At 68.4% G+C, this 54,187-nt stretch carries 57 protein-coding genes and 2 tRNA genes (2 of these 59 only partly in view); 25 read left to right on the top strand and 34 right to left on the bottom strand.

All coding sequences use genetic code 11. The features are described 5' to 3' along the window. The 3 genes from U5918_RS15145 to U5918_RS15135 form a co-directional block, all read right to left on the bottom strand. Positions 1 to 305 carry the beginning of a methyl-accepting chemotaxis protein gene (locus tag U5918_RS15145; RefSeq protein WP_336002363.1) on the bottom strand. The gene continues 664 nt to the left of window position 1, outside the view, so 305 of the gene's 969 nt are visible here — the first part of the coding sequence; its start codon is at positions 303 to 305; the stop codon falls past the left edge of the window. A gap of 94 nt (positions 306 to 399) precedes the next feature. Next, positions 400 to 2,016, bottom strand: coding sequence for a bacterio-opsin activator domain-containing protein (locus U5918_RS15140; RefSeq protein ID WP_336002362.1), 1,617 nt, complete (start codon positions 2,014 to 2,016; stop codon positions 400 to 402). An 89-nt stretch (positions 2,017 to 2,105) separates the two neighbouring features. Further along, positions 2,106 to 2,810 (bottom strand): 5-formyltetrahydrofolate cyclo-ligase, encoded by a 705-nt coding sequence (locus tag U5918_RS15135; protein ID WP_336002361.1) that lies wholly within the window; start codon positions 2,808 to 2,810, stop codon positions 2,106 to 2,108. Positions 2,811 to 2,930: 120 nt separating this feature from the next. On the opposite strand from U5918_RS15135, the gene U5918_RS15130 reads away from it, so the two are divergent. Beyond that, positions 2,931 to 3,110: a hypothetical protein gene (locus U5918_RS15130; RefSeq protein WP_336002359.1), complete on the top strand. Its 180-nt coding sequence runs from the start codon at positions 2,931 to 2,933 to the stop codon at positions 3,108 to 3,110. Between the two features lie 254 nt (positions 3,111 to 3,364). Here U5918_RS15130 and U5918_RS15125 read toward each other — a convergent pair. Together U5918_RS15125 and U5918_RS15120 are read right to left on the bottom strand one after the other, a co-directional pair. Further along, positions 3,365 to 3,503: transfer RNA gene (locus tag U5918_RS15125), tRNA-Met, on the bottom strand. A gap of 66 nt (positions 3,504 to 3,569) precedes the next feature. Continuing rightward, the gene (locus U5918_RS15120; RefSeq protein ID WP_336002357.1) at positions 3,570 to 5,135 is read right to left on the bottom strand and encodes a PGF-CTERM sorting domain-containing protein; all 1,566 of its coding nucleotides are present in this window, start codon (positions 5,133 to 5,135) and stop codon (positions 3,570 to 3,572) included. 162 nt (positions 5,136 to 5,297) lie between these two features. On the opposite strand from U5918_RS15120, the gene U5918_RS15115 reads away from it, so the two are divergent. After that, complete coding sequence (locus tag U5918_RS15115; RefSeq protein ID WP_336002355.1) at positions 5,298 to 6,389, top strand: DUF7115 domain-containing protein; 1,092 nt, start codon at positions 5,298 to 5,300, stop codon at positions 6,387 to 6,389. Here the strand turns inward: U5918_RS15115 and U5918_RS15110 are convergent. Continuing rightward, complete coding sequence (locus U5918_RS15110) at positions 6,386 to 6,748, bottom strand: DUF5830 family protein (protein ID WP_336002354.1); 363 nt, start codon at positions 6,746 to 6,748, stop codon at positions 6,386 to 6,388. The genes U5918_RS15115 and U5918_RS15110 overlap by 4 nt on opposite strands. A gap of 83 nt (positions 6,749 to 6,831) precedes the next feature. Here U5918_RS15110 and U5918_RS15105 point away from each other — a divergent pair, with 83 nt between their 5' ends. Then, positions 6,832 to 7,488 carry a TVP38/TMEM64 family protein gene (locus tag U5918_RS15105; protein WP_336002353.1) on the top strand — a complete coding sequence of 219 codons (657 nt, stop codon included), beginning with the start codon at positions 6,832 to 6,834 and terminating at the stop codon, positions 7,486 to 7,488. A gap of 3 nt (positions 7,489 to 7,491) precedes the next feature. Here U5918_RS15105 and U5918_RS18590 read toward each other — a convergent pair whose 3' ends face one another. Beyond that, positions 7,492 to 7,671: an HVO_2523 family zinc finger protein gene (locus tag U5918_RS18590; RefSeq protein WP_418771294.1), complete on the bottom strand. Its 180-nt coding sequence runs from the start codon at positions 7,669 to 7,671 to the stop codon at positions 7,492 to 7,494. A 128-nt stretch (positions 7,672 to 7,799) separates the two neighbouring features. Between U5918_RS18590 and U5918_RS15095 the strand changes: the two genes are divergently transcribed. From U5918_RS15095 to U5918_RS15085, 3 genes are read left to right on the top strand one after another with little or no spacing between them, the layout of a single operon-like run. Beyond that, positions 7,800 to 9,281, top strand: a complete 1,482-nt coding sequence (locus tag U5918_RS15095; RefSeq protein WP_336002351.1) for a molybdopterin-dependent oxidoreductase — start codon at positions 7,800 to 7,802, stop codon at positions 9,279 to 9,281. A 49-nt stretch (positions 9,282 to 9,330) separates the two neighbouring features. Next, complete coding sequence (locus U5918_RS15090; protein ID WP_336002350.1) at positions 9,331 to 9,606, top strand: winged helix-turn-helix domain-containing protein; 276 nt, start codon at positions 9,331 to 9,333, stop codon at positions 9,604 to 9,606. Between the two features lie 12 nt (positions 9,607 to 9,618). Beyond that, positions 9,619 to 9,909, top strand: a complete 291-nt coding sequence (locus U5918_RS15085; RefSeq protein WP_418771293.1) for a DUF8036 family membrane protein — start codon at positions 9,619 to 9,621, stop codon at positions 9,907 to 9,909. Positions 9,910 to 9,924: 15 nt separating this feature from the next. Here U5918_RS15085 and U5918_RS15080 read toward each other — a convergent pair whose 3' ends face one another. From U5918_RS15080 to U5918_RS15070, 3 genes are all read right to left on the bottom strand, one after another. After that, positions 9,925 to 10,494, bottom strand: a complete 570-nt coding sequence (locus tag U5918_RS15080; protein ID WP_336002348.1) for a phage tail protein — start codon at positions 10,492 to 10,494, stop codon at positions 9,925 to 9,927. Positions 10,495 to 10,533: 39 nt separating this feature from the next. Next, entirely contained in the window at positions 10,534 to 10,974 is a 441-nt protein-coding gene (locus U5918_RS15075; protein ID WP_336002346.1) for a phage tail protein, read from the bottom strand. Between the two features lie 208 nt (positions 10,975 to 11,182). Then, positions 11,183 to 14,332 carry an adenosylcobalamin-dependent ribonucleoside-diphosphate reductase gene (locus tag U5918_RS15070; RefSeq protein WP_336002345.1) on the bottom strand — a complete coding sequence of 1,050 codons (3,150 nt, stop codon included), beginning with the start codon at positions 14,330 to 14,332 and terminating at the stop codon, positions 11,183 to 11,185. Positions 14,333 to 14,849: 517 nt separating this feature from the next. Between U5918_RS15070 and U5918_RS15065 the strand changes: the two genes are divergently transcribed. Then, on the top strand, positions 14,850 to 15,053 hold the full coding sequence (locus tag U5918_RS15065) for a DUF8029 family protein (protein ID WP_336002344.1): 204 nt from the start codon (positions 14,850 to 14,852) through the stop codon (positions 15,051 to 15,053). Here U5918_RS15065 and trpG read toward each other — a convergent pair. From trpG to trpD, 4 genes are read right to left on the bottom strand one after another with little or no spacing between them, the layout of a single operon-like run. Next, entirely contained in the window at positions 15,050 to 15,688 is a 639-nt protein-coding gene (gene trpG, locus U5918_RS15060; RefSeq protein WP_336002343.1) for an anthranilate synthase component II, read from the bottom strand. The two genes, U5918_RS15065 and trpG, sit on opposite strands and share 4 nt — an antisense overlap. Next, positions 15,685 to 17,358 carry an anthranilate synthase component I gene (gene trpE, locus U5918_RS15055; protein ID WP_336002342.1) on the bottom strand — a complete coding sequence of 558 codons (1,674 nt, stop codon included), beginning with the start codon at positions 17,356 to 17,358 and terminating at the stop codon, positions 15,685 to 15,687. Before trpE ends, trpG begins: the two co-directional genes overlap by 4 nt. Then, entirely contained in the window at positions 17,355 to 17,996 is a 642-nt protein-coding gene (locus tag U5918_RS15050; protein WP_336002341.1) for a phosphoribosylanthranilate isomerase, read from the bottom strand. Before U5918_RS15050 ends, trpE begins: the two co-directional genes overlap by 4 nt. Then, entirely contained in the window at positions 17,993 to 18,994 is a 1,002-nt protein-coding gene (gene trpD, locus U5918_RS15045) for an anthranilate phosphoribosyltransferase (protein ID WP_336002340.1), read from the bottom strand. Before trpD ends, U5918_RS15050 begins: the two co-directional genes overlap by 4 nt. Positions 18,995 to 19,187: 193 nt before the next feature. Between trpD and U5918_RS15040 the strand changes: the two genes are divergently transcribed. Then, positions 19,188 to 19,262 (top strand) — tRNA-Val (locus U5918_RS15040). A gap of 165 nt (positions 19,263 to 19,427) precedes the next feature. Next, positions 19,428 to 20,942 (top strand): ATP-binding protein, encoded by a 1,515-nt coding sequence (locus U5918_RS15035; protein ID WP_336002338.1) that lies wholly within the window; start codon positions 19,428 to 19,430, stop codon positions 20,940 to 20,942. Positions 20,943 to 20,947: 5 nt separating this feature from the next. Here the strand turns inward: U5918_RS15035 and U5918_RS15030 are convergent, their stop codons facing one another. Further along, positions 20,948 to 21,445 carry an HTH domain-containing protein gene (locus tag U5918_RS15030; protein WP_336002336.1) on the bottom strand — a complete coding sequence of 166 codons (498 nt, stop codon included), beginning with the start codon at positions 21,443 to 21,445 and terminating at the stop codon, positions 20,948 to 20,950. Positions 21,446 to 21,675: 230 nt separating this feature from the next. Here U5918_RS15030 and U5918_RS15025 point away from each other — a divergent pair, with 230 nt between their 5' ends. Then, positions 21,676 to 22,818, top strand: coding sequence for a CBS domain-containing protein (locus tag U5918_RS15025; RefSeq protein ID WP_336002334.1), 1,143 nt, complete (start codon positions 21,676 to 21,678; stop codon positions 22,816 to 22,818). 66 nt (positions 22,819 to 22,884) lie between these two features. Here U5918_RS15025 and U5918_RS15020 read toward each other — a convergent pair whose 3' ends face one another. Next, on the bottom strand, positions 22,885 to 23,286 hold the full coding sequence (locus U5918_RS15020) for a hypothetical protein (RefSeq protein WP_336002332.1): 402 nt from the start codon (positions 23,284 to 23,286) through the stop codon (positions 22,885 to 22,887). Between the two features lie 118 nt (positions 23,287 to 23,404). After that, entirely contained in the window at positions 23,405 to 25,633 is a 2,229-nt protein-coding gene (locus tag U5918_RS15015; protein WP_336002330.1) for a CDC48 family AAA ATPase, read from the bottom strand. A gap of 194 nt (positions 25,634 to 25,827) precedes the next feature. On the opposite strand from U5918_RS15015, the gene U5918_RS15010 reads away from it, so the two are divergent. Further along, positions 25,828 to 28,020 (top strand): hybrid sensor histidine kinase/response regulator, encoded by a 2,193-nt coding sequence (locus U5918_RS15010; protein ID WP_336002328.1) that lies wholly within the window; start codon positions 25,828 to 25,830, stop codon positions 28,018 to 28,020. A 55-nt stretch (positions 28,021 to 28,075) separates the two neighbouring features. Here U5918_RS15010 and U5918_RS15005 read toward each other — a convergent pair whose 3' ends face one another. Next, positions 28,076 to 28,309 (bottom strand): hypothetical protein, encoded by a 234-nt coding sequence (locus U5918_RS15005; protein ID WP_336002326.1) that lies wholly within the window; start codon positions 28,307 to 28,309, stop codon positions 28,076 to 28,078. A 139-nt stretch (positions 28,310 to 28,448) separates the two neighbouring features. Between U5918_RS15005 and larC the strand changes: the two genes are divergently transcribed. After that, entirely contained in the window at positions 28,449 to 29,810 is a 1,362-nt protein-coding gene (larC, locus tag U5918_RS15000; RefSeq protein ID WP_336002324.1) for a nickel pincer cofactor biosynthesis protein LarC, read from the top strand. 7 nt (positions 29,811 to 29,817) lie between these two features. Here larC and U5918_RS14995 read toward each other — a convergent pair whose 3' ends face one another. Then, positions 29,818 to 31,821 carry a thiol-activated cytolysin family protein gene (locus U5918_RS14995; RefSeq protein WP_336002322.1) on the bottom strand — a complete coding sequence of 668 codons (2,004 nt, stop codon included), beginning with the start codon at positions 31,819 to 31,821 and terminating at the stop codon, positions 29,818 to 29,820. Between the two features lie 194 nt (positions 31,822 to 32,015). After that, a complete protein-coding gene (locus U5918_RS14990; RefSeq protein ID WP_336002320.1) occupies positions 32,016 to 32,744 on the bottom strand; it encodes a RuvC family protein in 729 nt (242 codons plus the stop codon). A 79-nt stretch (positions 32,745 to 32,823) separates the two neighbouring features. Here U5918_RS14990 and U5918_RS14985 point away from each other — a divergent pair, with 79 nt between their 5' ends. The 4 genes from U5918_RS14985 (at position 32,824) to U5918_RS14970 (ending at position 35,459) form a co-directional block, all read left to right on the top strand. Then, positions 32,824 to 33,231, top strand: a complete 408-nt coding sequence (locus tag U5918_RS14985; protein ID WP_336002319.1) for a hypothetical protein — start codon at positions 32,824 to 32,826, stop codon at positions 33,229 to 33,231. A gap of 61 nt (positions 33,232 to 33,292) precedes the next feature. After that, positions 33,293 to 34,135 carry a hypothetical protein gene (locus U5918_RS14980; RefSeq protein ID WP_336002318.1) on the top strand — a complete coding sequence of 281 codons (843 nt, stop codon included), beginning with the start codon at positions 33,293 to 33,295 and terminating at the stop codon, positions 34,133 to 34,135. Positions 34,136 to 34,183: 48 nt separating this feature from the next. Further along, a complete protein-coding gene (radB, locus tag U5918_RS14975; protein ID WP_336003341.1) occupies positions 34,184 to 34,903 on the top strand; it encodes a DNA repair and recombination protein RadB in 720 nt (239 codons plus the stop codon). A 94-nt stretch (positions 34,904 to 34,997) separates the two neighbouring features. Next, positions 34,998 to 35,459 (top strand): hypothetical protein, encoded by a 462-nt coding sequence (locus U5918_RS14970; RefSeq protein WP_336002317.1) that lies wholly within the window; start codon positions 34,998 to 35,000, stop codon positions 35,457 to 35,459. A 170-nt stretch (positions 35,460 to 35,629) separates the two neighbouring features. Here the strand turns inward: U5918_RS14970 and phoU are convergent, their stop codons facing one another. The 5 genes from phoU to U5918_RS14945 are packed head-to-tail and all read right to left on the bottom strand — an operon-like array spanning position 35,630 to position 40,895. After that, positions 35,630 to 36,316, bottom strand: coding sequence for a phosphate signaling complex protein PhoU (phoU, locus tag U5918_RS14965; RefSeq protein WP_336002316.1), 687 nt, complete (start codon positions 36,314 to 36,316; stop codon positions 35,630 to 35,632). 49 nt (positions 36,317 to 36,365) lie between these two features. After that, positions 36,366 to 37,259: a phosphate ABC transporter ATP-binding protein PstB gene (gene pstB, locus U5918_RS14960; protein WP_336002315.1), complete on the bottom strand. Its 894-nt coding sequence runs from the start codon at positions 37,257 to 37,259 to the stop codon at positions 36,366 to 36,368. Between the two features lie 3 nt (positions 37,260 to 37,262). Beyond that, positions 37,263 to 38,918, bottom strand: coding sequence for a phosphate ABC transporter permease PstA (gene pstA / locus U5918_RS14955; protein ID WP_336002313.1), 1,656 nt, complete (start codon positions 38,916 to 38,918; stop codon positions 37,263 to 37,265). 31 nt (positions 38,919 to 38,949) lie between these two features. After that, positions 38,950 to 39,882: a phosphate ABC transporter permease subunit PstC gene (gene pstC / locus U5918_RS14950; protein WP_336002312.1), complete on the bottom strand. Its 933-nt coding sequence runs from the start codon at positions 39,880 to 39,882 to the stop codon at positions 38,950 to 38,952. A 53-nt stretch (positions 39,883 to 39,935) separates the two neighbouring features. Beyond that, a complete protein-coding gene (locus tag U5918_RS14945) occupies positions 39,936 to 40,895 on the bottom strand; it encodes a PstS family phosphate ABC transporter substrate-binding protein (RefSeq protein WP_336002310.1) in 960 nt (319 codons plus the stop codon). A gap of 317 nt (positions 40,896 to 41,212) precedes the next feature. Here U5918_RS14945 and U5918_RS14940 point away from each other — a divergent pair, with 317 nt between their 5' ends. Continuing rightward, positions 41,213 to 42,208, top strand: a complete 996-nt coding sequence (locus U5918_RS14940) for a PhoU domain-containing protein (protein WP_336002308.1) — start codon at positions 41,213 to 41,215, stop codon at positions 42,206 to 42,208. On the opposite strand, the gene U5918_RS14935 is transcribed toward U5918_RS14940, so the two are convergent. Further along, positions 42,209 to 42,853, bottom strand: a complete 645-nt coding sequence (locus U5918_RS14935) for a DUF4382 domain-containing protein (protein WP_336002307.1) — start codon at positions 42,851 to 42,853, stop codon at positions 42,209 to 42,211. 107 nt (positions 42,854 to 42,960) lie between these two features. Further along, positions 42,961 to 43,335, bottom strand: coding sequence for a 30S ribosomal protein S8e (locus U5918_RS14930; RefSeq protein ID WP_336002305.1), 375 nt, complete (start codon positions 43,333 to 43,335; stop codon positions 42,961 to 42,963). 95 nt (positions 43,336 to 43,430) lie between these two features. Here U5918_RS14930 and U5918_RS14925 point away from each other — a divergent pair, with 95 nt between their 5' ends. Both U5918_RS14925 and U5918_RS14920 read left to right on the top strand, forming a co-directional pair. Beyond that, positions 43,431 to 43,871, top strand: a complete 441-nt coding sequence (locus U5918_RS14925; protein WP_336002303.1) for a DUF2240 family protein — start codon at positions 43,431 to 43,433, stop codon at positions 43,869 to 43,871. Beyond that, positions 43,871 to 44,272 carry a DUF7993 family protein gene (locus U5918_RS14920; protein ID WP_336002301.1) on the top strand — a complete coding sequence of 134 codons (402 nt, stop codon included), beginning with the start codon at positions 43,871 to 43,873 and terminating at the stop codon, positions 44,270 to 44,272. Before U5918_RS14925 ends, U5918_RS14920 begins: the two co-directional genes overlap by 1 nt. Here U5918_RS14920 and U5918_RS14915 read toward each other — a convergent pair whose 3' ends face one another. Beyond that, positions 44,273 to 44,926, bottom strand: a complete 654-nt coding sequence (locus tag U5918_RS14915) for an HAD family hydrolase (RefSeq protein WP_336002299.1) — start codon at positions 44,924 to 44,926, stop codon at positions 44,273 to 44,275. 113 nt (positions 44,927 to 45,039) lie between these two features. On the opposite strand from U5918_RS14915, the gene U5918_RS14910 reads away from it, so the two are divergent. Beyond that, positions 45,040 to 45,792 carry an SIMPL domain-containing protein gene (locus tag U5918_RS14910; protein ID WP_336002298.1) on the top strand — a complete coding sequence of 251 codons (753 nt, stop codon included), beginning with the start codon at positions 45,040 to 45,042 and terminating at the stop codon, positions 45,790 to 45,792. 37 nt (positions 45,793 to 45,829) lie between these two features. Beyond that, complete coding sequence (gene pyrF / locus U5918_RS14905; protein ID WP_336002297.1) at positions 45,830 to 46,627, top strand: orotidine-5'-phosphate decarboxylase; 798 nt, start codon at positions 45,830 to 45,832, stop codon at positions 46,625 to 46,627. Here pyrF and U5918_RS14900 read toward each other — a convergent pair. Continuing rightward, entirely contained in the window at positions 46,611 to 47,453 is an 843-nt protein-coding gene (locus tag U5918_RS14900) for a hypothetical protein (RefSeq protein WP_336002295.1), read from the bottom strand. The genes pyrF and U5918_RS14900 overlap by 17 nt on opposite strands. Positions 47,454 to 47,538: 85 nt before the next feature. Continuing rightward, positions 47,539 to 47,742, bottom strand: coding sequence for a hypothetical protein (locus U5918_RS14895; protein WP_336002294.1), 204 nt, complete (start codon positions 47,740 to 47,742; stop codon positions 47,539 to 47,541). 119 nt (positions 47,743 to 47,861) lie between these two features. On the opposite strand from U5918_RS14895, the gene U5918_RS14890 reads away from it, so the two are divergent. Continuing rightward, positions 47,862 to 48,413: a J domain-containing protein gene (locus U5918_RS14890; RefSeq protein ID WP_336002292.1), complete on the top strand. Its 552-nt coding sequence runs from the start codon at positions 47,862 to 47,864 to the stop codon at positions 48,411 to 48,413. On the opposite strand, the gene U5918_RS14885 is transcribed toward U5918_RS14890, so the two are convergent. Then, entirely contained in the window at positions 48,395 to 49,291 is an 897-nt protein-coding gene (locus tag U5918_RS14885) for an MBL fold metallo-hydrolase (protein ID WP_336002291.1), read from the bottom strand. The genes U5918_RS14890 and U5918_RS14885 overlap by 19 nt on opposite strands. A gap of 94 nt (positions 49,292 to 49,385) precedes the next feature. On the opposite strand from U5918_RS14885, the gene U5918_RS14880 reads away from it, so the two are divergent. Together U5918_RS14880 and U5918_RS14875 are read left to right on the top strand one after the other, a co-directional pair. Next, positions 49,386 to 50,069, top strand: a complete 684-nt coding sequence (locus U5918_RS14880) for a phosphoglycolate phosphatase (RefSeq protein WP_336002289.1) — start codon at positions 49,386 to 49,388, stop codon at positions 50,067 to 50,069. Between the two features lie 129 nt (positions 50,070 to 50,198). Next, the gene (locus U5918_RS14875) at positions 50,199 to 51,845 is read left to right on the top strand and encodes a GTPBP1 family GTP-binding protein (protein WP_336002287.1); all 1,647 of its coding nucleotides are present in this window, start codon (positions 50,199 to 50,201) and stop codon (positions 51,843 to 51,845) included. Between the two features lies 1 nt (position 51,846). On the opposite strand, the gene U5918_RS14870 is transcribed toward U5918_RS14875, so the two are convergent. Next, positions 51,847 to 52,506 (bottom strand): helix-turn-helix domain-containing protein, encoded by a 660-nt coding sequence (locus tag U5918_RS14870; RefSeq protein WP_336002286.1) that lies wholly within the window; start codon positions 52,504 to 52,506, stop codon positions 51,847 to 51,849. A gap of 84 nt (positions 52,507 to 52,590) precedes the next feature. Here U5918_RS14870 and U5918_RS14865 point away from each other — a divergent pair, with 84 nt between their 5' ends. Continuing rightward, positions 52,591 to 53,403 carry an SDR family oxidoreductase gene (locus U5918_RS14865; RefSeq protein ID WP_336002285.1) on the top strand — a complete coding sequence of 271 codons (813 nt, stop codon included), beginning with the start codon at positions 52,591 to 52,593 and terminating at the stop codon, positions 53,401 to 53,403. A 4-nt stretch (positions 53,404 to 53,407) separates the two neighbouring features. Here the strand turns inward: U5918_RS14865 and U5918_RS14860 are convergent, their stop codons facing one another. Both U5918_RS14860 and U5918_RS14855 read right to left on the bottom strand, forming a co-directional pair. Then, positions 53,408 to 54,088: an HAD family hydrolase gene (locus tag U5918_RS14860; protein ID WP_336002283.1), complete on the bottom strand. Its 681-nt coding sequence runs from the start codon at positions 54,086 to 54,088 to the stop codon at positions 53,408 to 53,410. An 82-nt stretch (positions 54,089 to 54,170) separates the two neighbouring features. Beyond that, on the bottom strand, positions 54,171 to 54,187 hold the 3' end of the coding sequence (locus tag U5918_RS14855) for a double winged helix-containing putative transcriptional regulator (protein ID WP_336002282.1). It continues 466 nt past the right edge of the window; the window shows 17 of its 483 coding nt (coding positions 467-483); its start codon lies off the right edge, out of view — the gene reads right to left on this strand; the stop codon is at positions 54,171 to 54,173.

Genomic DNA, 54,187 nt, shown 5'->3' with positions numbered 1-54,187 from the left:
TCCCGCGCCTGTTTGCTGGCCGCGGCGACTTCCTCCGCCGAGGAGGCGATCTCTTCGACCGAGGCCGACAGCGTCGACACCTCGTTGGCGACCTCGGACATGCCCTCGTGCTGTTCGCGAGCCAGTTCCGAGATCTCGCGCGTCCGGTCGGCGACCTCGACCGACGAGTCCTCCAGTTCGGCGATCGAGGTCTGAATCTCGCTCGCCGCCTCGTGACCGTAGCCAGCGTCTCGGTCGATGTCTTCCGAGACGTCTTCTTTGACGTCCTGTTCCACAGCGGCGTCAATACCACCGTCGCGAGACATCGTGTGGATTATAAGACGACGATCGAATTAAACCGTAATACCTGACTAGTTGGGTACCAACTGAGGGGTTCCCGCAGACCGCTCATTTGCGGCGTCACTGCCGGTCGTGTTCGAAAAACGAGTCCAGCAGTTTCCGCTCGGCGACCCGGAGGTGCTGGTGGAAGGTAGAGCGGGAGATGTCCATCATCGCGGCGAGTTCGTCGCCGTCGACGGCCCGGGGCCAGTCGAAGAAGCCGCTGTAGTAGGCCGTCCGGAGCGCGGTCAGCTGCCGGTCGGTGAGCCGCTCTTCGAGGCCGGCCCGGAACTCCTTGCGCGTCCGCACGGGGCGTTCGTGTTCGTGGTAGCCGACGAGTTCGGTGCCGTCGAAGCGATCGGCGACCGACTCGAACAGCGACCTAGCGTCGGCCTCGCGGGAGAGTTCGGTGGTAAACTCCGTCTGACCGTCCTCGCTCGTGACCGCCTTGGTGACCACGCCCCTGTCGACGAGCAGTTCGACGACCGACTCCCGGAGCGTCACCTGGAGGAGACAGCCGTCGTCGTGCTCCGTGAGGACCGTTGCATCGGCGACGGCGTCGTGGGCTGTGAAGAAGGTGCCGACCTCGCCGGCGTCGGGGCCGTCGACCGTGTAGAACTCCCGGAGCGAGCCGTCCGAGCCGTACACCGAGCCGGAGAAGGAGAGTCGGCAGTCACGGTCGATCGTGGCCGCGTTGAGCACGAACTCCGGGTCACCGACGGTGAACTCCATCTCGACGATCCGATCGGCCGTGAGCGTGCGCTTGCGCTCGAGCGCGTCGATGGCGTTGGCGATAGCCCGCCCGAGCGCTTCGAGCACGACCTGCTCGCGCTCGTCGAACGCGTCGGGGTGATCGGCGCAGACGGTCAGTACCCCGTACTCGCTCTCGCGATTGCCCAGCGGGATCGAGATGACCGACTCGACGCCGGCGTCGCCGTACCGGCGACCGACGGCCGACCCGGTGTCGACCGTCGAGACGATCCGTGAGTCCCCGTCGGCGAACGCCTGCCCGCTGGGCGTCGCGGCCTCGGCCCCGAGATCGAACGGCTCGGCCTCCAGATCCACGTCGGCAGATCCGGCAGCGGCGCGCACCCGGAGTCGTTCCTCCGGGATGTCGGCGCTCCCGATCCAGGCGAACACGTAGGGGTCGGTGTCGGCGAGGCGTTCGCAGACGCCCCGCTCGATCTCCTCTCTGGAGACGGACTCGACCAGCAGCCGCGTGATGTCCTGGACCAGTCCGTTGATGCGGTCGACGAGGTGTTCGAGGGTGTGTCGCTCGCGTTCGGCCTGTCGGGCGTGCTCCTGGGCCTCGAGTTCCGCGAGTCGGCGGTCGGTGATGTCGATGTGGGCGACCGTGGCGAAGTTCCCGCCGCCGATCTCGAACGGCGTCGCCCGCATCAGGAACCAGCGTCGCTCGTCGGGGGAGTGGCACGGATATTCGAGCGTGAACTCGTCACACTCGCCGTCGAGCACCCGGCGGATGCCGCGGACGGCATCGATCGCGTAGTCGTCGGCTGTCGGATCGACCGAATCGAAGTAGTTCGTCCCCTCGGCGTCCGCCCCCGCGGCCGCACTCCCGGCGCCCGCCGAGCCCCACGAACTGTTGGTGAAGAGGATGTGACCGGCCTCGTCCAGCACGGCGACCTGACTCGACAGGGTGTCGAGGGCCGCCCTGGCGATCGATTCCGTGACTTCCATTCACCCTTTTTCGGGGTCCCAGGCCCATAAAAACCACCAACCACCGCAATCGTCGGTCCGGGGGCGAGACCCGACCGCCCCGACTGCCCTCACTCCGGCGCGAACCGGTCCAGCACCGGAATCTCCGCCCGGCGCTCCTCGGACAGTAACGACCAGTCGATCCCGGCCGGTTTCGCGCCCCCCGCTGGACGGAGTACCCGCTCGGGCGTGACCACCAGGTCCATCGGGACGTCGTGGGCCGCCGTCGACACTGCGTCGTCGCCCACCTGTCGCTCGTGGACCGTCGTCGCGACCGGCGTCTCGCCGTCGACCAGCCCCAGTTCCCGGAGGACGGCGAACTCGAGGTCACTGTACCCCTCGCCCTTGCCCACCCGCGCGCCGTCGGGGGTGACCGCGACGCTGCCCGAGATCACGAGGTCGATCGGCGCCACGTCCTCGGGCCCCACCTGCTCGCCGACCTCCGCGGACCCGCCGACCGTCGTCGCGTGATCGACGTCCTCGATCTCCGCCGGATCGAGCCGGAGGAAACACTCCTCGTCGGCCAGTCTGGGGACGGCCATGTAGACCGTCTTCCCCTGACGCAGCGCCGCGCGGCGGACGGGCAACTGCGGCGCGTCCGGATTCGCTTTGATGACGTCGGCCGCCCGCCAGGCGTCCGTCTCCGTCAGGCGCTCGGCCGCCGCGTCGGCCCCATCGAAGTTCGGGATCCGGCCGTGGGGCGGGAACGGGAACCGCGCCGTCCCGCTCGATTCGAGGTCGTCCCAGACGCGCTCGCGAAGCGCCTGCTTGTCCATGTGCCCACAAGCGATGCCAGCGGCATCAGGCTTCAGGAATTCCAGTCCCGTTCGGTTCGGATATAAACGCCCGGAAAATATCCGCACAACCGCTACGACGCTGCGTCCGCAGCTAGCGGTATGGGAGACCTCGACGGTACCCCGGGGAGCGGTTCAGACCGCGGTCGCCGCGCGTACCAGACCCGGAACCGGCCCGCCGTCCGCACCATCGAGAGCACGAGCGGCCGGACGGTGTTCTCCGAGGCCGGCACCATCGACGCCTGGATCGCGACGGACTACACCACCGAAGTCCGGCGATAGCGACCCGTTTGAACCGTTCTTCGGATTCGTCGCCACTCGATCGCGCTTCGTCGCCACGCGTTACATCGGGTCGGCGACGCCGCTCACCGGTAGTTCTTGACGGAACGTAATGGACGGGGAGGGCTCCGAACCACGGAAAATCGAAGATTTTCCTGCTCCCGTCTCGCTTCGCTCGACGGGACACTCCGGGTTCGGAGACGGCCGGACATTCTGACGGCGTTGCAACTCGCCGATGGCTCGTTGCGGTGTCAGAATGCCCGGGGAGGGCTCCGAACCCTCGATCTCCGCATGTCCCAGGTTCGAGGCTGACGGGCCTCAGGGACCGGGAGCGACGCCGCGTGAGTCTCGAAAACCCTATGAGTGCGGCGCTATGTCCAGCTAAGCCACCCGGGCTCAGTGTGCACCCGGTGGTAAACGAGTGGTCGTCTTTAACCTTCCCATCTCCGACCAGCGTCCCGCTCACTGCCTGCGAATCCCACCCAGGACCGCGAGCGCCAGCGCCACCAGTGCGATCGCCCACCCGAACCCGGGCCCATCGGCCTCGGTGATCCGCGGCCCGACCACCGTTCCGGTCGGCGTCTCCGCCGTCTCCGTGGCCGCGCGTGTCTCCGTCTCACCCGACTGTGCGGCCGCGCGGTCGGCTCGCGCCGGCCGGTCCGTCGTCACGGTCGACTCCGTCGCGACGGTCGTCGGCGGGGCCGTCGTTTCCGACGGCGTCTCGGTGGTCGTGTCCGCCTCCTGCTGGCCGAGGTTGACGTCGATATCCGCGCCGCCACCGCCGCCGGGCAGTGACCCACCGGAACCGTCGCCGTTGGCATTTCCACCGCCGGACTCGTCGACCTCGTCGGTCGGCTCCGGCGTCGGCTCCGTCGGCTCAGGGGTCGCAGTCGGCGTCTGCGCCGGAGCCGGCGTCTGCGTCGGCGCGTCGGTTGCTGTGGCCGTGTCCGCCGGTGTCTCGGCCGTCGAATCCGTCGATGCCGGCGTTCCGGCAGGTACCGGCGTCGCCGTCGATGCCGACGTTCCGGCTGGTTCCGGCGTCGCCGTCGGTTCAGCCGTCTCGGTCCCGCCGGGCGTGTCGGTCGGGTTCGGGGTGTTCGGCGTCGCCGTCGGTGGAGGCGTCTCCGTGGCCGCAGGCGTGGCGGCAGGAGCCGGCGTGTCCGTGCCCGCCGGCGACTCGGTCGGTTCGGCGGTCGGAGTGGAGCCGGCCGGCGACCCGACGGTCGGCGTGTCGACTGGCGGTCCCGGTTCGGCAGGGGCCGGCGTCTCCGGATCGGCTGTCGCCGTTGAGGTGTCTTCCGCCGCGGGCGTCTCCGGGTCGGACGATCCGTCGGGCGTCGACGCCGTCCCGTCGTCGTCACCGTCGTCGGTTCCGTCCTGTTCGTCGATCCCCAGCGCGTCTTCCAGCTCCTCGACCAGGTCCTCGTCGAGCGTATCGTCGTCGTCCGTCTCCGCCGGTTGGTCATCGTCCTCCGTCGCCGCATCGTCGACGGTGGATCCGTCGTCCTCGGCCGTCCCCTCGTCCCCTGCTTCGGTCGCCTGGTCCACGGTCAGAAACCCGCCGTCGTCATCGCCGTCCCCTCCCTCGTTCTCACCGTCTTCGTCTTCCGTTTCGGCCGGTTCCGGGTCCTCGTCTCCCTCTTCTTCCTCTTCCTCCGCTTCGTCTTCTTCCTCTGCCTGCTCTTCTTCTTCCTCTGCCTGCTCTTCTTCTTCCTCTTCGTCCGCTTCTTCTTCCTCTGCTTTCTCTTCCTCGGCTTCGTCATCTTCCTCCCCTTCCTCTTCGTCCGCTTCTTCCTCTGCTTCCGCTTCCTCCTCTTCCTCCGCTTCCTCGGTCGCTTCGTCGGGGTCGTCGTCCTCGACGTCAGTCGGCTCCGGGTCCTGCTCGTCGCCGGGGGCCGTGTCGTTGGCCTGGAGGGCCTGCGCGGTCGGCGACCCTGTGGCCGGGACGGCGGTCAGTACCGCAGGTGAGAGTGCGAGGGCGACGAGTACCGACAGGACCACGAGTAGCGGCAGGGGAGGGCGTGACACTGCAGGCGAGAGAGCGCCCGCGCGGTTTGTTACGCGGGGGGTAGTGGACCGGCAGGAGTCGCTTATGCGGTCGAGCGCCGGGTAAGCTCGCGGTACCTCGGCGGCCGGGTCGGGGTCGCGGCCACCCGCGGATTTAAGCCACCCGGCAAGCACACATCGAGCATGGAGATTCCTGACCTCGTCCGGGACGCGCTCGGGGGCGAGGACGTCGAGCTGGGCGTCAACCTCGGCGACGAGGACGTCGTCTGTCTCACGCCGACCCGGACGCTGCTGTACCGGGCTGAAGGCCTGTTGAGCGACGAGAAAGTGCAGGAGTTCCCTCACGACGTGGAGTCACTCGACGTCAAGGAGGGGCGCCGCAAGACCAAGTTCGTCCTCGAGTACGTCGAGGGCACCCGGTCTCTGGGCGTCCCGAAGAGCCGCGACGGCGCGGTGCTCGAACTCCTGATGACCGGCATCCTCCGGGCCGACGACGTGATCGAAGCCGACGAGTCCGTCGCCGGCGCCTTCCGCTTTAGCGAACTGGTCCTGATCGTCACCGACCGCCGGGTCGTCCGCCACATCGGCGCGGCGGTCTGGACCGACGACTACGAGGTCTACCCCTTCGCCGATCTGACCGGCCTCTCCTTCGAGCAGGGCAACGTCGCGACGGAGGTCGTCCTCGAGGTCGACGGCCGCCCCAAGCGGATCAAGACGCCCAACGACCAGGCCCGGAAGGTCCAGCAGATCGTCGAGGAGGCCGTCTTCGCCTTCTACGACGTCGGCGGGCTCGACGCACTCAACGCCAAAATCGGGCTCGACGAGGACGATACCGAGCGGGACGCAGACGGCGGAAGCGACATCGACATCGGCGGCGGCATCGACCCGCTCGTCTCCGACGACGGCGAGGCCGAACCCGCCCAGGACCACGGCTTCGCACCGAAGGACGCGACCGGCGGCGAGGCCGGCACCGGGTCCGGCTCGTCGTCGGAGGCCGCGTCGGAGACGAAGTCAGAGACGACGTCGGACGCCGGGTCCGGGTCCGCGGAGGCGAGACAGTGGCCCAGCGAGTCCGACGAGTCGCGATCGAACAGCGGCGGTGGCACGACGGCCGAATCCAGTCGGTCGACCGACGGGCCGAGCCGGGCGGAGTTCGACGCCGTCGAACAGCGACTCGACGAACTGACGACCGCCGTCGAGCGACACAACGAACTCCTGGAGCGACAACAGCAGACGATCGACACGCTGATCGAGGAACTGCGGAAAGGCCGCTAATCCGCCCGGCCGGTCACTTTTTTGATACAGGAAGAGCCGAAGGGCCCGTGTTCGCCGGTGTCGAAGTCGATGAAGTAGCCCGTCGACAGTCCGGCGCCGCAGCGCCGGCAGGAGAACTCGCCCTCCTTCGTGATCACGTCGGCCTCGAAGCTGACGTAGTCGTGGCTCGTCGGACGGATGGTGCCGTCCTCGCGTTCGACGACGCCGCGCGTCACCGCGGTGTCGAGGATCTCGCGCTGGACGTTCGGGTCGGTGGTGACGGTCTCGATCCGGTCGAGCGCGTCGGCGACCGACAGGGCGTCGTGTTCGAGGCTCGCGAGGAGTTCCAGGCCCAGTTCGACCGGATCGACGTCCTGCACGGTCGCTCCTGCGCGGCCGACCGGATTAAACGTTGTGCGGCCACCACAAGACGTTTGGTTCGCGGGCGTGGGACGTGTGATAGATGCGAGGCGTATCGCGCGGGCGGTTGCTCGGCGCCGCGATGGTGGCCGCGATCTTGGCCGTGGCGGTCGTCGGCCGGTCGCCGACGGCGCTGCTCCAGTGGGCCGAGAGCCTCGCCGGCCAGCCGGTCGTCTTCGCCCTCGTGCTGGCGGGCCTGTACCTGTTTCGGCCGCTCGCGCTCCTCCCTCTCGCGGTCCTCTCTGTACTCGTCGGCTACGTCTACGGCCTGCCCGGGATCCCGGTCGCGCTGGCCGGCGCTGTCGTGAGCAACCTCCCGGTCTTCCTGCTGGCGCGATACACCCGTGCTGACGGCGGCCTCGCGGCCTGGTTCGGCGCCCGGGCCGACGGGTTCGTCGCGACGACCGGGGCGTTCCGGGGCGTCACCGTCGCCAGACTCCTGCCGCTGCCCTCCGACGCCGTCTCCTACGCGGCCGGCCTGACGCGCGTGCCCGTCCGATCGTACGTCCTCGGCTCGGCCGTCGGCGAGATCCCCTGGGTGATCGTCGCGGTGCTGGCCGGGCGGTCGATGCACGACCTCACCGCTGCTGGCGCGACCGCCGGACTCGACGTGATCGTCGCCGTCGCGGCGTTCGCGGTGCTGTTGCTCGCTGGTCCGGCCTATCGATACCTCAGCGACCGACGACAGAGCGCGGCCTGAGAGTCAGTAGAAGGTGTCCGCGCAGTCGTAGACGACGCCGTGTTCCGGGCAGACGTACTTGCAGTGGCGGCTGTACATCGGCCGCTCGCAAAGCGGGCAGGGACGACCCCCGGGAGGACCGTCGGTGCCGGCCGACGCGTCCCCGTCCTCGGCGTCCGCGTCGGCCCTGTCGGCGTCGCTCATGGCCTCGGCGAGGGAGCAGACAGGCTTCACTCTTCGGGTCGATCCCGGTCCAATTCTAGAACCATCCCGAACGGAGTCGGTCCGGAGTTCGGAAAATCGGTTTAGGCGGGTCGGTCCTCCTACCGGGTATGACGCGCATCCGTGACCGGTTCGGTGACGCGCTGCCGACGCTGCTCGTCGGCCTGTGTGCCGGACTCACCGCCGTCGTGGGATCGTACGCGGCCGCCGGGTTCACGCCGGCGTTCGTCCTCTCGCCGATCACCGCGTGGCTGACGGCGACGATTCCGAACGCGGTCACCAACACGGTCATCGAGACCCTGGGGAGCCTCGGTCAGCAACTCAACCTCGCGACCGCCGTGGCGCTGACGGTGACGGCCGTGGGCGCACTCGCCGTCGCGGCCCTTGTCGTCGGTCGACGGCTCCGCAACCGCGCACTCCCGGTCGTTCTCACGGGGGTCGGAACCTGGGGATTCGTCGCGGTCGCCACCGGTGAACCGCTCCTCGCACTGGGCGCGGCCCTGCCGCCCGCAGTGGTCGTCCTCGTGGCCGTCGCCGCGCCGTCGCTGTCCGCGTCCCGCCCGGTGGACTCGCGCCGACGCCAGTTGCTCGCCGGCAGCCTCTCACTGGTCGGATTCGCCCTCGGGGGCTACGCCGTGGGACAGCGACGGACGCCGACGCTGGGCGGCGAGTCCCTGGATCCCAGCGACCGACGAGAGCGACTGCTCGCCGCGGCCGAGGCGCAGTCCTTCTCGCTCGAGGGCGCGGAACCGCTGGTCAGCGATAACTTCTACACCGTCGACGTCGCCAACGTCGACCCCACGCTCGACGAGTCCGACTGGACGCTGACGATCACCGGCGAGGTCGCAGAGGAGGTGACCCTCGACTACGAGGACCTGACGGCCATGGAGTCGGTCGACCGCTTCGAGACGCTCCGCTGCGTCGGCGAGTCTCTCAACGGCCAGAAGATGGACACCGCGCTCTGGACGGGCGCCCCGCTGCGCGACCTGGTCGAACGCGCGGGGCCGAAGGGCGACTGCGAGTGCGTCCGGCTCCGGGCCGCCGACGACTACTACCAGGTGTTCCCCATCGACGCGCTCGAGGACTCCCTGCTGGCGTACGGGATGAACGGCGACGCCCTCCCGCGCGGGCACGGCTACCCCGTCCGGGCGCTGATCCCCGGCCACTGGGGCGAGATCCAGGTCAAGTGGCTCACCGAGATCGAAGTCCTCGACCGGGACGCCGACGGCTACTGGGAGGAGCGCGGCTGGCACGGGACGGGCCCCGTCGAGACGGTCGCGAAACTCCACTCGGTCAGCGACCTGGCGGACGGGCGCAAACAGGTCGGCGGCCACGCCTACGCCGGGACCCGCGGGATCGATCGGGTAGAGGTGTCGACCGACGGCGGCTCGACCTGGAACGAGGCCGAGTTGACCGACCCGCTGGAAGGCATTTCCGTCTGGCGACAGTGGCGCTACCGGTACGACCCCCCGAGCGGCGAGCACGAGGTCGTCGTCCGCGCGATCGACGGTGAGGGCAACCGCCAGCCTCGCGAAGAGCGCGACGCCTTCCCGAGCGGCGCGACCGGATGGGTGTCCCGGACCGTCGCGTGAGAGACCAGCACGCATAAACCGAGACCGTGACAACTGAACGTATCCGTCGATGGAGAAGGCCCTGTGGTACCTGCTGGCCGGCACGCGCGGGGGCGAGAACCGGGCGCGGATCATCCGCACCCTGGACGAACGCCCGCGCAACGCCAACCAGCTGGCCGAACACCTCGAGGTGGACTACAACACCGTCCGCCACCACCTGGAGATGCTCCAGGACCACGACGTCGTCGAGACGGGCGGGGACGACTACGGCAAACTGTACTTCCTCACCGACCGCTTCGAGCGCCACCGCGACGCCTTCGAGGAGATCATCGACCACGTGGAGTGACCGACAATGGCAATGAGTACCTGGATCACGATCGCGAGCGGGCTCGCCGGACTGAACGTCCTGTTACTGGCGGCGCTTTCCGTCGTCTGGCTGCGCAACTACCGGCAGTTCCGGTCGCCACTGGTGCTCGGCCTGCTCGCCTTCTCTACTGTGATGCTCGTCGAGAACCTCGGCGCCATCTACTTCTTCTTCTCGATGGGGATGCTCTACGCCAGCGACCCTGCGGCCCAGCAGTTCGTCGCCGCACTCCGCGGGCTGGAGACGGTCGCGCTCGCCTTCCTGACCTACGTCACCTGGCAGTGACGCCGGCGAACACACTCATCCCCACCGCCGTCCGTCGCCGTCCGTCTCGCCCCACAGCCGATCGAACAGTCCCTGTACGTCGGCGATCGGTTCGATTCCCTCGTGGGCGAGTTCGATCGTCTCGGTCGCGACGCCCGATCGGTCGGCGACCAGTTCCGGCCCCGTCCACTCGACGGGCACCGCCGCGCGACAGCGCCAGCCGCGGGCCGGGTCGCCCGCCTCGTCCAGCAGGACGACGTGGACGTCGCGGGGTTTGGTGGTCCCGGCCACCCAGTCCTGGACCCAGTCCCAGAGCCGGTCGTCGTCTGTGACGCCGCGGCTGAGTTCGAGGTCCGGCGACCGCGTCCGGCGCCGCTCCGCGGACGGCAGCGCGTCCCGGTACTGGTCGAACCAGTCACCGAAGTCCCACCAGGGGTCGTCCGACTGATTCGTCCTGTTCGTTCCGTCGGCCGCAGCCGCCTCCTCGCCCACTTCGACGCGGACTGACAGCCCACGTACGGCAGTGAACCCCAGCGGCGGGCGTTCACCGATATCGACCGCGAACCGGTGGCGCCGGTAGGGGTTCGATCGATCGTCACCGGACATCGCCGTCGACCCCGCGACCGCTGTCCTGATTCGAGACCGTCATTCGACTCGCTTGAAGCCCTCGCAGGCCAGTTCGAGGGTCTCGATGGCGACGTCCTCGCCGCGGGCGTCCAGCCGCGGCGCCTGGTAGGCAACCGGCCAGGTATGCTCCAGTTCCCAGCGCGCACCGGCGTTCCCTTCCCGGTCGAGCAGGACGATCGCCGCAACGCGCCGCGCCTCGTCGACCTGCCCCTGCTCGACGGCCCGTCGCCACTCGAACAGTTCCACCGAGTCGTCGGTGACGCCGCTTCGCAGGACCAGTCGCCCGTAGCGGTTCAGGCCGGCGAGCTTCCGGACCGTCGGCGGGTCCGTCCCCTCGCGGTACTCCACCACGTCCGTTCGATTCTCCGGGAGCCGACAGTGACTGAAGCCGGCCTTCGCGATCCCGTCGAGTTCGAGCAGGAATCGCACGTTCCGGTAGGGACCGCGTCTGTCCGGCATCGTTACCGGCCTCCCCCGGTCGGCCGCGCCGCGTTCGGGGGCGCACAGATCCCGGATCGCCTCGTCTGGATACGGTCTCGCATTTCGTTTCGCCTACAGATCCGGCTTATATAACAGTATCCCCAACAGCGGGGAAAAACGAGCGACGGCGTCCGGTGTAGCGCTCCCGCGATGTCACACGCTCCAGGTGAGACAGGTCAGCGGGCCCTCAGCACTCCGACCAGCCGCAGGACTCGCAGGTCTTGCAGCCCTCGGAGTAGTACAGCGTCATCGCGCCGCAGTCGGGACACTCCGGGCTCTCGCCGCTGGAGATGAGTTCCTGCGTCGCGTCCTGTTTGCCGCCGGACTGGGCCTTCGCGGCGGGGCCGCCGTCCGGTTCGGGCGCGCCCGAACCCGTGTCGGCGACGGCGTCGGCGTTAGGGTCTTCGGCGGTCTTCGCGTCGGTCTCGGCGGTCTCCTCGAGAGTGGCCTGCTTGGGGTAGCCCTTGTCGATCTCGTCGTCGAGGTAGCGACGCAGGGCCGTCCCGATGGCGTCGGGGATCGACTGGATCTGCTCGCCCTTGTCCCAGGCGACCTTCGGGCTGCGGGTGCCCTGGAGTTCGTCGACGACCTCCATCGGGTCGACGCCGCTGCGCAGGGCCGTCGAGATGACCTTCGCCAGCGCCTCGGTGAAGGAGTTGGTGAACCCGCCCGAGTGGCCGATGTTGGCGAACAGCTCGAACGGCTCGCCCGTCTCGGGGTCCTCGTTGATGGTCACGTACACCTTCCCGTAGCCGGTGTCGATGCGCTGGGAGACGCCCCGCAGCGCGTCGGGCCGGGAGCGCTTCTCGGCGTACGTCTCGGCGTCGATCTCGAACAGCTCCGAGACGTCGGTCTCGAGTTCCGCGCGGACGCCCTCGTGCTCGAGGAACGCCTCGACGTCGCCGAAGATGTCCTCGATCTGGGCGGAGAGGACCTCCGCGGCCTCCTCCTCGTCCATCTCGGAGAACTCCGCGTTGTCGGCGCGGGTCGTCAGTACCTGCTTCGAGCGAGTGCCGTCACGGTAGTAGGTGACGCCCTTCCCGCCGTGTTCGTAGATGTACTCGAAGACCTCCTTCGCGTCTTCGACCGACGAGTCGTTGGGCGCGTTGACCGTCTTCGAGATGGCCGAGTCGACGCCCTCCTGACAGGCCGTCTGGATCGCGGCGTGCTGTTTGGCCGTCAGGTCCTGCGTGGTGACGAACAGCTCGCCGATGGCGTCCGGCACGGTGTCGAGGCCGTCGATGCCGTCGAACTGGTTCGTGGCCATCTGCTCTTCGGCCTCTTCTTTCACGGCGTCGACGTCGACGCCGTTCTCCTCCAGCACGCGGAGGAAGTAGTCGTCGAACTCGACGAGCATCTCGTCGCCCTGGACGTCGTCGGAGACGTTCTTGTAGTAGGCGACGTTGTAGATGGGCTCACAGCCGCCGGTCGTGTTCCCGACCATCGAGGTGGTCCCGGTCGGCGCGATGGTGGTCGTGTTGTGGTTGCGGACGGCGAAGCCGTCTGCCCACTCCTCGGCGTCGAGGCCGGTCTGCTTCTCGAACCACTCGCGGTACTCGGTGGGGTTGGCGTACTTCGATTTGTCCCACTCGTCGAACGCGCCGCGTTCCTCGGCGAGCTCGTGGGAGGCCCACTTCGAGCCGTGGTTGATGTGGCGCATGAGCTGGCGGGCGACCTCGTTGGACTCCTCGTCGCCGTACTTCATGCCGAGCTGGACGTACAGCTGGGCCAGGCCCATGACGCCGAGACCGATCTTGCGCATCTCTCGGACCTTCTCCTCGATCTTCTCGACCGGGAAGTCGGACATGGTGACCACGTTCTCCAGGAAGCGGGTCCCCATCTCGATGCGGCGATCGAACTCGTCGACGTCGATGGCCTCCTCGAGGAAGGCCTCGACGGCGGCCTCCAGACTCTCGTACTCGTCGCGGTGCTCCTCGGCCCAGAGCCGCCAGTCCGGCGCGTCCGTGGCGGCCAGCGTCGAGAGGTTGATGTGGCCGAGGTTACAGGCCTCGTACTCCTCGAGGGGCTGCTCGCCGCAGGGGTTCGTCGCGAGGATGCGGTGGTCGGGGTGGGCCTCCACGTCGAAGGAGTGTTCCTTGTTGACGCGTTCGAGGTAGATCACGCCGGGTTCGCCGTTCTCGTGGGCGCCCTCGACGATGTGCTCCCAGACCGCCTCCGCGGGCACCGAGAGGACCTCGCCGACCTCGACGTGCTCGCCGAGTCCGAACATGTCGTAGAGTTCCTTGGTCTCGGGCGTGGCGACGTGGGGTTCCTCCGTGCGCGGGTTGGTGAAGGTGAACTCCTCGCCCGCCTTGACCGCGTCCATGAAGTCGTCGGTGATGCCGACGGAGATATTGAAATTCGAGAGGTGGCCCTCGACGGCGTTGCGGAGGTGTTCGGGCACCTTGCCGTCGTCGTCGATGAGTTCGCGGGCCTCGTCCAGCGCGTCGGCGAAGGAGGTGTGCGTGAAGTCGTCCGGGTCGTTCAGGCGCAGGGTCTCGGCCAGCGAGACGTCCTTGTTCTTGGCGTGGATGAACTGGATGACGTCCGGGTGGGAGACGCGCATGACGCCCATCTGGGCACCGCGGCGGGCACCCCCCTGGGCGATGGTCTCGCACATCTGGTCGTACGTGCGCATGAACGTGATGGGGCCGGAGGCGATGCCGCCCGTACTGCCGACGGCGTCGCCGTAGGGGCGGAGCCGCCAGAAGGCGTAGCCCATGCCGCCGCCGCTCTGGAAGACCTGGGCGGCCTCCTTGGCCGTCTCGTGGATGTCGTCGATGTCGTCCTCGGGCGAGTCGACGAAACAGGCCGAGAGCTGCTGGAGTTCGTCGCCGGCGTTCATCAGCGTCGGCGAGTTGGGCATGAAGGCCAGCCGCTCCATCAGGTCCTGGAACTCGGCGGCCGTGTCCTCGACGTGGGTCCGGACTCCCTCGGGCAGATCCGGGACCACCGTGTCGTAGGCGAACTTGTTGACGTTGTAGATAGAGAGGGTGGTCTCGGCGTCTGCGTCTGCGGTGACGCCCGCACCGAAGACCTCCGCGGCGAGTTCGTCGCGGCGTGGGTGGTCGGGCTTGAGCTGGTCGGGCGTGACGGTGATCTCGACGTCGCGCTTGCCGGCCTCGAAGACCGCTTCGGCGAGGGCGATGTTCTCGGCGACTCGCTCGAAGAGGTCCTCCTGCTGTTCGATCGGTTCGCCGTCGGCGTCCTTCCGGAGGTAGCGCGCGGGCAGGATGTTGTGGTAGGCGTTGCCGGTCAGTCGCTCCTCTAAGGTCTCCCCCTCGGTGCGCTTGATCGGCAGCGTTACCTCGTCGGTAGAGAGGTCGTGCCCGCTCACGGACGCTCCCCCCATTCGGATCGTGTCTGACGTGTGATTCTCGGCGGCATAGTGGACCTGTGACCTGTCATTTGTAACGGAACTCTGTTGTCGTGGGTGGCAAATAACCCTTGTCGTTGGGGCGTTTTCCGCGGCTGTACAGATGTAACTTGTGAGTCATTCACTGCCCACAGGCACCGCTTTGCGGGCGTGGTTGCTACGGTCAGTAGCAACGAGAGGACACTTCATAAGGATGGCCAGACCGGAGTGAAAGTGAAACGGTCGTCCGCGGAACCGCGAGACGTGGTAGGCGTTTGCAGTGGAAACTAGCGGGGGTTCGGCCGCGATCGCACCAGTGTCCGCCGAGCGTTTCGGACGGGTACACCGCCGTTCACTGTCGTCCGAAAACCCGTAGACGGCAGCCGGATCCAGGGAGAGAGACGGCTCGCCGCGTCCGCGGTGCGGCGGCACGTCGCGGGCCGACTGCGTCGGGCGATCGGCCAGTACGCTTTATTGTCGTCGGCATGTAGTATCGGCCATGTTACCGCTTGCGTTCGGTCCCCTGGGATCGCCCCCGTCGCTGCTCGTCGGCCTGGTCGCCCTCGCGGTCGTCCTCCTCGTCGGGCGAGTCCTGTTGAGTCTCGCCTGGCGGCTCGTACTGATCGCCGCCGTCGTGGTCGGCGTCCTCTGGATCGTCGGCGCGGTCAGTCTCGGCGACGTGCTGACGGCCCTCCCCGCCTAATCGCCCGCCTCGTACGCCGCGGCCCACTCGAGGAAGTTCCCCACGACGTCGTGGCCGACGGCGGTCAGGACCGACTCGGGGTGAAACTGGACGCACTCGATGGGGTGCTCGCGGTGGCGGATGCCCATCACCAGTTCCTCGCCGTTGCTCTCACAGGTCGCGGTCACTTCGAAGCAGTCCGGCACCTCGGTCGCGACCAGCGAGTGGTAGCGCCCGCCCTGGAAGCCCTGGTCGAGGCCGGCGAAGACGCCCTCGCCGTCGTGGTCGATGGCGAAGGCCTTCCCGTGGATCGGTTCCGGAGCGCGCCCGACCTCGCCGCCGTAGACGTACGCCGCGGCCTCCAGCCCGAGACAGACCCCCAGCGTCGGCACGTCTGGGCTCACCTCGCGGAGCACGTCGGTGGTGACACCCACGTCCCGCTCGTTCGCGGGGTGGCCCGGACCGGGGCTGATCACGATGGCGTCGGGGTCGATCGCGCGCACGTCCGCGAGCGAGACGGTGTTGCGCCGGACCTCGGTGTCGGCGTGCTCGCTGACGTACTCGACGAGGTTGTAGGTGAACGAGTCGAAGTTGTCGACGAAGAGGACCCGATGGCGGGCCGCCTCCGCGTCGTCGGCGCCGCGCGCGGCGCTCATCGGGACGCCTCCTCGGCGTCGGCCCCAGTTGGCGCTTCGGCGACGCCCTCACCGTCGGCTTCGGGGTGCGCGTCCGCCTCGACCGACCGATCGGCGATGCGGTCCAGCGCGGTGAGCACGCCGTCCATCTTCTTCTCTGTCTCGTAGTACTCGCTGGTCGGGTCCGAGTCGGCGACGATGCCCGCGCCGGCCTGGACGGTGACGCGGTCTCCCGAGGCGCTGCGCGCCTCGCCATCCTCGACAGTCGCCGTCCGGATCACGATCGCGAAGTCGGTGTCGCCGGACCACGAGTAGTAGCCCACGCCGCCACCGTAGAGCCCGCGCGGTTCGGGTTCGAGGTCGTCGATGATCTCCATGGCTCGGATCTTCGGCGCGCCGGAGAGCGTGCCCGCGGGGAAGGCCGCCCGGGTCGCGTCGAACTGGTCGGCGTCGTCGGCGAGCGTCCCCGTCACCGTCGACTCGATGTGCTGGACGTGGCTGTACTTCAGGACGTTCATGAACTCCTCGACGCGGACGCTCCCAGGCTCTGCCACCCGGCGCACGTCGTTGCGCGCTAGATCCACCAGCATCGTGTGCTCGGCCCGTTCCTTCCCGTCGGCGAGCATCTCGCCGGCCAGCCGCCGGTCTTCGACCGGGGAGGTCCCGCGGTCGCAGGTGCCCGCGATGGGGTTCGAGACGATCCGGTCGTCCCGCACCGAGATCAACGTCTCCGGGCTCGCGCCGACGACCGTGAGGCCGTCGTAGCCCAGCAGGTACATGTACGGCGAGGGGTTCACGGCCCGGAGCGACTCGTAGAAGGCCAGCGGATCGACTTCGCCCTCGAGTTCGCGCTTCCGGGAGATCACGCCCTGGTAGATGTCGCCGTCGAGGACGTGCTCCTTCGCCCGCTCGACCGCGGCCTCGTAGTCCCCGCGGGGGTCCGCCCGCTCGTCGTCGTACGTGAACCCGCCGGTGTCGAGCGACAGGTCGCCGGCCAGCAACTCTCCCACGCGCTCGGCCTCGGCTTCGAGTTCGTCGTACCGCGCGCCGGCGTCTTCCTCCGGTGCGACCAGCGGTGTGAACACCAGCGAGACGGTGTCGTCCCGGTCGTCGAAGACGAGCGTCTTCGTGTTCAGCACGAACTGAGCGTCGGGGAGCCGTCCCCCTGGGTGTTCGAGCCCCACCTCGTCGAGCCACATGTCGTAGACGGCGTCGTAGGACAGAAAGCCCACGAGGCCGCCGTCGAGGTGCTGGCGATCCGACCCGTTGAACCCACGAAGCGTCGCGTCCGGGAGCGCGCTCCGGAGGTGATCGACCGCGTCGGCGTCGGCGCTATCGTCGCCCGTCACGCGGCCCGCGTAGCGCTCGTCGAACGTCTCGACCCTGGCCCCGTCGGGGTCGACCGTCACGACCGCTTCGGGGTCGTAGCCCACGAACGAGTAGCGCGCGTGGCGGTCGTCCGTGGTGGGCGCGAACGCCCCGTCGGGGTCGCTGGAGGCGACCTTCTCGGCGCTCTCCAGCAGGAAGGCGTACGGCGCGGGGTCGGCGTCCGTCGTCCGCCCGGTCAGCGCGGCGTAGGCCGCAAGCGGCTCAACGTCGACGTCGAGGTCTGCCGCGACGCGGACGACGGCGGGGCCGTCCGGAACTGCCTCCACGTGGTCGACGAACTCGCCACGGCTGGTGTCCATCATGCGCCGATCACCGCGCTCTCGGCCCGATCCACGAACCGGCGGACAGCGTCGTGGTCCTTCTCGCCGCCGGTCGACTCCACGCCGCTGGCCACGTCGACGGCGAACGGCCGGACGGTCTCGACGGCCTCGGCGACGTTGTCGGGGGTCAGCCCACCCGCGAGGATCACCGGGGCGTCGAGGTCGTCGACCAGTTCCCGCGTGCGCTCCCAGTCGTGTGTCTCGCCGGTGCCGCCGCCGCCCTGTTCGTCCACGGAATCGACGAGCAGGGCGTCGGCCGCTGCGGCGTAGGCGTCGACGTCGGTGTCCTCGGCGTCGACGGCCGCGATTGCCTTCGAGGGCACGGCCTCGCGGACGGTGGCGATCTCGTCCGGCCCCAGTGCCCCGTGCAATTGAACCGCGTCCGGTTCGACCCGCTCGACCAGTTCGACCGCTCGCTCGGGCGTCTCGGGCATCGTCACCAGCACGCTCGCGACGAACGGCGGCGCGCCGGCGACGAGCTCAGCCGCCCGCGCGACCGACACCTCGCGGGGCGTGTCGACGGTCACGGCGGCGGTGACGCCGACCGCGTCCGCGCCCGCCGAAACGGCTGCCTCGCGGTCCCGTTCGCGCGTGATCCCGCAGATCTTCACACGCGTCATCGCTGACCCGCGCGGAGGTCCGCGAGCTTCTCGGCGGCGCGGCCCTCCTCGATCGCCTGCCGGGCACGCTCGACCCCGTCGCGGTGGGATTCGGCCTCGCCCGCGAGGTAGACCGCCGCGCCCGCGTTCGCGAGGATGATGTCTTGCTTGGGTCCCGTGACGTCGCCCTCGACGATGCCGCGGAGGTCGGCGGCGTTCTCCTCCGGCGATCCACCGGCGACGTCCTCGATGGGCGCCCGCTCCAGTCCGAGGTCGGCGGGCGTGAGCCGGTACTCCTCGACGGACTCGCCCTGGACCTCGGCGACGACCGTCTCGTCGTGGATCCCGATCTCGTCCAGGCCGGCGCCGTGGACGACCATCGCGCGCTCGACCGGCATGTGCGTCAGCGAGTTCGCGATCAGCGGCACGAGGTCGGGGTCGTAGACGCCGAGCACCTGCGCGTCCGCGCCGGCGGGGTTCGTCAGCGGCCCGAGGAGGTTGAAGATGGTCCGCATCCCCAGTTCCTTGCGCGGGCCGATGACGGCCTTCATCGCCGGGTGGAAGACGGGCGCGAGCATGAACCCGATCCCGTCGTCCTCGATGGCCGCCTCGACGGCCGGCGGTTCGGCCTCGACGTTCACGCCGGCGACCTCTAGCACGTCCGCGCTGCCCGAAGAAGAGGAGACGGAGTAGTTGCCGTGCTTGGCGATGGGAACGCCCGCCCCGCTGGCGACGATGGCGCTCGTCGTCGAGACGTTGATCGTGTCGTAGTCGTCCCCGCCGGTCCCGCAGGTGTCGACCAGCGGTGACCGATCGGGTTCGATCGTGCGCGCGGCCTCGCGCATCCCCTGCGCGAAGCCCGCGATCTCGTCTTCCGTCTCGCCCTTGGCCCGCAGCGCCGAGAGCAGCGCTCCGATCTGTGCCTCCGTCGCGTCCTCGAAGACCGCCGTCGCGGCCTCGCGGGACTCGGCGACCGTCAGATCCTCGCCCTCCGTGACTCGTTCGATGTATGCCTGCATTGTGGACACCAGTGAACTGATTCGGCTTATGATGTACAAATCCGTTCATCATCTTAAGCGTGTCGGGACGGGCGTGGCGCGAGCGCAGGTGGCCGAGGCCGTGTGAGACGGGCACGAGTGCCGGACGGGACGGCGTTCTCCAATCCGAAACCTTCAATTACCACTGCGGATTACGGTGTGATGGAGTCAGCGCGGGTTCGTGGTCTAGACCGGTTACGACACCTCCTTGACATGGAGGAGGCCGACGGTTCAAATCCGTCCGAACCCATCCCCCGGCTTTCTGACATTTTTGAAGACCGTTCGACGAAGGATACCAATCCCCCTGACGGCCGTTGACGAGGCGATCCTCGACGGGGCACGCGGGGCCGACGCCGTGATTCGTCCCGTGAGCCGGCGCGAATGCTTAACCGCGCGCCGTTCCTTGTACGTCGGAATGGATTCCGGCGAGGGGAATGGTCCGTTCGATGCAGAACACGTCGAAGACTCGCTGGACCGGATGACGGACGCGTTCATGGCCCTGGACGAAGACTGGCAGTTCACGTATCTGAACGAGCGGGCGAAGCGGGTCGTCAGTGAGGCGATGAGCGTGGAGCAGTCCGACGCGAAGCTCGAGGGACGGGTGATCTGGAACGCGATTCCGGAGCTGACGGGGACGCGGTTCGAGGAGCACTATCGCGAGGCGATGCGGACGCAGTCACAGGTGTCGTTCGAGGCCCAGTACGACCCCCTGGAAGCGTGGTTCGAGATTACCGCCTATCCATCGGCCTCGGGACTATCGGTATACTTCCGGGACGTGACCGAGCGCAAGCGCCAGCGCGAGCAACTGGAGACCCAGGAAACGGTGCTTCGGGAGATCTATGAGGTGATCTCGAATCAGGATCTCGCCTTCGATGGGCGCGTTCAGGAGCTGCTGGCGATCGGGTGTCGGGAACTGGGAACCGACTACGGCTCGCTGTCCCGGGTCCGGGACGAGAAGTACGTCTTCGAGGTCGTCAGGTCACCGGACGACGCGATCGAAGTCGGGGACGTCGTGGACCTGGAAGTCACGCACTGCGAGCGCGTGGTGCTCGACGAAGAGCGTCTCGTCGCGGGCGACGTGGCCGGGGAACACCCGGAACTGACCGAAAAGGCAGGATACGCGGAGTGGGGGATCAGCTGTTACCTCGGGACGCCGGTACTCGTCGACGGTGACGTGTACGGGACCTTCTGTTTCTACGACACCACCGCGCGCGACGGGACGTTCTCGGAGTGGGACGTGACGCTGGTCGACCTCATGGGCCGGTGGGTGGGATCGGCGCTCGAGCGCGAACTCACCGAGGAGCGCCTCCGCAGGCAGAACGACCGACTCGAACAGTTCGCGACCATCGTCTCTCACGATCTGCGGAACCCGCTGGGCGTTGCGCTCCAACGGGTCGAACTGCTGTCCCGGGACTGCGAGAGCGACCACCTGCCGGTGATCCAGCGAGCACACGAGCGCATGGAGACGCTCATCGACGACGTACTCACGATGACTCGCGCCGGCGACACGGTCCAGGACACCGAGGAGGTGCGGATGACTGCCGTCGCGACCGACGCCTGGGAGACCGTGCAGACGGGCGCGGCCTCCCTGGAGGTGGCGCCGGACCTCGCAGTGTCGTGTGATCGGAGTCGCCTCCAGCAGTTGCTGGAGAATCTCTTCCGCAACGCGATCGAACACGGCGGCCCCGAGGTGACCGTTCGGATCAGCAGCCTCCGTGGCGGGTTCGCGGTGGCGGACGACGGCCCGGGAATCCCCGTCGCGGAGCGCGACGACGTGTTCGAGTTCGGGTACTCCACAACGGAGGGCGGGAGCGGCGTCGGGTTGGCCACCGTCGAACAGATCGCCGCCGCCCACGGCTGGGAGGTCGAACTCGGCGAGGACAGTGACGCGGGCGCGAAATTCGAGTTCCTGACGACGAGCGACCGCTGATCGGGTTACTCCTCGGCGACCGGCGTCGGGGCGACTAGTTCGGTCGGCTGGTCCGTCAGGCGGCGTTCGAGCTCGTCGAGGTGATTGATCACGCTCGTGACCTCGTCGCCCTCGGTGCAGGGCGTGACCTGCTGGAGTTCGGTGCCCTCGTACTCGGCCAGGCCCATCTTCGGGAGGACGATGGTGGTGTGGTCCTGCCCGGTGATCGAGGAGGACTGTTCGTGGGTCTGGTAGAACGACTCGAGCGTGGTGTTCTCGGCCAGCGCCCACTGCTTGAACTCGGCGATCCGGTTGAGGATGAACTGGCCCTGATCCGTGTCGGCGGCGTTGGTGGTCGGGTCGATCTGGCGCCCCCAGACCTTGACGTAGAAGTCGGTGATCTGCCCCTCGTCTTCGAGGCGCTGGAGGCGCTCGATGACCTCCTCCTGTCGCGTGCGTGCACCCGGCGGCGAGAGCGTCCGGACGTAGAGCTCCAGTCGTAGTGAGTCTGTGTTGGTTGACATTGGTGTCCCCTCCCGTGTAAAAAACGTGAATCACTCCCCTAAAGCGTTCCTCTGGTTGGCGTAATACCACATTCGATCCCTTATACCGATATAATGTCCCGTGGGGTGGCGTCCCGCGGATCGGGGGCGGCCGAATCGCCAGGGGAAGCCGGTTTCGGCGATCCCCGGTGGCCCGGAACCACTGGGAAGTTTGATTACCCCGGGCAGCCAAGCAAAAACGGGAGATTACGATGGATATCGCCGATATCGCGACCAGTGATTATATCGAAGTCGACGCCACCGAGCGGCTGGCGAAGGTCCGCTCGATATTCGAGCGCAAGAACCCCCGCGGGATCATCGTCACGGCCGACGGGGAGTACGAGGGCGTGATCGGACGCCGGCAGCTGCTCCAGTCCCACGTCCAGGACGACGCCAAGGCCGAGTCGCTCGTCGTCTCGGCGCCGAAGGTCGAACGGACCGACGACGTCCGGGAGGTCGCCCGCGTCCTCGTCGAGGGCGGGACGAAGATCGCACCCGTCTTCGAGGCCGGCCGCCTCTGGGGGATCGTCACCACCAACGCGATCCTCGAGGCGGTGCTCGAACACCTCGACGCGCTCGAGGTCGGTGACATCTACACCGAGAACGTCGTGACGGTCTCCGAGGACACCCACATCGGGCAGGCGATCAACCTCCTCCGGGAACACGGCATCTCGCGCGTACCGGTCCTCGACGAGGACGGCCTGCTCTCCGGAATGCTCACCACCCACGACATCGTCGACGTGGTCGTCCGCGACATGGACAAGTCCACGCGCGGCGAGCGCGCGGGCGGCAACGACCGCATCCTCGACATCCCCGTCTACGACGTGATGTCGAGCCCGGTCGCCACGACCGACCTCTCGGAGTCGGTCCGCTCCGCAGTGAGCCGGATGATCGAGAACGACTACAACGGCCTCGTCGTCACCCCGGAGGGCGACGACGGCCAGGTGGTCGGCATCCTCACCAAGACGGACGTCCTGCGGGCGCTGACCTACACGGAGGAGGAGCACATGGACGTCCAGATCACGAACATCAAGCTGCTCGAGACGCTCTCCCGTGACACCGTCCGCCAGGACATCGAGAGCGTCGTCGACAAGTACAGCGACATGCAGGTGCGCCACGCCCACGTCCGCTTCCACGAGCACAAGGAGAAGCTCCGCGGCACGCCCCTGATCCAGTGTCAGATCCGCCTGCGGACCACCGAGGGCCAGATCGCCGGCTCCGGCGAGGGGTACGGGTCGGAACAGTCCTTCAACGTCGCGCTCGACAAGCTCGAACGCAACGTGCTCGAGCTGAAAGACGTCCGATCCGACGAGGAGTACCGCGGCCAGTTGCTCCGCAAACTCGGCGAACTGTAATCCGAGTCCACTGGTCGTCGAGTCACACCGCACGAGGCGAGCGATTCTGCGGGCCGCCTTTCGCTGTCACTTCGTTCCGATCCAGTCCCGCGCTTCCGACCAGTCGTCCGTGAAGAGCCGCTCGAGGTCGGTGTAGGGCTGCTCTCTGGCCATCATGTCCACCGTCACCCGGGCCGACTGGTCCGCGGGGTAGACCACGGCCACGTACTCGAGGCCAGTCGATTTCGCCCGCGGCACCCAGTCCTCGATCGTCCAGGTCTTGTCTGCCTCAGCCATCAGTCCCTGTGCCTGGCTGTCGGTGAGGAGTTTGCTCGCGTCCCGCTCGCGAATCGCCTCGAGCGCCCGGTCCAGCCCCCGCCGGTAGTCCTCGCCGCCAATGTCCCCCTCCCACTCGACGACGACCGCGTCGATCTGCCCGTCCCAGCGGATGGTACAGACCCCTTCGTCGCTGTACAACGTCTCTACCATACAGGGTCGTTGGTGTGAACCACCTTGTAAGTTCACACGATATCCCGGCGTCGAAAACGGCAGGTCCCGGCCCGGTGTGGGAGCGATCTCCCCGACCGGCTCGGGACCGGCTGGTGCGTTACTGGAAGCCGATACGGCCGCCGCCGCGACCGCCCTTGCGCTGGGGTTTGGCCCCGCCCTTGAACTCGTCTTCCATCTGCTGGAAGTAGTCGCGGATGTCCTCGTCGACGGTCGGGCGGACACCCTCCATCGCCTGGCGGAAGTGGCGCATCTCGACGACGTCCGCGTCGTCGTCCTCGCGTAGCGCCTCGATGGCCGCCTCGCGGCAGATGCTCTCCAGATCGGACCCGACGTAGCCCTCGGAGATCTCGGCGAGTTCCCGGAGGCTCACGTCCGCCGACAGCGGCGTGTCCTGGGTGTGGATCTTGAGGATCTGCTCGCGGCCCTCCACGTCGGGCTCGCCGATGTAGGTGAGCCGGTCGAACCGACCCGAGCGGATGAGCGCGGGGTCGATCATGTCCGGCCGGTTGGTCGCGCCGATGACCATCACGTCCTCCATCTCTTCGAGTCCATCGAGTTCGGTCAGCAGCTGGTTGACGACGCGCTCCGAGACGTTCGAGCCGACCTCGCCGCCCCGGGCGGGCGCCAGCGAGTCCAGCTCGTCGAAGAAGATGATCGTCGGCGCGACCTGCCGGGCCTTCCGGAAGGTCTGCCGGATCGCCTTCTCCGACTCACCGACCCACTTCGAGAGCAACTGTGGCCCACGCACCGAGATGAAGTTCGCGTCGGTCTCGTTGGCCACCGCCTTCGCCATCAGCGTCTTCCCGGTGCCGGGCGGGCCGTAGAGCAACACGCCCGAGGGCGGGGTGACGCCCATGCGCTCGAACTTCTCTGGGGAGTTCATCGGCCACTCGACGGATTCCTGGACCTGCTCTTTCGCGTCCTGGAGCCCGCCGACGTGGTCCCAGTTGATCTTCGGGAGTTCGACGAGGACCTCCCGCATCGCCGACGGCGAGACCTCGTTCAGCGCGCCCTTGAAGTCGTCGCGCTTGATGATCATCCGGTCGATGAGACTCGGCGGGATGTCCTCCTCGTCGAGATCGATCTCGGGGAGGTAGCGCCGCAGGGCCTTCATCGCCGACTCCTTCGTCAGGCTCTCGATGTCCGCGCCGACGAAGCCGTGGGTCTCCTCGGCCAGTTTCGAGAGGTTCACGTCGTCGGAGAGGGGCATCCCGCGAGTGTGGATCTGGAGGATCTCCTCCCGACCGACCTCGTCGGGGACGCCGATCTCGATCTCGCGGTCGAACCGGCCCGGCCGCCGGAGTGCGGGATCGACCGAGTCCACGCGGTTCGTGGCCGCGATGACGATGACCTGACCCCGGGATTCGAGGCCGTCCATCATCGTCAGCAACTGGGCGACGACCCGGCGTTCGACCTCGCCGGTCACGTCCTCGCGCTTGGGCGCGATGGAGTCGAGTTCGTCGATGAAGATGATCGAGGGCGCCTCCTCGCTGGCGTCCTCGAAGATCTCTCTGAGCTGTTGTTCGGACTCCCCGTAGTACTTCGAGATGATCTCCGGCCCGGCGATGGAGAAGAAACTCGCCGAGGTCTCGTTGGCCACGGCCTTGGCCAGTAGCGTCTTGCCGGTGCCGGGCGGGCCGTGCAGCAACACCCCCTGGGGCGGCTCGATGCCGAGTTTCTTGAAGATCTGGGGGTGTTTCATCGGGAGTTCGACCATCTCCCGCACGCGCTGGATCTCGTTTTGCAGGCCGCCGATGTCCTCGTAGGTGATCCCGCCGCCGGTCTTCTCGAACCCGGAGATGGGCTCCTCGCGGAGTTCCACTTCGGTGTCCTCCGTGATGAGCACCACGTCCTCGGGATCGGTCTCGACGGCGATCAGCGGGATCGCCTGGCCCGGCGAGCGCATGAACGGGTGGTTCGTGCTCGACATGACGGGCACGATGTCGCGCTCGACCACGGGCCGCTTGAGGATCTGCCGTTTGACCATGCCGGCGGCGTCGCTGCCGAACTGGACGGAGGCCTCTTCGGGCGGGGCGAGGACGAGTTCGTCCGCCTTCTTCGCGTCGGCCTTGCGGATGGTGACGCGTTCGCCGATGCCCACGTCGGCGTTCTGGCGGGTGAACCCGTCGATGCGGACGGTGTCAGTGTTCCAGTCCTGGCGGTCGGCGCGCCACACCTTCGCCGCGGTGGTGTCACTGCCCTCGATCTCGATGATGTCTCCCGGTGAGAGTTTGAGATGCAACAGCGTATCGGGGTCGAGGCGGGCGATACCGCGTCCCGAATCGTTCGGGTACGCCTTCGCCACCTCTAGTTGAACTTCGTTCATACTCTGTGGGGATGTAGCACACTCGGGTACGGCGGGAGATATGCTTTTTGCTACCGGGGATCCGGTTCCGGCTTCGTTACCGGTCGGTTACGATCGGACACAACGGCCGTGCTGGCGGCTCCGGACGCCGTTCCGCCCATCCGAGTTCGGTACGACCCGAAAGGTAATTTCCGTCCGTGCCCGTTACCTGTGTCATGGCTGGCACCGCGTCGACGATTCGGGTGCTTCACGTCGACGACGACAGGGAGCTCGCGGCCCTCACGACCGACTACCTCGAACGCGCGGACGACCGGATCGTGACCGAGACTGCACCGAGCGCCAGCGACGCGCTATCCGTCCTCGACGACCACGCCGTCGACTGTATCGTCAGCGATCACGACATGCCGGGGATGAACGGTCTCGAGTTCCTGGATGCCGTGCGGGCCGACTACCCCGATCTGCCCTTCATCCTGTTCACCGGCAAGGGCAGCGAGGAGATCGCGAGCGAGGCCATCTCCGCCGGCGTCTCGGACTACCTGCAGAAGAAGCCGGGGACCGAGCAGTACGAGCTCCTGGCCAACCGGATCGGCAACGCGGTCGAGCAGCGCCGGGCCGCGAGCGCCGTCGAGCGCGCCGAACAGCGGCTCCGCGAACTCGCGGAGAACTCGAACGACGCACTGTGGATGTATTCGGGCGACTGGGAGGAGATCGAGTTCGTCAACTCCGCCTACGAGGAGATCTGGGGGCAGTCCGTCGAGCGACTCCGGGCGGACCCGAGTTCGTTCCTCGACGCCGTCCACCCCGACGACCGGGACCGCGTCCGCGATGCCGCCTCGCGGGTGTCGGCGGGGGAGTCCATCGACCTCGAGTTCCGCGTCAACGAAGACGAGGGGTACCGCCGCTGGGTCTGGGTCCAGGCCGAGCCGATCTTCGAAGCGGAAGGTGACGGCACCGACGGGTCGGAAGTCGCCCGCGTCGTCGGCTTCACGCGGGACGTCACCGACCGCAAGCGCGGAAACCCCGAGCGCGAACTCGAACGCTACCGGCGCATCGTCGAGACGATGGGCGACGGCGTCTACTCGCTCGACGAGGCCGGAAATTTCGTCCACGTCAACGAGTATCTCGCCGAGCTCTCGGGCTACGATCGCGAGCGATGGCAGTCGGCCGATCCGGACGAGTTCTTCGCGGCCGAGGACATCGAGGCGTTCGAGGCGGCGATCCGGAGCCTCCTCTCCGCGGACGAGGCGGCGGTCCGGACCGTCGAGGCCGAGTTGCTGACCGCCGCGGGCGACGCGGTCCCGATCGAGGTGAACCTCACCCTCCGGCCGATGGACGACGGCGAGTTCCGCGGCACCGTCGGCGTCGTCCGTGAAATCAGCGACCGCCGGGAGCGCGAGCGCGAACTCGAACAGTACGAAACCATCGTCCAGACGATCCCGGACGAGGTGTACATGCTCGACGCCGAGGGCCGGTTCACGTCGATCATCCCGCCGACGGACGCCGACCTGACGACGACCGGGTACGAGCCCGCCGAACTCGTCGGCGAACACGTCTCGATCATCATGGACGACGACGACGTCGCGGCCGGCGAACGGGAGATCCGGGGCCTGCTGGCCGACGACGACCGGCTGAAAGCCTCCTTCGAGATGGAGACCATCACGAAAGACGGTCGACGGGTCCCCAACGAGAACCACATCGCCCTGCTCCCGATGGAGGACGGCGAGTTCCGCGGCACCGTCGGCGTGTTGCGCGACATCACCGACGGGAAGCAGCGCGAACGGGAGCTCCGCCGACAGAACGAGCGGCTCGAACGGCTCGTCGGCGTGGTCTCCCACGACCTGCGCAACCCCCTCAACGTCGCCGAGAGCCGCCTGGCCTTCGCCCGCGAGGAGTGCGACAACGAGCACCTCGACCACGTCGCCGAGAGCCACCAGCGGATGGAGACCCTCATCGACGACCTGCTCACGCTCGCCCGAACCGGCGAGCGGGCGAGCGACGTCGGCCCGGTCGATCTCGGCGCGGTCGCCGAAGCGTGTCGCGAGGCCGTCGAGTCGGACGCGGCGACGCTCCACGTCGAGACCGACCGGACCGTGGTGGCCGACGAGGGCCGGCTCGCCCGCCTGCTGGAGAACCTCTATCGCAATGCCGTCGAGCACGGCGGCGACGCCGTCACCGTCACGGTCGGGGCTCTGGAAGACGGGTTCTTCGTCGCGGACGACGGGCCCGGGATCCCACCCGATGAACGCGACGCGGTCTTCCGGTCAGGCTATACGACCGCCGAGGACGGGACCGGGTTCGGCCTCTCGATCGTCGAGGAGATCGCGACCGCGCACGGCTGGGAGATCGCCGTCGCCGAGAGCGACGAGGGCGGTACGCGCTTCGAGATCACGGGCGTCGAGTTCGCCTGAGCCTACCCGGGATCGGACCCCCGGCCAGTGAGAGCAAAGCGAGAGCGGCGAGACCCTACCGCCGGGGTTCCTCGCGGCCGTCGGGGAACGGGTCTCCAGGATCGGGGTCGGCGTCGGGCCGCTCGGGCGCCGCGAGCCCGCGCCGGCCCAGCCAGTTTCGCTTCACACCCCGGGCGAGCAGCACCAGGGCGAGGAGAGAATAGCCCAGGAGCACGGCCGGAAGCCCGACGCTCGAACGGTCGAGCGATGGGACGAGCAGCGTCGGGTCGGTGGGGAGGGGTGGGGACATAGCGACCGAACGTGGGGCAGTTGGCGGGGTCAGTCTTGCCCCCGATATTGCCGGCCACCTACCAGGGGGTGAGAGATCGGCCCCCTCCCGTCCGACGCGTGACCGAACCGTTTTCCCGGCCCGCGACAGTCTCACGGGTATGCGAACACTCGCGTTCGACGGCCGCATGGGAGCCAGCGGCGACATGCTCCTCGGGGCACTTCTGGCGGCGGGCGCCGACCGGGACGCCCTCGCGCCCGTCGAGGAGGCCGACGAACTGGACGTGCGCTACGCGGTCCGGTCGGTCCGGAAGACCGGGATCGACGCGACGGCGGTCGACGTCCTGCTGGCCGACGACGAACCCGACGACGGTGGTGGAGCCGACGGCGACCCCCACGACCACACCGGCGAGGGCACCCACGACCACTCGCCGGACCCGGAACACGGCCACGGCGAGCACACACACGACCACGGCGACGCGGAACACGACCACAACCACGGTGACGAAGACCACGACCACACGCACGCGGAGGGGCACGGCCCGCACCGCACTTACGCGGAAGTCGTGGCGATCGTCGAGGGAATGGACCTCCCCTCGGGAGTGGCCGACGACGCGCTGGCGATCTTCGAGCGCCTGGGCGAGGCCGAGGCGGCGGTCCACGGGACGGACCTCGACGAGACGCACTTCCACGAGGTCGGGGCGGACGACGCCATCGCCGACGTGGTCGGGTTCGCCCTGCTGCTCGACGACCTCGACGTCGATCGGGTGGTGACGACGCCGCTCGCGACCGGCGGCGGCGAGGTGTCGATGAGTCACGGGACCTACCCCGTGCCCACGCCCGCCGTCGTCGAGGTCGCGGAGCGGGCCGACTGGGCGCTGCGCGGCGGCCCCGTCGATGCGGAACTGCTGACGCCGACCGGGGCGGCGATCCTGGCCCACGTCGCCGAGGGCGTAGAGGCGCTGCCGTCGCTGACCGTCGACGCCTCGGGCTACGGCGCAGGTGGGTACGACTTCGACGAGTACCCCAACGTCCTCCGGGCGCTGGTCGGCGACGGGGCCGGGGGGCTTCGGCGCGAGGCGATCACCGTGCTGGAGACGAACCTCGACGACGCCTCGCCCGAGTTGCTCGGCGGGTTACAGGAACGCCTCTCCGACGCCGGCGCGAAGGACGTCTCGATAGTCCCGCTCACGATGAAGAAGTCCCGCCCCGGTCACCTGGTGAAGGTGATCGTCAGTCCGGAGGACGCCGACCGGGTCGCGCGCCGACTGGCCGAGGAGACCGGGACGCTCGGCGTCCGCGAACACGGCGCGGGTCACCGCTGGGTCGCGGACCGGGAGGTCGTGACCGCGACGGTGCCCGTGGACGGCACCGACTACGACGTGGCCGTCAAAGTCGCCAGCGACGCCGGCGGCACGGTGTATGACGTGAGCGCCGAGTACGACGACGCGCTCGCGGTCGCCCGCGAGACCGATCTGCCGATCCGGGACGTGATGCGACGAGCGGAAGGGAGCGTTCGGTAAGCGACCCTCAGGGCGGCAGCGGCGAGATGTCGAACGCCAGTTCGATCTCGGAGCCGTGGTCGTTCCAGCGGATCTTGAACTTCCCGGGGCCGTTGCCGGCCGTGTCGGGATCGCTCGGTGCCTCGTTCAGGAACCACTTGACGTGTTTCTTGTTACCGAAATCGTCGTTCGAGGTCGGATCCTTCTCGTGGGGGACGGCGGTGACCTGGATGTAGGCTTTGCTCTGGTCGATCTCCTGAATGTCGTCGAAGACGAGGGTCTCGTCGACGGTGAGTTGCTTGCGCTGGTTCTCCTTGAGGTTGAGGTGGCTGGATTTGGAACGGTCCCAGACCTCGCCGTCGCTGGGGGCGCCCTTCGGTTCGATCCGTGCGTCCGTCCCGATCAGGACGCCGTCTTTCGGGACCGGCCACCCGACGACGTAGATGTCGCCGTAGAGTTCCTCCTCGTTGCCCGGGTCGCTCTCGGAGAGCACCTCCCACGAGAAGTTGTGGACCCGATATTTGTTCGTCGTCGGGCGACAGTTCCGGGACGTGTAGGACGTGGTCAGGTAGACGTTGGCGGTATCGAGGTTGCTGAGGTATTTCGAGTGATAGGAGATCGGGACGCCCGGGGAGGTCTTCGGGTCGTACGTGGCGCCTCGCTGAATCCAGTTCTTGATGGTCTCGAACGCGTCCTCCCCGGGTTTGCTGATCGTCTTGGCGCCGCTCTCGGCGCTCCCGCCCATCACTTGCACGTCGATCTTCGTGTCGCGCAGGACCTGCTCGTGTTCGACGTCGGTCGAGATCTTCCCCTCCTTCTTGCCGTAGTTGAGGGCGGCCTTCAGCGAGTTACTGACCTTCGTTCGCTGGTACTTCGACTCGGCCGAGAACAGCAGCAAGCGACCGTAGGACACGTTCTTGATGATCACGTCGTTCCGGTTCAGGTACGCGCCCTGATCGGTCACGAACCCGTTGGCGACGGGGTTGGGGACCGACACGTCGAGGGTGTAGTAGATCTGCCAGTACTTCGCGAGCAACTTGTTGGTCTCCGAATCGCTGGAGTAGTCGAACTCGTTGTCGATGTCGAGGTTGTTGCTGTCGTAGTGGACCCCGAGCGCGACTTTGAGTTGCTCCTCGGAGTGGACCTGGTGGATCCTGGCCTTCTGTTTCGCCGGCGTCGCCGTCCGGTTGAACCGACTGAGGAGTTCGCTCCGGGCGTTTCTGACGTTCCCCAGCGAGGGGTTCTGGACCGTTACACTGGTATCGCTGTTCTCGACGTTCATCAGCGAGAGCGATAGCTCGATCGGCTGTCGAATGTCGTCGACCGACGCGCCCGCTCGCCGCTGCTGGGAGAGGGCCGGTGAGAACTGTCCGTTGGCGATGCTGTTCGCCTCCAGTATCGCGCCGGGCCAGATGGTGCCGATCTGGGGGTCCATCAGGAAGTTCGCTGGCCCGCCGGCGGTCAGCCGGCGCTTCTGGGTCGTACAGACGACGTCGGACTTCGTTTCGGTCTGTTCGGCCCCTGCGCTCTCGTCGGACGGCTGTTTGCTGTCCGGCGTGACCTCGACCTCGACCGCGCCGGACCCGGTGACGGTGGTCGGATCCCGGAGCGAGCCGCTCGATCCGTCGTCTCCACCGCCGTCGGCGCCACCGAGGTCGATGTCCGTGGGCAGCGTGCCGACGTCGATCGGATCGACGGTCAGGTTGGGCTGGAACAGGTCCGGATCCGTCACGACGTCGTCGTCGGGCGTCACCACGCAGGACCCATCGGCGACGCAGGGTGCGAGCGTGAGGTTCGGCCCCGCATCGTCGTTGCCGGCGTCTCTGACGGTGGTGACCGGCGTCGGTGCACTCGTTGGTTGCTGGGTACTCGTCGACTGGGGTGCACTCGTCGGCGATGCCGTGGAATCCTCGTCTTCCTCGGAGAGACCGAGCAGGCCCAGACACCCGGCCGTCGCTGCGAGGCCGAGCGTGGCCGTGGATCCGAGGAGCGTTCGTCTGTCTACGTGCGTGTTCTCGTCGTCTCCTGTCATTTCGATCAGTTCCCGCCCCCTGATCCGTTCGACCGGTCCGACGTCCGTTCCGGACCCTGATCGGAGGCTAGTTTTTGCTATCGTACAGTATAATATTATATCTGTTGGATAGTAAATTAACCTGGGGCGAAACGTTTCCAGCCTGCGGGTCGCGCTCCTCGACCGCCGCAGCGACGAGTCTTCCGGATAGCGAGTCACTCGCTATCCCGGTGTTCGGCGAGCGCCTCCTCGATCGTCAACTCGCCGACGGCCACCCGGCGAGCCAGTGCGTCGTCGATAGCGCGGTTCGCGTCCGAGGCCTCCCGCGAGCGGTCCTTGATCCGCTGGATCTCGCCCGCCGTCGGTTCGATCTCGCGTGACTCGACCGCCTCGCCCTCGATCCGGGCGATGTTGACCGCCGCGAGCACGTCGCCCATCCCCCGCGCGCCGGTGCCGAGATAGGGCGTGGTGCCGGTCTCGTCGACGAGTTCGATCGGCACGTCGGGCAGGTCGTCGATGATGCGCGCGCCGACCAGTCGTGCGCCGTCGCCGATCCGGACCAGCGGGTCGGTGGCGTCTTCGAGTTCGTCGGCCACCACGTCGGCGGCCTGGGTCGCGGGGACGTGGAAGGCGGCGACCACGGTGTCCCCGATCATGACGGCGACGCCCGGGCGGTCGCCGGGGTCGATGCCGACGACGGTTCGGCCCGCGCCCCCGCGGAGGACGGCCAGCAACTCCTCGACAGCGTCGCGCGGGTCGGCGGGATCGGCGGTGACCACCGGAATCCCCGCGTCCAGGTCGGTCTCCGGGTCGGTGACGACGACGGAGGCTCGTTCGGGGAGGGCAGCGCCGGGTTCGACGGTGGTGAAGGTGACGCCGCGGTCCCGCAGCTCGTTGACCACGCCGTGGTACACCTCGAAGTCCCCCGTGGCGACGACGATCACATCGGCTCTTGGCGACCGGGCGACTTCAGTGGTACCGTCGACCGCAATCGCCTTGGGGGCGAGGTCCGCAGGTCCGGCCATGGACGTCGAGTTCGAGGCCGGGCCGCCCGCGGCCCTGCGGCGACGCCTGACGATCCTGACGGGGATCCCGGCCCTCCTCGCCACCCTGGTCGGGACGCTGGGACCCATCTTCCTGGAGGTCCCCCGGCTCACCGACCTCATCTTCGTCGGCGGCGTCTGGTTGCTTTTGAGCTGGACGCTCGGCCACCGCGACGGCTACCGGCTCTCCGCAGAGGGCATCCGGCGCTCCGGCCGGGTGTGGACCCGGACCTACGACTGGGCGGACTTCGATGAGTTCGAGGCGAGCGACGACGCGATGGTGCTCCACCGATCGGGCCCCTGGCCGGCGCTCCGCTTCTCGCTGTCCGACGTCGAGGAGCCCGATGCAGTCCGCGAGGCCGTCGCCGAGTATCTGCCCGAACGGTAGCGGACCGACGGCCTGGTCGTCCCCGAAAGAGATTTTGCCCGTGTCAGTGAAACGAACGGACATGGAAGAGGTCGTCCGGAGGCCAGCCCTCCAGTCGCCGGACCGACCGGACGCGGTCTTCGCCTTCGTCACAGGGCTCTACGCGTCCGCACTGCTCGCGCCGGCGTTGACCGGAGTGATCGCACTGACCGTCTCCAGCGACGCCGGCGTCCTCTACGGGAACTTCCTCGGGTTCGTGACGCTCGTCACTGCGGGCGTGGCCTGGGCCGTCACCCGATGGCGCGGCCTCCCCGAGCGCCTCGGCGCGACGCGGTGGGCCTGGCTGCTGGGTCTCGTTCCCCTAGTCGTCGCGGCGGGTTACTTCGCCAGTCTCCACGCCCTCCGCGGGGTGGCAATGGCGGGCTTTTTCCTCTCGGCCAGCGGGATCGTGGTCGGCCTGCTCCTCGTGGCGATGACCCGGACCCGGTACGCGAGGACCGTGGTCGACGACGAGGCGGTCCGGGCCGAGTGGAAGGCCGGGTGGCCACAGCCGCTCCGGACCCGGGTTCAGGTCGGGGCCGTAGTCCTCTACCTCGTCGGGACAGCCCTGACGTTCGGCGGGGAGTTCGTCGGCCTCGCGGAGTTCTGGTGGCTGGGCGCGCCCGCGTTCGTCGGCGGTGCGGCCCTCCTCGGCTTCGGCCAGCCCCGCACCTATCGGCTGGCCCCCGTCGGGATCGAGCGCAGCAACTACGTCCACCGCCGGCTCTACGAGTGGGACGCGTTCGAGTCGTTCGCGGTGACCGACGACGCGGTCGTCCTCCACCGGTCGGGATGGCGCCCGGCCATCCGCTGCTGGCGCGAGGAGATCGAGGACGAGGACGCACTGATCGACGCGCTCGCCGAGCACCTGCCCCGCGAGCGGTGATCGACCGAGGCGGGCAGAGAGCGGTCGCGCCGCCGAGTGGGAGCGTTTTTGAGCGGTGGCGCCCAAGCCCCGGTCGTGAGCGAGCCGATTCCGACGGGCTGTTCGGCGGTCGACGAGTTGCTCGGCGGCGGCCTAGAGCGCGGCGTCGTCACGCAACTGTACGGCCCGCCGGCCGCCGGCAAGACGAACCTCGCGCTCTCGGCCGCCGTCGAGACCGCGGCCCGGGGCGAGTCGGCCCTGATCATCGACACCGAGGGCATCTCGGTCGACCGGCTCGAGCAACTCGCCAGCGGCCGCTCGGCTGCGGTGGACGAGCTGGCGTCGCGGATCATCGTTTCTGACGTGCTCGACTTCGAGGAGCAGGGCGAGGCCGTGCGCGACGCCGCGGAGTTCGCCGACCAGGTGGAACTGATCGTCCTCGACTCGGCGACGGGCTTCTACCGGATCAGCCGCGCCGAGGACGAGGAGGCCGGCGACGCCCTCCGGACCGTGGCCCAGCAGGTGACCCACCTCCTCTCGCTGGCCCGCAAGCACGACCTGGCGGTGGTCATCACCAACCAGGTTTTCACCGACCCGGAGAGCGACCGGGCGCGCCCGCTGGGCGGGCACACCCTGACCCACTGGTCGGGCGTCGTGGTCAGGCTGGAGCGGTTCCGTGGCGGGAACCGACGGGCGACGCTGGAGAAACACCGGTCGAAACCCGCCGGCGAGACCGTCCAGTTCAAGATCACCGGCGAGGGCCTGACCAGCGTCGAGGACGTGCCCTAGCGGCCGCCATCGCACTCGGCAGACGGTAGTGTGCAGCCCCTCTGCTGGCGAAACGAAGGAAGCGTTTATAATAGTTCACTCTGTCTGACAGGTCGTGCACCGGAGGACTTCGCGACGGCGGTTCGTCGCCGGCGCCGGCGTGGTGCTCGCCGGCGGCCTGGCGGGCTGTAGCGGGGCGGAGGAGGGGATCGACGTCATCGTCTCCAACGGCCTCGATAGCGAACGGGACTATCGCCTCTCGGTCGCAGACTTCGAGGAGGAGGGATCCCTCGGCAGCGGCGAGTCGGACGCCTTCGAGGACGTCGTCGAACGACCGAGCGAACGGACGACGGTCCCCGTCGACGTCTCGTTCGGGATCAGCCTGGAGGGCGAGGAGAACGGGAGCGAGGCGAACGGGACGACGACGAACGATTCCGAGGGCGAGCGCGACTTCTTCGAGAGCAGCGGCGGGGAAGACGAGATCGAGGTGGTGAGCGAAACCCGGCGGATCACGGTGTCGCTGACCGAGATGGGGCTGTTCGTCGGGTCGACCACCGAGACGCCCACCGACTCCTGACCGCAGGGGTCAGTCGCGTCGCGGACGTGCCGTAGCGGGAGAGGTAAACGTCCGGCGCGCTTCGCGCGCCGGTTCACTCGGCGCGACCGAAGGGAGCGCCGAGCAGTTTTTCCCCAAGTTTTTGGAAGAGGGGGTGCGCCCCGCGCACCCCCTCTTGTAAAAAGTGGGAGCTAGTAAATGAGGGCGTCGTCGTTCTCGACCATGTAGAGCGTGCGGGCGGCGATGTTGACGGCGTGGTCGCCGACGCGTTCGAGGTCGCGGATGGTGAGCAGGAGTCTCGAGACCTCGTTCATGAAGGTCTCGACCTCGTCGTCGCTGAGGCCGTCGCGCTCGTCGAGTTCGGTCTCGATGAGGTCGCGGACGACGATCTCGGAGGCGGCCTCACAGCGAGCGTCGACGTCGTCGTCCCGGTCGGCGATGGCGAAGCAGGCCTCGGGATCCTGCTCGGCGTAGGCGTCCATCGCGTCCTCGACCATCTCGAGGATCTCGTCGCCGATCGACTGGACGTCGACGTCGGGGAAGACGTCGCGCTCGGCGTCCAGCGTGTACTCCCCGAGGTTGGTCGCGAGGTCACCGATCCGTTCGAGGTCGGTGATGATCTTGAAGGAGGCGGCGATGAAGCGCAGGTCGCCGGCGACCGGCTGCTGGAGCGCGAGCAGGTCGATGCAGTCCTGTTCGAGTTCGAGGTACAGTTCGTTGATCTCGTGGTCGCCCTCGATGACCTCCTGGGCCATCTCGTCGTCTTTGCGGTCGAGGGCGTCCATTCCCATCCGGAACCGTTCGAGGACGACCTCGCTCATGTAGAGCACGTCGTCCTCGAGGTCCGCGAGTTGCGCCTGATAGTCCTTGCGTGGCATGGTTGTGTTTTGCCGAGTGACGGTTTATGTGTTGGGCGAGCGTCAGACGTTATCCGAACTTCCCGGTGATGTAGTCCTCGACGCGCTGGTGTTCCGGGTTCTCGAAGATCTTGTTCGTGTCGTCGTACTCCACGAGTTCCCCGCCGGTGAGGAAGACGGCCGTCTTGTCCGAGATGCGGGCCGCTTGCTGCATGTTGTGGGTGACGATGACGACGGTGTAGTCCTCCGCGAGTTCCTCGATGAGGTCCTCTATCTTCGAGGTGGCGATGGGGTCGAGCGCGGAGGCCGGTTCGTCCATCAGGATGACGTCCGGGTCGACGGCGATGGCCCGGGCGATGCAGAGCCGCTGTTGCTGGCCGCCCGAGAGGTCCAGCGCAGACTTGTCTAGCTGGTCTTTGACCTCGTCCCAGAGGGCGGCCTTTCGGAGTGCCCGCTCGACGATCTCGTCGCTGACCTCCATGTTCTGGACGCGGAGCCCGTAGGCGACGTTGTCGTAGATGCTCTTCGGGAAGGGGTTGGGGTGCTGGAACACCATGCCGATGCGCCGCCGGAGCGAAACCGGGTCGACGTCGTCGTCGTAGACGTCCTTGCCCTCGAACAGCAGTTCGCCCTCGACGCGGGCAGCGTCGATGAGGTCGTTCATGCGGTTGATCGACCGGAGGAACGTCGACTTCCCACAGCCCGAGGGGCCGATCATCGCCGTGACCTGCCGGGCGGGAATCTCGAGAGAAATGTCGTTCAGCGCCTGCAGGTCGCCGTAATAGACGTCGAGGTTTCGCGCTTCGAGGACCGTCCGGGCGGCTCCCGAACCACGATCCGAGCCGCTCGCACCCTCGACGTCGATCGATTGATCTACGAGCGGTTCGCCCGACGGGTCCGGCGTCTCGGTCGCCGTATTCGCCGTCGGACTCTCGTTCGCGTCTGTCATGTTGTCCTGTGTCATAGCTTACGTCCTCCGTTGATACCTGTTGCGGATGATAATCGCCGTCCCGTTCATCACGAGCAGCACGACCAGCAGCACCACGACACCGGCCGGCAGCACGCCGTTGAGGAACTCCGACTGGAACTGCCGGGACCAGGTGAAGATCTGCCGGGGCATCGCACCCGACTTCGAGAAGAAGCCGTTCGGCGGCAGCCTGACGGACGCCGCCATCCCGATCATCAGCAGCGGTGCCGTCTCGCCGATCGCACGTCCAAAGGCCAGGATCGTCCCGGTCAGGATTCCGGGCAGCGCCTCGGGCAGCACCACGTTCCTGACCGTCTGCCAGCGCGTCGCCCCCATTCCGTAGGAGGCCTCCCGCATCGAGTCGGGGACCGAACGGATCGCCTCCTGGGCGGAGATGATGACGATGGGCAGGATCAACAGTCCGACCGCGAGTCCGCCGACGATCACCGACCCGGTCGGCATCTGGAAGATCCGGATGAAAAGTGCGAGCCCGAGCAGCCCGTAGACGATGGAGGGGACCCCTGCGAGGTTCCCGATGTTGATCTCGATCAACGTCACCAGCCGACCGAGCCAGCCCGACTGGGGCGCGTACTCCTCCAGGTAGATCGCTGCACCGACGCCGACCGGGAACGTCGAGACGATGATGACGATCAACAGCATGATCGAGCCGACCATCGCCGGGTAGATCCCGGCCTGTTCGGGCCGCGTCGAGGTCGCACTGGTGAGGAAACTCCAGTCGAGCCACGTCTCGGGACCGGCGAACCCGAGCTGCTGGGTGATCACGGCACCGAGTACGACGCCGACGGCGATCACGAGCGGGAAGGAGAGCCCGATCACGCCACGCCGACGGCGAACGACGCTCTCGGCGTACAGGCCCACCGGGACGGCCGTCGCGGTGAACAGGATCATCCAGCCGTCGGCACCGAGTCCGACGAGCGGTCCGAGGCCGATGCCGAGCAGCGATCCCGCGACGATGGCACCGGCAGCGACGGCCCCGTCACGATCGCTCTCGCGCCGTCGGCGGACGTACAGGCCGACGACGGCTGCAACGGGGACGACCAGCGACGGGACGAGCATGATCCAGTCGAGCGGCAGGACCGGCGACGACGCGATCAGGCCCCGGAGGCTCGGGATCTTGAAGGGGAGCCCGAGCACTGCTGCACCGGGCGGGACGCCGAGCGTCGTCACCAGCAGGGCCGCGAGGGTGACGGCGTTCCGTTCGCCCTTCGCGGGCGACCGATAGCGACGGTGTGCGAGGGCGGCCGCGGCGGTCAGTGCCAATCCGACGACGAGGGCGAACCACTCGCCGACCGGGAGGATTTCGACGAAGAGGATGAACAGGCCGCCGGCGAGGAAGAGGCCGACGAGGACCACCCCGAGCGACGTGTACGCCACGCGACCGGCCGCCCCTTCGCGACGGGACAGCCAGAGCCCGAACCCCGTCGTCGGGACGACGAGCGTCAGGAGGTACACCAGATGCCAGCCCGGATCGGCCGAGAGCGGTCGAACGGCGTCGTTGGTCACGTACAACAGGAGCACGCCGACGGCCAGCAGCGCGATCGACGTCGCCGAGAAACAGACGGCCTCGAATATCAGGCCGCGCGCGCGGCTTACCTGCTCGTCGATGGACTGCGTCGAGTCCACGTCCGTCGCCATCAGTAGGTCACCTCCGGCTGGTCGGGTTCGATCATTCGTACTCCTCCTTGTACCGTGCCGCGATCCGGTCGCTGATGAGGTTCATGAGGAAGGTGATCGCAAAGAGCGTGATGCCGATCGCGAAGAGGCTCTTGTACCCCGGGCCGCTCCCGGCGAGCTCGGAGCCCACGACCTGGACCATCTTCGAGGTCATCGTCTGTCCGTTGCCGAGGACGTTCCCGAGCGGATCGCTCGGATCGAACATCTGCGGGGACAGCCCCATCGCGACGGCGACGATCATCGTCTCGCCGATGGCCCGGGAGAGGGCGAGGATGAACGAGGAGATGATCCCCGAGAGTGCGGCCGGGATGACGACCCGAATCGTCACGTCGAACTTCGTCGCGCCGAGGCCGTAGCCGGCCTGCCGGAGGGAGTCGGGCACGGCGCTCATCGCGTCCTCGCTGAGGCTCGACACCATCGGGATGATCATGATGCCGACCATCAGCGACGCGGCCAGGACGTTGAACGTGGCGACCGGAATCCCGACCACTCTGAGGAACGGCGTCACGTACACGAGCGCGAAAAAGCCGTAGACGACGGTCGGAATCCCGGCGAGGATCTCCAGCCCCGGCTTGAGGATAGATCGCATCCGGTCGCTGGCGTACTCGCTGAGGTAGACGGCGGCCGCGACGCCGATCGGGATCGCGATCAGCGCCGAGATTACGGTCACGAGCACCGTGCCCGAGACCAGTGGTAACACGCCGAACTGCCCCTTCGAGGCGACGAACTCCGTCCCGAGGAAGAATTCGGCCGGCGAGACGACACTGAAAAAGCCGATCGCGTCGCGGGCCAGCAGGAAGATGATGCTGACCGTGACCACTACCGAGAGAAACGCACAGAGGAAAAACACCGCGTGATAGAGCCGCTCTCTGGCGGCGCGACCGGTCGGCCGCGACGTGATGTCCGGTTGTGTATCGGTGCTCATTATCGGATTGCTGGTGGGTCGGGTACGTAAATAGGACGGTTCGAGACGCGCGGTTACCCCTCGTAGTTCTCTTCGAGTTTACTGAGGTTCTGGTCCCGGAGGTCCTGGCTGGAGGGCACGTACCCGATATCCTCGACCACGTCGGTCTCGGCGTTCTCGAGATAGAAGCTGAGGAACTCGTGGACTTCCTCGCGCTGGATCGACTCCCGGTTCGCGTAGATAAAGAGCGGTCGCGCCATCGGGTAGGACCCGTCCTTGGCGTTCGGCAGGCTGGGTTCGGTACAGCCGTCGCCCTCGGACGCCTCGATTTCGAGGGCCTTCACGCGGTCGCTGTTCTCGTTGTAGTACGCGTAGCCGAAGTATCCGATCGCCCACTTGTTGTCCTCGATCCCCTGAACGATCGTGTTGTCGTCCTCGGTCGCCTGGTGGTCTGCCGTGTGATCGTAGCTCTCACCGACGACGTTCTCGTTGAACCAGTCGTACGTTCCGGACGTGTTGGCCGGACCGAACAGCTTGATGTCCTCGTCCGGCAGGTCGTCGCGGACGTCCGACCACTGAGTCACGCGATCCTCCCGCCAGATCTGGGACAGCTCGTCGAAGGTCATGCAGTCGACCGGGTGGTCGTTGTTGACGGCCACCGTGAGCGCGTCGCTCGCGACCTGGAACTCGATCGGCTCGACGCCGTTGTCGCTGCAGTTGCTCACCTCGCTGTCCTTGATCGGTCGGGACGCACCGTTGATGTCGGCGTTCCCGGGACAGAAGTGGTTCTCGAACCCGCCGCCGCTACCCGTCGAATCCGTGGTGACGTTCACGTTCTCGTGCTCCGCCATGAAGTCCTCGGCCATCCGATTGGAGACGGGGAACACCGTGCTGCTCCCCGTGATGACGACTTCACCCGACAGGCCACCGCTGCCTCCCGTGTCCTGACAGCCAGCCAGCGCGAGTGCACCTGCCGCCCCGACACCTGCCACGAACTTCCGACGCGACACCGATCTTGACTCGTGTGTCATCATCTGAAACGGGCAGTCAGTTGAATAAATACCCTGCTATTACGTTTATCTATATATCTGTATTCTATATAGACGTATGGATTGCTACGTCTCACACGGTCCCGGGTCGACGGAGCAGGTGGTGCCGTACGTCGGTTCCGTTCACTTACCGGAAGCGAACGGGCGGTACGCGTCTCCGGATCTCCCTCGGTTTCGACCGCTCGCACGCCCAGATCTCGTGACGCCCAGCAGACAGAGTAGTTATTTCGTTTACACCGTTACCTGACGCGAGAGTATATAGACATGGATTGATTTATTGGGTAGAAGTCGGAAGGAGGGATATGGAGACGCGCAAGGTCCAGGTGACGGGCGGGTCGACGTTCACCGTGTCGCTGCCGAAGGAGTGGGCGACGACGAACGACGTGAGCGCGGGCAGCGTCGTCGAATTCCACGCCGAGGGCGACTCCCTGTTGCTCTCGCCCAAGCAGGGCGAGGAGCGGACGGAGGGGACGCTCGACGTGAGCGGCCTGGAGGGCGACCAGCTCGTGCGCGCCGTGATGACGATGTACGTCAGCGGGTTCGACATCATCACCCTCGAGACGCCGCGGGTCAGCGCCCAGCAGCGCCGGCGAATTCGCCAGGCGACGCAGGGACTCGTCGGCCTGGAGGTCATCGAGGAGACCAGCGAGCGGGTCGTGTTGCAGGACCTGCTCGACTCCTCGGAGCTGTCGGTCCACAACGCCATCACGCGCATGCGCCTGGTCGCGCTGACGATGCTCTCCGACGCCGTGGACGCGCTCGTCGAGAACGACGACGACCTGGCCGACGACGTGATGGAGCGCGACGACGACGTCGACCGCCTCTGGTACATGATCTCCCGGGTGTTCCGCTCGGTGCTCCGGGACCCGACGGCGGCCTCGGAGATCGGGCTGCCACGGGAGACCTGTTTCGACTACCAGTCCAGCGCCCGGCAACTCGAACGGATCGCGGACCACGCGACCAAGATCGCCCGGCTCGCCCTGGAGATCGACGAGATCCCCGCGGAGATCTGCGACGGCCTCTACCAGCTCCGCGAGGAGGCGCTCGCGGTCCCCGAAGCCGCGATGGACGCCCTCCTCGAGGACGACCCCGAGGAGGCGACCCGGCTGGCTACCGAGGCCCGCTCGCGCATCAGGCCGATCGACGACAGCGCGCGGGAGATCGACGACCGCATTCACCAGCTCGACTCCCAGACGGCGCAGGTGCTGGGGCTCGTTGTCGACTCGCTGTCCCGAACCGCCGACTACGGGGGCAACATCGCCGAAAGCGCGCTGCAGAAGGCCGCACCGCGACCCTGATCAGGCTGTCGTCGTCTCCTCGTCCTCGTACCGAACCTGGACCCCGTCGGCGACCGGTTTGAGCTGATATCGACCCGTCCGGCCCTGCTTGATGGGCGTGAAGTCCGCGACGAACGTCGTGGTCTCGTCCGCGCGGATGTCGAATTCCGCGTTGAACTTCAGCGGCGCGTTCCCGGGCGTCGTCACCTCGGCCGACTCGCCGTCGGTCAGCGTCGCCTCGACGACCTCGTCGACGACCAGTTTGAGGTAGGCGTAGGTACCCGTCTCGAGTTCGGTCTCGCCCAGCAGGTCCGTCTCCCCGTCGACGAGCTCTCTGAGGTCGAACTCCACGGGTTCGTCCAGTTCGTGGGTCGTCTCGCCCCCGTCGTCGTCCGCTTCCGCAGCCTCGGTCGCCGACCCCGCGTCGGCGGTCGCGGTCTCCGCTTCGCCGTCGTCGGTCGCCTCGGCGCCCGCGCGGACCGTCCGGAGGGCCGAGACGCGCAGGACCAGCGTCTCGAAGTCGGTGATGTCGCCCGGCTGGTCGGTGACCAGCGTCGCGAGCGTCCCCGTCCCGGCGTCGTTCCCGCCGGAGCCGCCGGAGCAACCCGCCAGGGAGATGCCGACCGCCGTGATACCTGTCGCTTCGAGGAACCGTCGTCTGTCCATACAAGGGAGTGGGGTCGGGAGGGGACGTATCTTGTGGCCGACACTGGATCGGAACCCCGGTGCTCACCAGTCGGTCGAACGCGAGAAATCGAGAGCGCCGAAGCGGCCTACTCCTCGACGAGGACGCCGTTGACCTGGCCGTCCTGGCCGGGGCGGGACGTGACGCGGACGCGGCCCTCGCTGGTCTCGAGGATGGCGCCCTTCGTGACGATGTTCCGGCGGGCGTAGTTGGGGTTCGCGCCGTTCTCGGCGACGTTCTCGATCTCGGCGGCGATCGTCCCGTCGTCGGTGGCGACGCTCGCGGTGTCGACCTCGATGGCGCGGACCTTGTCGGTGTTACCGCGCGTGTCGACGAACTTCAGCTTCGCGTCGCCGACCTGCGTCTCGGTCGGCTCGCCGCCGAGTTCGTGCTTTCGCTTCTTGTGGTTCGGTCGCAGCCGACCGCCGGTGCGCTTGCGCGGGGAACGTCCCTGTCCTTTCATACCCGGAAATTCGCAGGCGTCCACTTGAACCTCTCGACTCGAATCCCTGGGTCCATCCGATGGGTTTAGGACGGTCCCGGTCGCCGGGGGAGACGATGAGTCTCCGGACGGCCGTCGCCGCCCCCTTCCGCCAGCAGGGCCGGACCGCGATGGGGGAGAGCGAGTTCGTCGTCGCCCTCTCGCTGGATCGGGACTGGTTCACCCCCGACCAGGCGAAGCGCCTGCTCGACGTCGCCGCGGGCGAGGGGTTGATCAGTCGCACCGACGGCGACGTGACCGCCGAGTTCGACCCGGACGCCGTCGACGTGCCCGAGGGGTTCGTCCCCGAGGAGTCGATCCTCCAGCAGCGGTCGACGTTCGAGCGCATCCTGGATCTGCTGGTCGAGGCCGGCATCGAGAAACAGGCGGCCGTCGCGGAGATCAACTCGCTGCAGGCGGACCTGGGCGTGACCGTCGAGGCCGCCGCGGTCGTCTACGCGAAACGCGAAGGCCTGGACGTGACCGACGCAGCCGAGCGCGCGCTGGGTGATCTCTGATGGTCGAGGACCGCGTCACCGACGGCCGCCGCATCGCGCAACTGCTCGCCTCCGAGGTGACGGGCCGCGAGACCGGCCCGCTGGCGGCGATGGCAGTCGTCGACGCCGACCCGGACGTGGAACCGACCGCCGACGGCGCGTTCGCCTACGGCATCGACCGCGACGGCGACCGAGTGGCCGACGTGGCCGTCCAGCCAGACCGGGCCTATCTGGAGCTGCGAGCCGGCGTCGCGGCCGGCACGGACGCGGCCGAGGCCGCCGAGAGAAGCGACCTGCGCGTGCGGCCGAAAGCCGTCGACCCGCCGCGGGCGCTCCTCTTCGTCGAGTCCGGCGCGGCGGTGAAGGCGGCCGTCGACGTGCTGGTGGCGGCCGCGAGCGACGACAGCGACGACGCGGCGTGACTACAGCGCCGCGAGAATGTCGGGTAGCGTTTCGACCAGTTCGTCCCGGGCGACCGTCGCGTCGGCCGCCGGATGGGGGTCGGGGCCGCCGGGATAGCACACCTGCACAGTGGCGAGGCCGGCCGCGGCCGCGCCCGCGACGTCTACCTCGGGACGGTCGCCGACGTACGCCGTCTCGACCGGCTCGACCCCCAGTTCCGAACAGATCGCCGCGAAGGCACGCTCGTCCGGCTTCCCGGCGGGCAACGTGCCGGTGATGACGACGGCGTCGAACAGCCCCGCCCACTCCAGCTCGTCGAGTTTGCCGCGCTGGGCGGTCTGGGGCCCGTCGGTCAGCAGGCCGACCCGGTAGTCCTCCCGGAGTGCTTCCAGGAGGTCCGCGACCCCCGCGACCGGTTCGAGCGCGTCCTCGATCGCCCGCCGGTAGGCGGTCGCGACGGTCTCGGGATCGGTGCCGTCGGTCAGGAGGCGATCGAAGATGGGCGCCCGCGTCTCGGTGGCCGCCACGGTCCCGTGGGCGTCGAGGTAGTCCCCGCGGGCGAGGGGCGGCGCACCGGCCCGCTCGGTCGCGTCGTCGAGCAGCGCCTGGCGGTCCCTGTCGGTGACGGCGAGCGTGTAGTCCAGGTCGAACGCGACCGCGAGGGGCGGCGACATCGCCCGTCCGTTACCGGCGACGGGGTTTGAGTGTTCGCGTCGGCTCCCGAGACTCAAACCCGCGTTTGACTCTCCGGCGAGTATTCAACGGTCGCCGGAGAAGTCACCCCTGCATGCGAAAGACAGCACTCCTGGCGGCCCTGGCCGCCGTCGTCCTCACTGTCGGCGCGGCGGGGACCGTCCTGGCGCTCGACGGGGGCGGCGCGGAACCGGCCCAGACAGACGGCGGAACGGACAACCAGACGATCACCGTCTCGGGTGAGGGCGAAGCGAGCGCCCAGCCCGACGAGGCGGTGCTCAGACTCGCGGTCACCGCAGAGGGAGGGGAGCCGAGCGCTATCCGCTCGGAGCTCTCCAGTGGCGCGAGTGACCTCCGGAGCGCCCTCTCCGAGGCTGGCGTCGACGACGACAGCGTCGAGACGGTCGACTACCGGATCGAGGAACCGCCCCGGCGCGGACCGCCGCGTGAGGGCGGCGATTCCGGCCCCGAACTGCGCGGCATCCACGCCTTCGAGGTGACCCTCTCGAACACCGACCGCGCCGGCGCGGTCGTCGACGCCGCCGCGGACGCTGGCGCGGAAGTCCAGTCGGTCCGGTTCACGCTGGCCGACGACACCCGCGCGGACCTCCGCGACCAGGCGCTCGAGGACGCCATGAACGACGCGGACCGACAGGCCGACACGCTCGCGAACGCGGGCGACCTCTCGGTCACCGGCGTCCAGCGCGTCGACGCGACCGGCGGGAACTTCCGGCCGGTCAGGTACGACGCCGCGATGGCCGAATCGGGCGACGGTGACACGAGCATCGAGACCGGCGACGTCTCCGTCACGACGAGCGTCCGGGTCGTGTACGGGGCGAGCGGGTAATGGGAACCTTGTAGTGCGTACCGGGCCAGCCCCCGGTATGACCTTCTTCGATCGGCTGGCCGACCGCATCGACGCGGTCGACAGCGTCGTGAGCGTCGGGCTCGACCCCGACCCCGACCGCCTGCCCGAGCACCTGCTGGACCGGGACCTCCCGCGGTGGGCGTTCAACCGTCGGATCATCGACGCCACGCACGAACACGCCGCCTGCTACAAGCCTAACGCGGCCTTCTACGAGGACCCCGACGGCTGGCGGGCACTGGAGGAGACCATCGCCTACGCCCACGGGAAGGACGTGCCCGTCCTGCTCGACGCCAAACGGGGCGACATCGGCAATACCGCCCGCCAGTACGCCGACCTGCTCGATACGGCCGACGCGATCACCGCCAACCCCTACATGGGCCGGGACTCGCTGGAGCCGTTTCTCGAACGAGCGGACTCGGGCGTCTTCCTCCTCTGCCGGACCTCCAATCCGGGCGGCGCGGACCTCCAGAACCTCGAACTCGACTCGGGCGAGCCGCTGTACGAGCGGGTCGCCGCACTGGCCGACACCTGGAACCGCAACGGCAACGTCGGCCTCGTGGTCGGCGCGACACAGCCCGAAGAGCTAGAAGAGATCCGCGAGATCGTCCCCGAGATCCCGTTCCTCGTCCCCGGCGTGGGCGCGCAGGGGGGCGACGCCGAGGCCGCCGTCGAGCACGGCCTGGCCGATGGCGTCGGACTCGTCAACTCCTCGCGCGGCATTATCTTCGCTGGTGAGGACCAGGGCGAGCAGTTCCACAAGGCCAGCGGCCAGGCTGCGAAACGGCTGAAACAGCGGCTCAATCAGTTCCGCTGACGGTGGAACCGTCGGGGTCCCGATCCGCCGGTTCGTCCGCAGATGCGAAGGCCCGATCCAGCGCGGCGGTGACCGCATCGAGATCCGCCAGGTCCCCCAGTTTCGAGTGGAACGCCAGCAGCGGGATCCAGCGCTCGACGACGAGGGCGTCGTCGGTCACCCGGTAGCCGGTGAGGCGCGACCAGGGAAGGAACTCGCCGGCGTACGAGCCACGCTGGCGGACGTAGAGCCCGTCGGGGAGCACGGCGTACTCGCGCGAGCGGCCGACGAAGAGCGGCCAGATCAGGAGGAACCCACCGACGGCGGCCAGCGACTCGGCGCCCGGGACGTGGAGGACCAGTCCGCCCACTATGACCGCGACGCCGGCCACCAGGAAGACGGCGCGAACGACCCAGGTCCGGCGGCGCGGGGCGCTCGCGGTCCATCGAGCGCGAACCTCGCCGGCCGCTTCGGCCCGGTCGATCACGCGTCGGTTGCCGACCACGTAGACGGCCAGGCCAACCACGAGCGCTGCCATGAGCGTCCAGACCGACGGCGAGAGCGCGGGGTCGCCCGGCTGCGTGGAGAGCCAGACGACCGCGCCGAACAGCACCAGCGACTGGACAGCGAGGGATGCGACGTGCCAGCCGCGTCGAGCCAGCACGACGTCGGGGTCCTCGCGAGTGGTCGCGAACCCCGCCACCGCACCGAAGGCGAGTATTCCGGCCGCGAGGGCCGGTGGTTCGAAGATCCCGACTCCCGGAAGACTTCCCGCGGCGGCGACCGCGACCAGGGCGAGGTTACCGGCGAGGAGGACGTCGAAGACGTCCGGCAGGCGACGGACCATGGTTGCAGTTCCGGCAGCTCGGAACAAAGTTCCTGCGACCGGCCTCGTACCGTCGGCTCCGGGGAGCTGTCGCCCAAACGGCGGCTCAGAACCGGTAGGTGTCGACGCCGTCGGGCATGTTCTGCGGCTGGCGACCCTGCCCGCGGCCCTCGCCGACCTCCGCGAGACACTCGACGCAGAGGCCGGTCTCCTCGTCGAAGTGCTTCTCGCAGACCAGTTGCGCACAGCGGGTGCAGGTGTGGCTGACGCCGCCGGTCGCGCAGATCTCGCAGTTCCCGGCTACGCTCATGCCAACTACTACCACGGCCAGCCATTTGAACCCTGCGCGCCGGGGCGACGAGGGCCTCGCTGCCCGCAGTCAGGCCCGCAGTCGGGAGGCTTACGGGGGTCGGGTCCGAATCTCGGGGCGTGGATCACGACCGGCTCATCTCGGGCGTCGCGGCTGCCCTCGCGGTCTGTGCAGTCGTGCTCGCCGTCCTGGCGGTGGTCTACAACCTCGCGATCCTGGTGATCGCGGCCGCCGTCGGCGCCGCCGCCTACTTCATGTGGTACCAGGCCAGCGGCCGCCTCGCGGCCCGGGTCTACCGGTCGGTCGAAGACCGCGCGCGACAGAACAACGGTCGTGGGGAGTCGCGGTCGCGGACGCGCGAGACGGGTGGGTTCGGCGCGGGACCCCGGGAGGACTGGACCGCGCCGGGCGGTCGCGGCGGCCGACGCACGAGTGGCGGCCAGCGTCGAGCCGGACGGCAAGGGCAGCGCCAGCGTCGACGCGCGCGCCAGCAGACCGACGGGCCGAGCGAGGCCGAAGCCTACAGCATCCTCGGCGTCGAGGTCGGTGCCGACGACGAGACGGTAAAGGCCGCCTACCGGCAGAAGGTCAAAGAAGTTCACCCCGACACGGCGGGCGGCGACGAGGACGAGTTCAAGCGGGTCAACGCCGCCTACGAGCGGCTGACCTGATCGTCGCGGTCGAGGTAGCCGCAGACGCCGACCACGTCACGCCGGAGCGTCGGACTCTCCCACTCCGGTCTGAGTTCGGAGACCATCTCGTCGAGGTCGTCGTCCGTCGCCTCGCGAGCGCTGCGGACGGCCTCGACCCACTCCGGGAGCATGGCCGCGTAGTCGCGCAGTTCCGCCGTCGCTTCGCCGGGTTTTCCGGGGCCGAAGTGGCTGTACAGGGTCCGCGAGGGATCGAGTTCCAGCAGGCGCTCGACGGTCGCGAGGTTCGCCTCAAGGTCGAAGCTCGGCGGCGGCGTGGTGGGTGCCACGCCGTCGACCCGCGGGGCGAACGCGCCGACGGCGTCGGCGCCGAACAGCGTCGCGGAATCGGGCTCGAAGCAGACCAGGTGATGGGGTGCGTGGCCCGGTGCGTCGTAGAGTTCCAGCAGCCGATCGCCCAGCGCGAGGGTCTCGCCGCCGGAGACGGCGCGACAGCGCTCGGTCGGGAGCAGGCCCGGGTCGCTGTAGGGAGCTTCCATCCCGATGGCGGCCTCGACGCTCTCGACGAGGCGGTCGAGGCGGTCGGGGTCGGTGAGATAGGGCAGGCCGCGCTCGTGGACGACGGCGGTCGCGTTCTCGCAGGCGTCGAGCAGTCGAGCGGTTCCGGCGGCGTGATCGAGGTGGACGTGACTGACGACGACGTACTCGACGTCGGCGGCGTCGATCCCGATCGCGTCCATCGCCGCGAGGATGCGCTCCGCGCCGGCGACGGTGCCGGCGTCCAGGATCGCGGGGTCGGCGGCGTCGAGCAGGTAGGTCGCCAGCAGTCCCTCGGTCCCGAACAGTTCGTTGTCGACGAGATGGATGTCGGGGCACCCCGCGACCGATTCGGCGTCCATACCGGCGAGAGGGACCGCGGTCACTTATGCGATGGGAGGCAGTAGCCAGGGCCATGGAAATAGACACAGTCGCCACGATGGCGGGAGGACACGCGTGACCCCGCCGCTGGCGGTCGACATCGACGGGACGCTGACGGGGCCGGACCGCGGCCTCGACCCGCGCGTGATGCCGGTCCTGCAGGAGTGGGACGCGCCGGTGGTCGTGGCGACGGGGAAGGCCTTCCCGTACCCCGTCGCGCTCTGTGAGTTCCTGGCGATTCCGATCACCGTGATCGCCGAGAACGGCGGCGTCGTCGCCGTCGCGGGCGAGGAGATCGTCTTCACCGGCGACCCCGAGGGCGCGTGGGCGGTCGCCGAGGAGTACGAAGCGGCCGGCTACGACCTCGGCTGGGACGAACCGGACTTCGTCAACCGCTGGCGCGAGACGGAGATCGCGGTCGCCCTCGACCAGCCGCTCGACCCCCTCGAACGGATCGCGGCCGACCACGGCCTCGAAGTGGTCGACACCGGCTTCGCCTACCACGTCAAGACGCCCGACGTGGACAAGGGCAAGGGACTGAAGGCGGTCGCGCGGACGCTCGATCTCGACCCCGAAGACTTCGTCGCCGTCGGCGACTCCGAGAACGACGTGGCGACCTTCGAGACGGCGGGTCGGTCCATCGCCGTCGCCAACGCCGACGAGCGCGCGCTGGCCGCGGCCGACGAGGTGACCGACGACAGTTACGGCGCGGGGTTTCTGGAGGCCGTCGAAGCGATCCGGGGCGAGGACGTGCGGTGATTCGTTGAAGGGACGTGCGGTGATTCGAGAGGGCGGTGCGCCGGATCCCCGGCCCCCATATATACGCACCGTGGTAACACCACTCTAGATTCGAGAAAGCTTTTAATAGCTGTCCCCTAACCGCGACGTATGAGCCCCGACCGGGCCGTCCTCGAACGCGCCATCGAGCGCGGTGAGGAGGAGGGCGGCAGCGTCGAGTTCAAAGAGCGGCTCACGAAAGACCTCCACGCGACGGAGGGACGGTTCGAGAGCCTGGCCGCACAGCTCCGTCATCGCGTCCTCTCGGGCGACGGGGAAGCGACCTACGTCGTCGGGGTCACCGACGACGGCGGCCTCGCCGGCATCGACCCGGACACCTTCTCCGAGTCGATGGACGTCCTCTCCCTGCTGGCCGAGGAGGCCGGCGCGCACATCGACGACGTGGAGACCTGGGGCGTCGACGAGGCCACCGGCACGGCCACGAAGGGCGACGCCGGGACCGGCGGCATCGTCGGCGTCGCGACCATCCGGGAGGGTGCCGTGATGAGCGACGACGAGCACATCGTCGTCGGGACCGCCGGCCACGTCGACCACGGCAAGAGCACGCTGGTCGGCTCGCTGGTCACCGGCGACGCCGACGACGGTGAGGGCGGCACCCGATCCTTCCTCGACGTCCAGCCCCACGAGGTCGAACGCGGCCTCTCGGCTGACCTGTCCTACGGCGTCTACGGCTTCGACGACGACGGCCCGGTCCGGATGGACAACCCCCACCGCAAGTCGGACCGCGCCCGCGTCGTCGAGGAGGCCGACCGCCTCGTCTCCTTCGTCGACACCGTGGGCCACGAACCGTGGCTCCGCACCACCATCCGCGGCCTGGTCGGGCAGAAGCTCGACTACGGCCTCCTGACCGTCGCGGCCGACGACGGCCCCACGAAGACCACCCGCGAGCACCTCGGCATCCTGCTGGCGACCGACCTCCCGACGGTCGTCGCCATCACGAAAGCCGACCTGGTGAGCGAGGAGCGCCTGCGCGAGGTCGAACGCGAGGTCGAGCGCCTGCTCCGCGAGGTCGACAAGACGCCGCTCAGGGTCGAGCGCCACGGCGTCGACGCGGCCGTCGAGGAGATCAGCGAGACGGTCGTCCCGGTCCTGACGACGAGCGCGGTGACCATGGACGGACTGGCCCAGCTCGACGAACTGTTCGAGCGCCTGCCCAAAACCGTGGGCACCGACCGCAGCGACGAGGCGTTCACCATGTACGTCGACCGGACGTACAACGTCACCGGCGTCGGCGCGGTCGCGTCCGGGACGATTCGCTCCGGGACCGTCGAGGCCGGCGACGAACTCCTGATCGGTCCGATGCAGGACGGCACCTTCCGCGAGGTCGAGGTGCGGTCGATCGAGATGCACTACCACCGCGTCGACGAGGCGCAGGCGGGCCGCATCGTCGGCATCGCGCTGAAGGGCATCGCCGAGGTCGACATCGAGCGCGGGATGGCGTTGCTCCCCCGCGACGCCGACCCGACGCCCGTCCGGGAGTTCGAGGCCGAAGTGATGGTCCTCAACCACCCCACGCGCATCGGCGACGGCTACGAACCGGTCGTCCACCTCGAGACCGTCAGCGAGGCCGGCGCGTTCTACCCCGAGGGCGGCCAACTCCTCCCCGGCGACTCCGGCGAGACGCGCGTCCGCTTCAAGTTCCGCCCCTACTACGTCGAGGAAGGCCAGCGATTCGTCTTCCGCGAGGGTCGCTCTAAGGGCGTCGGCACCGTGACCGACGTGACGCCGGTGGAGTGAGTCACCCACCGAGCGCCGCTCGCAGCAGTTTCGCTTCCGCTTTCCTGAGGTGTTCCGCGGCCGTACTGGGCGCACAGCCGATGGCGGCGGCCACGTCCTCGTGGCTCGCGGTCCGTGGGATCTCGTAGTAGCCCAGGTCGAGCGCCGCCGTTGCTGCCTCCCGCTGGCGCGCGCTCAACCGCGTCTCGGCCAGCGCCGGGACCGCGCCGAGGCCGCTCACCGCCTCGATCTCGACGTCGACCGGTGCGCGCAGCGCCTCGAACGCGGCCTGGACCGTCTCGGTCGGGCCGACCGCCGACATCGAGACCGTCCCGTCGGAGTGATAGCGGATCGGTGGGACCACGACGACCCCGCCGTTCGACAGCGGGTCGAACATCTCCCGGAGGTCGCCGGTCGTCTCGTCGTGGACGTAGGCGTAGAAGGCGTCCTCGCCGGCCGGTTCCAGTTCGTAGTCCCGGACCACGTCGACGGCGGCCGTGGCACGGTCGAAGGCGTCGACGTCGCCTTCGACGTAGTGGAGGATGCCGAGCGCGTCGCCGGTGTAGTTCCACTGCAACGCCGTCGCCCGCTCGACGAACGGCGCGCCGGTCATGAGGCCGTACATCGGGTGGATATCGGCCTCGTCCCCGTGGGCCGTGATCGTCACCCGGACGTGTTTCATCGTCTCCCGGTGTCGGACCGGCGACTTAAATCCCCCGGGCCAGTCCGGCGAACCTGATTCGGCTCTCCCAGCCCTCGTTCCGGTATGGTTCGGACACTGCTGACCGGTGCCACCGGCACGCTGGGCAGCGCCCTGAGACCCCGACTGCTGGAGGCGGGCCACGACGTGCGCGCGGCGAGTCGGTCGCCGCCGACGGCCGACGATGCCGTGGAGTGGATCGAGATGGACCTCGTCGACGGGACGGGGATCGAGGCCGCCGTCTCGGACGTGGACGTGGTCGTCCACGCCGCGACCGCCCCGCAGGGCGACAGCGAGGCCGTCGACGTGCGGGGGACCGAGCGGTTGCTGGACGCGGCGGCGAAGGCGAGCGTCGAGAACTTCCTGTACCCGTCAATCGTCGGCGTCGACGAGATTTCCCTCTCCTACTACGAGGACAAACTGGCCGCCGAGCGCGCGGTGGAAGCGAGCGACGTGCCCTGGACCATCGTTCGCGCGACGCAGTTCCACGAGTTCCTCGACGAGTTGCTGGGACAGGTCTCCTGGCTTCCCGTCTGGCCGCTGCCGACGGAGATTCGGAGCCAGCCGATCGCGGTCGACGAGGCGGCCGACGCCATCGTCGAGCACGCGACGCCGGAAGCCGGGGGACGCGTGCCCGAGGTCGGCGGTCCGGAGGTGCTGACGCTCGGCGAGATCGCGCGGTCGTACCGGCGAGCGCGGGGCAAGCGGCGACTCCAGTTCCGCCTGCCGGTCCCCGGCGACGCGATGGCCGGGTTCCGGGCGGGCGAGGCGACCTGTCCGGACCGAACGGTCGGGACGACGACCTGGGCGGCGTGGCTCGACCGGCGATACGGGGACGGCGGGGCGGCGGGAACGGAGTCACCGGCGTCGCCGTCCTGACCGGTCACCCCTCCTCCCACGGCGGCGCTTCGAGGTCGGCCATCGACTCCAGCCGGTAGTCCGGCGTGGACGTCGGCTCGGAGCCGTCGGTCAGGAGCGCGGCCTGGATGCCCGCGCCGTCGGCCCCGCGCACGTCCTCGAAGACGGAATCGCCGACGTGGACGGCCCGGCGGGGCGCGGCGTCCAGCGCGTACAGCGCCTCGTGGAACGCGCCGGGTTCGGGCTTGGGCGCGGTGTCGTAGCCGGCGTAGACGATCACGTCGAAGGCGTCCCGGAGGCCCAGCGTCGCCAGTTTCGGGTCCGTGGTCTCGGGCCCGCCGTTGGCGACCAGCGCGAGGTCGTAGGCCTCCCCTAACGATTCGACGGCGGCCAGCGCGCCGTCGAGCGGGTCCACGTCGCCGTGATCGCGCATCGAAGCGTAGACTGTCGCGAGGCGGCGGCCCAGCGCGGGGTCGCGGCCCTCGGCCTCGGCGAGGTCGACGAAGGCGGCCTCGCGGCGCTCGGCGCGGGTCTCGTCGGTGACGACCTGGAGGCGGAACCGCTCGCGGTACTCGGCGGGCGTGAAGAAGGGATCGACGTCGAGTTCGTCGAACGCGGCCGCGAGCAGTTCCGCGCAGGAGCGCCGGTACTCACAGATCGTCCCGTCGAGGTCGAGGAACACCGCCTCCGGCGACCGGTCGTCCATCGCTCGCGGGTTCGCCCGCCGTGCGCTAAAGGGTTCGGCCCCGGCCGAACCTTGCCGGGAGACGGGATCGCCTCGAAACCGGTCAGGCCGGCCGGTAGC

The organism is Halorientalis sp. LT38 (assembly GCF_037031225.1).
GTDB classification, from domain to species: Archaea; Halobacteriota; Halobacteria; order Halobacteriales; family Haloarculaceae; genus Halorientalis; species Halorientalis halophila.
The sequence above is the reverse complement of the archived record's forward strand: the minus strand, read 5'-3'. Positions and strand labels throughout refer to the sequence as shown.

Excerpts from the sequence above, each read along its gene's own strand:
- U5918_RS15030 (WP_336002336.1), bottom strand. The coding sequence starts at position 21,445 with ATGTCAACCAACACAGACTCACTACGACTGGAGCTCTACGTCCGGACG.
- U5918_RS14925 (WP_336002303.1), top strand. The coding sequence starts at position 43,431 with ATGAGTCTCCGGACGGCCGTCGCCGCCCCCTTCCGCCAGCAGGGCCGG.
- trpD (WP_336002340.1), bottom strand. The coding sequence starts at position 18,994 with ATGCAGGCATACATCGAACGAGTCACGGAGGGCGAGGATCTGACGGTC.
- U5918_RS15035 (WP_336002338.1), top strand. The coding sequence starts at position 19,428 with ATGGATTCCGGCGAGGGGAATGGTCCGTTCGATGCAGAACACGTCGAA.
- trpE (WP_336002342.1), bottom strand. The coding sequence starts at position 17,358 with ATGATGGACACCAGCCGTGGCGAGTTCGTCGACCACGTGGAGGCAGTT.
- pyrF (WP_336002297.1), top strand. The coding sequence starts at position 45,830 with ATGACCTTCTTCGATCGGCTGGCCGACCGCATCGACGCGGTCGACAGC.
- U5918_RS14875 (WP_336002287.1), top strand. The coding sequence starts at position 50,199 with ATGAGCCCCGACCGGGCCGTCCTCGAACGCGCCATCGAGCGCGGTGAG.
- U5918_RS18590 (WP_418771294.1), bottom strand. The coding sequence starts at position 7,671 with ATGAGCGACGCCGACAGGGCCGACGCGGACGCCGAGGACGGGGACGCG.
- U5918_RS14945 (WP_336002310.1), bottom strand. The coding sequence starts at position 40,895 with ATGATGACACACGAGTCAAGATCGGTGTCGCGTCGGAAGTTCGTGGCA.
- U5918_RS15095 (WP_336002351.1), top strand. The coding sequence starts at position 7,800 with ATGACGCGCATCCGTGACCGGTTCGGTGACGCGCTGCCGACGCTGCTC.
- U5918_RS14900 (WP_336002295.1), bottom strand. The coding sequence starts at position 47,453 with ATGGTCCGTCGCCTGCCGGACGTCTTCGACGTCCTCCTCGCCGGTAAC.
- trpG (WP_336002343.1), bottom strand. The coding sequence starts at position 15,688 with ATGAGCGCCGCGCGCGGCGCCGACGACGCGGAGGCGGCCCGCCATCGG.
- U5918_RS14910 (WP_336002298.1), top strand. The coding sequence starts at position 45,040 with ATGCGAAAGACAGCACTCCTGGCGGCCCTGGCCGCCGTCGTCCTCACT.
- U5918_RS14985 (WP_336002319.1), top strand. The coding sequence starts at position 32,824 with ATGGACGTCGAGTTCGAGGCCGGGCCGCCCGCGGCCCTGCGGCGACGC.
- U5918_RS15065 (WP_336002344.1), top strand. The coding sequence starts at position 14,850 with ATGTTACCGCTTGCGTTCGGTCCCCTGGGATCGCCCCCGTCGCTGCTC.
- U5918_RS14860 (WP_336002283.1), bottom strand. The coding sequence starts at position 54,088 with ATGGACGACCGGTCGCCGGAGGCGGTGTTCCTCGACCTCGACGGGACG.
- U5918_RS15115 (WP_336002355.1), top strand. The coding sequence starts at position 5,298 with ATGGAGATTCCTGACCTCGTCCGGGACGCGCTCGGGGGCGAGGACGTC.
- U5918_RS14865 (WP_336002285.1), top strand. The coding sequence starts at position 52,591 with ATGGTTCGGACACTGCTGACCGGTGCCACCGGCACGCTGGGCAGCGCC.
- U5918_RS15085 (WP_418771293.1), top strand. The coding sequence starts at position 9,619 with ATGAGTACCTGGATCACGATCGCGAGCGGGCTCGCCGGACTGAACGTC.
- U5918_RS15015 (WP_336002330.1), bottom strand. The coding sequence starts at position 25,633 with ATGAACGAAGTTCAACTAGAGGTGGCGAAGGCGTACCCGAACGATTCG.
- U5918_RS14930 (WP_336002305.1), bottom strand. The coding sequence starts at position 43,335 with ATGAAAGGACAGGGACGTTCCCCGCGCAAGCGCACCGGCGGTCGGCTG.
- U5918_RS14940 (WP_336002308.1), top strand. The coding sequence starts at position 41,213 with ATGGAGACGCGCAAGGTCCAGGTGACGGGCGGGTCGACGTTCACCGTG.
- U5918_RS14935 (WP_336002307.1), bottom strand. The coding sequence starts at position 42,853 with ATGGACAGACGACGGTTCCTCGAAGCGACAGGTATCACGGCGGTCGGC.
- U5918_RS14995 (WP_336002322.1), bottom strand. The coding sequence starts at position 31,821 with ATGACAGGAGACGACGAGAACACGCACGTAGACAGACGAACGCTCCTC.
- U5918_RS14980 (WP_336002318.1), top strand. The coding sequence starts at position 33,293 with ATGGAAGAGGTCGTCCGGAGGCCAGCCCTCCAGTCGCCGGACCGACCG.
- U5918_RS14915 (WP_336002299.1), bottom strand. The coding sequence starts at position 44,926 with ATGTCGCCGCCCCTCGCGGTCGCGTTCGACCTGGACTACACGCTCGCC.
- pstA (WP_336002313.1), bottom strand. The coding sequence starts at position 38,918 with ATGGCGACGGACGTGGACTCGACGCAGTCCATCGACGAGCAGGTAAGC.
- U5918_RS15075 (WP_336002346.1), bottom strand. The coding sequence starts at position 10,974 with ATGCCGGACAGACGCGGTCCCTACCGGAACGTGCGATTCCTGCTCGAA.
- U5918_RS14885 (WP_336002291.1), bottom strand. The coding sequence starts at position 49,291 with ATGGACGCCGAATCGGTCGCGGGGTGCCCCGACATCCATCTCGTCGAC.
- U5918_RS14870 (WP_336002286.1), bottom strand. The coding sequence starts at position 52,506 with ATGAAACACGTCCGGGTGACGATCACGGCCCACGGGGACGAGGCCGAT.
- U5918_RS15130 (WP_336002359.1), top strand. The coding sequence starts at position 2,931 with ATGGGAGACCTCGACGGTACCCCGGGGAGCGGTTCAGACCGCGGTCGC.
- U5918_RS15005 (WP_336002326.1), bottom strand. The coding sequence starts at position 28,309 with ATGTCCCCACCCCTCCCCACCGACCCGACGCTGCTCGTCCCATCGCTC.
- pstC (WP_336002312.1), bottom strand. The coding sequence starts at position 39,882 with ATGAGCACCGATACACAACCGGACATCACGTCGCGGCCGACCGGTCGC.
- U5918_RS15105 (WP_336002353.1), top strand. The coding sequence starts at position 6,832 with ATGCGAGGCGTATCGCGCGGGCGGTTGCTCGGCGCCGCGATGGTGGCC.
- U5918_RS14895 (WP_336002294.1), bottom strand. The coding sequence starts at position 47,742 with ATGAGCGTAGCCGGGAACTGCGAGATCTGCGCGACCGGCGGCGTCAGC.
- pstB (WP_336002315.1), bottom strand. The coding sequence starts at position 37,259 with ATGACACAGGACAACATGACAGACGCGAACGAGAGTCCGACGGCGAAT.
- U5918_RS15010 (WP_336002328.1), top strand. The coding sequence starts at position 25,828 with ATGGCTGGCACCGCGTCGACGATTCGGGTGCTTCACGTCGACGACGAC.
- U5918_RS15025 (WP_336002334.1), top strand. The coding sequence starts at position 21,676 with ATGGATATCGCCGATATCGCGACCAGTGATTATATCGAAGTCGACGCC.
- U5918_RS15090 (WP_336002350.1), top strand. The coding sequence starts at position 9,331 with ATGGAGAAGGCCCTGTGGTACCTGCTGGCCGGCACGCGCGGGGGCGAG.
- U5918_RS15135 (WP_336002361.1), bottom strand. The coding sequence starts at position 2,810 with ATGGACAAGCAGGCGCTTCGCGAGCGCGTCTGGGACGACCTCGAATCG.
- phoU (WP_336002316.1), bottom strand. The coding sequence starts at position 36,316 with ATGCCACGCAAGGACTATCAGGCGCAACTCGCGGACCTCGAGGACGAC.
- U5918_RS14920 (WP_336002301.1), top strand. The coding sequence starts at position 43,871 with ATGGTCGAGGACCGCGTCACCGACGGCCGCCGCATCGCGCAACTGCTC.
- U5918_RS15020 (WP_336002332.1), bottom strand. The coding sequence starts at position 23,286 with ATGGTAGAGACGTTGTACAGCGACGAAGGGGTCTGTACCATCCGCTGG.
- larC (WP_336002324.1), top strand. The coding sequence starts at position 28,449 with ATGCGAACACTCGCGTTCGACGGCCGCATGGGAGCCAGCGGCGACATG.
- U5918_RS15050 (WP_336002341.1), bottom strand. The coding sequence starts at position 17,996 with ATGACGCGTGTGAAGATCTGCGGGATCACGCGCGAACGGGACCGCGAG.
- U5918_RS15140 (WP_336002362.1), bottom strand. The coding sequence starts at position 2,016 with ATGGAAGTCACGGAATCGATCGCCAGGGCGGCCCTCGACACCCTGTCG.
- U5918_RS15080 (WP_336002348.1), bottom strand. The coding sequence starts at position 10,494 with ATGTCCGGTGACGATCGATCGAACCCCTACCGGCGCCACCGGTTCGCG.